This window comes from Streptomyces sp. NPDC086023 (assembly GCF_044540325.1).
Classification (GTDB): Bacteria; Actinomycetota; Actinomycetes; order Streptomycetales; family Streptomycetaceae; genus Streptomyces.
Map to the genome: position 1 here is coordinate 55,873 of NZ_JBITRX010000021.1, position 56,471 is coordinate 112,343.

52 protein-coding genes and 1 pseudogene (2 of these 53 only partly in view) are annotated in these 56,471 nt (G+C 71.6%); 25 read left to right on the top strand and 28 right to left on the bottom strand.

The genetic code is table 11. The features are described 5' to 3' along the window. Positions 1–330: the 5' portion of a Uma2 family endonuclease gene (locus tag ACIF6F_RS31105; RefSeq protein ID WP_399954426.1), read on the bottom strand. 162 nt of this gene lie to the left of the window's left edge; 330 of the gene's 492 nt are visible here — the first part of the coding sequence; the start codon lies at positions 328–330; its stop codon lies off the left edge, out of view. Between the two features lie 81 nt (positions 331–411). Beyond that, positions 412–1,014, bottom strand: coding sequence for a TetR/AcrR family transcriptional regulator (locus ACIF6F_RS31110; RefSeq protein ID WP_399954429.1), 603 nt, complete (start codon positions 1,012–1,014; stop codon positions 412–414). Positions 1,015–1,126: 112 nt separating this feature from the next. Here ACIF6F_RS31110 and ACIF6F_RS31115 point away from each other — a divergent pair, with 112 nt between their 5' ends. Then, positions 1,127–1,537 (top strand): nuclear transport factor 2 family protein, encoded by a 411-nt coding sequence (locus ACIF6F_RS31115; protein WP_399954434.1) that lies wholly within the window; start codon positions 1,127–1,129, stop codon positions 1,535–1,537. A 224-nt stretch (positions 1,538–1,761) separates the two neighbouring features. Here ACIF6F_RS31115 and ACIF6F_RS31120 read toward each other — a convergent pair. The 5 genes and pseudogenes from ACIF6F_RS31120 to ACIF6F_RS31140 form a co-directional block, all read right to left on the bottom strand. Then, positions 1,762–1,917 (bottom strand): annotated as a pseudogene (locus ACIF6F_RS31120) (hydrogenase expression protein); the annotation flags it as partial. Continuing rightward, positions 1,914–2,036, bottom strand: a complete 123-nt coding sequence (locus tag ACIF6F_RS31125) for a hypothetical protein (RefSeq protein ID WP_399954437.1) — start codon at positions 2,034–2,036, stop codon at positions 1,914–1,916. The gene ACIF6F_RS31125 and the pseudogene ACIF6F_RS31120, both read right to left, overlap by 4 nt. 196 nt (positions 2,037–2,232) lie before the next feature. Continuing rightward, the gene (locus tag ACIF6F_RS31130) at positions 2,233–2,424 is read right to left on the bottom strand and encodes a hypothetical protein (RefSeq protein WP_399954440.1); all 192 of its coding nucleotides are present in this window, start codon (positions 2,422–2,424) and stop codon (positions 2,233–2,235) included. 9 nt (positions 2,425–2,433) lie between these two features. Continuing rightward, positions 2,434–2,625, bottom strand: coding sequence for a hypothetical protein (locus tag ACIF6F_RS31135; protein ID WP_399954443.1), 192 nt, complete (start codon positions 2,623–2,625; stop codon positions 2,434–2,436). An 11-nt stretch (positions 2,626–2,636) separates the two neighbouring features. Continuing rightward, positions 2,637–3,488, bottom strand: a complete 852-nt coding sequence (locus ACIF6F_RS31140) for a helix-turn-helix domain-containing protein (RefSeq protein ID WP_399954446.1) — start codon at positions 3,486–3,488, stop codon at positions 2,637–2,639. Positions 3,489–3,756: 268 nt separating this feature from the next. Between ACIF6F_RS31140 and ACIF6F_RS31145 the strand changes: the two genes are divergently transcribed. The 6 genes from ACIF6F_RS31145 (at position 3,757) to ACIF6F_RS31170 (ending at position 14,431) form a co-directional block, all read left to right on the top strand. Next, the gene (locus tag ACIF6F_RS31145) at positions 3,757–4,284 is read left to right on the top strand and encodes an ATP-binding protein (RefSeq protein WP_399954449.1); all 528 of its coding nucleotides are present in this window, start codon (positions 3,757–3,759) and stop codon (positions 4,282–4,284) included. Between the two features lie 379 nt (positions 4,285–4,663). After that, complete coding sequence (locus ACIF6F_RS31150; RefSeq protein WP_399954452.1) at positions 4,664–11,587, top strand: RHS repeat-associated core domain-containing protein; 6,924 nt, start codon at positions 4,664–4,666, stop codon at positions 11,585–11,587. Positions 11,588–11,592: 5 nt separating this feature from the next. Next, positions 11,593–11,988: a DUF5958 family protein gene (locus ACIF6F_RS31155; protein WP_399954455.1), complete on the top strand. Its 396-nt coding sequence runs from the start codon at positions 11,593–11,595 to the stop codon at positions 11,986–11,988. A gap of 142 nt (positions 11,989–12,130) precedes the next feature. Next, positions 12,131–13,024, top strand: coding sequence for a Dyp-type peroxidase (locus ACIF6F_RS31160; RefSeq protein ID WP_399954458.1), 894 nt, complete (start codon positions 12,131–12,133; stop codon positions 13,022–13,024). Positions 13,025–13,151: 127 nt separating this feature from the next. After that, entirely contained in the window at positions 13,152–13,979 is an 828-nt protein-coding gene (locus ACIF6F_RS31165; protein WP_399954461.1) for a polysaccharide deacetylase family protein, read from the top strand. A 125-nt stretch (positions 13,980–14,104) separates the two neighbouring features. Next, on the top strand, positions 14,105–14,431 hold the full coding sequence (locus ACIF6F_RS31170; RefSeq protein WP_399954464.1) for a nuclear transport factor 2 family protein: 327 nt from the start codon (positions 14,105–14,107) through the stop codon (positions 14,429–14,431). 36 nt (positions 14,432–14,467) lie between these two features. On the opposite strand, the gene ACIF6F_RS31175 is transcribed toward ACIF6F_RS31170, so the two are convergent. Continuing rightward, on the bottom strand, positions 14,468–15,628 hold the full coding sequence (locus ACIF6F_RS31175; RefSeq protein WP_399954468.1) for a serine hydrolase domain-containing protein: 1,161 nt from the start codon (positions 15,626–15,628) through the stop codon (positions 14,468–14,470). A 162-nt stretch (positions 15,629–15,790) separates the two neighbouring features. On the opposite strand from ACIF6F_RS31175, the gene ACIF6F_RS31180 reads away from it, so the two are divergent. Next, entirely contained in the window at positions 15,791–16,414 is a 624-nt protein-coding gene (locus ACIF6F_RS31180) for a hypothetical protein (protein WP_399954471.1), read from the top strand. A gap of 299 nt (positions 16,415–16,713) precedes the next feature. Here ACIF6F_RS31180 and ACIF6F_RS31185 read toward each other — a convergent pair whose 3' ends face one another. Next, on the bottom strand, positions 16,714–17,994 hold the full coding sequence (locus ACIF6F_RS31185) for an extracellular solute-binding protein (RefSeq protein WP_399954475.1): 1,281 nt from the start codon (positions 17,992–17,994) through the stop codon (positions 16,714–16,716). A 381-nt stretch (positions 17,995–18,375) separates the two neighbouring features. Between ACIF6F_RS31185 and ACIF6F_RS31190 the strand changes: the two genes are divergently transcribed. Genes ACIF6F_RS31190 through ACIF6F_RS31200 form a run of 3 tightly spaced genes read left to right on the top strand, consistent with a single transcriptional unit; the run spans position 18,376 to position 21,474 of the window. Continuing rightward, positions 18,376–20,412, top strand: coding sequence for a hypothetical protein (locus ACIF6F_RS31190; protein ID WP_399954478.1), 2,037 nt, complete (start codon positions 18,376–18,378; stop codon positions 20,410–20,412). Positions 20,413–20,434: 22 nt separating this feature from the next. After that, a complete protein-coding gene (locus ACIF6F_RS31195) occupies positions 20,435–21,046 on the top strand; it encodes a hypothetical protein (protein WP_399954481.1) in 612 nt (203 codons plus the stop codon). A 2-nt stretch (positions 21,047–21,048) separates the two neighbouring features. Continuing rightward, the gene (locus ACIF6F_RS31200; RefSeq protein WP_399954484.1) at positions 21,049–21,474 is read left to right on the top strand and encodes a DUF3592 domain-containing protein; all 426 of its coding nucleotides are present in this window, start codon (positions 21,049–21,051) and stop codon (positions 21,472–21,474) included. A gap of 141 nt (positions 21,475–21,615) precedes the next feature. Here the strand turns inward: ACIF6F_RS31200 and ACIF6F_RS31205 are convergent, their stop codons facing one another. Then, complete coding sequence (locus ACIF6F_RS31205) at positions 21,616–22,227, bottom strand: SMI1/KNR4 family protein (RefSeq protein ID WP_399954487.1); 612 nt, start codon at positions 22,225–22,227, stop codon at positions 21,616–21,618. Between the two features lie 106 nt (positions 22,228–22,333). Beyond that, positions 22,334–22,687 carry a DUF192 domain-containing protein gene (locus ACIF6F_RS31210; protein WP_399954490.1) on the bottom strand — a complete coding sequence of 118 codons (354 nt, stop codon included), beginning with the start codon at positions 22,685–22,687 and terminating at the stop codon, positions 22,334–22,336. Between the two features lie 168 nt (positions 22,688–22,855). On the opposite strand from ACIF6F_RS31210, the gene ACIF6F_RS31215 reads away from it, so the two are divergent. Continuing rightward, positions 22,856–23,587: a prepilin peptidase gene (locus ACIF6F_RS31215; protein ID WP_399954493.1), complete on the top strand. Its 732-nt coding sequence runs from the start codon at positions 22,856–22,858 to the stop codon at positions 23,585–23,587. A gap of 141 nt (positions 23,588–23,728) precedes the next feature. On the opposite strand, the gene mgrA is transcribed toward ACIF6F_RS31215, so the two are convergent. Continuing rightward, positions 23,729–24,766, bottom strand: a complete 1,038-nt coding sequence (mgrA, locus tag ACIF6F_RS31220; protein ID WP_399954496.1) for an L-glyceraldehyde 3-phosphate reductase — start codon at positions 24,764–24,766, stop codon at positions 23,729–23,731. A 124-nt stretch (positions 24,767–24,890) separates the two neighbouring features. Between mgrA and ACIF6F_RS31225 the strand changes: the two genes are divergently transcribed. The 5 genes from ACIF6F_RS31225 to ACIF6F_RS31245 all read left to right on the top strand — a co-directional run bounded on the left by ACIF6F_RS31225 (position 24,891) and on the right by ACIF6F_RS31245 (position 30,565). Further along, positions 24,891–25,652, top strand: a complete 762-nt coding sequence (locus ACIF6F_RS31225) for an isoprenyl transferase (protein ID WP_399954499.1) — start codon at positions 24,891–24,893, stop codon at positions 25,650–25,652. A gap of 351 nt (positions 25,653–26,003) precedes the next feature. Beyond that, on the top strand, positions 26,004–27,320 hold the full coding sequence (locus ACIF6F_RS31230) for a PhoH family protein (RefSeq protein ID WP_399954501.1): 1,317 nt from the start codon (positions 26,004–26,006) through the stop codon (positions 27,318–27,320). Between the two features lie 402 nt (positions 27,321–27,722). Then, entirely contained in the window at positions 27,723–28,409 is a 687-nt protein-coding gene (locus tag ACIF6F_RS31235; RefSeq protein WP_399954504.1) for a transglycosylase SLT domain-containing protein, read from the top strand. A 112-nt stretch (positions 28,410–28,521) separates the two neighbouring features. Then, a complete protein-coding gene (locus ACIF6F_RS31240; RefSeq protein WP_399954507.1) occupies positions 28,522–29,841 on the top strand; it encodes an AI-2E family transporter in 1,320 nt (439 codons plus the stop codon). Further along, on the top strand, positions 29,825–30,565 hold the full coding sequence (locus ACIF6F_RS31245; protein WP_399954510.1) for a hypothetical protein: 741 nt from the start codon (positions 29,825–29,827) through the stop codon (positions 30,563–30,565). The genes ACIF6F_RS31240 and ACIF6F_RS31245 overlap by 17 nt, the downstream gene beginning before the upstream one ends. Before the next feature lie 64 nt (positions 30,566–30,629). Here ACIF6F_RS31245 and ACIF6F_RS31250 read toward each other — a convergent pair whose 3' ends face one another. Together ACIF6F_RS31250 and ACIF6F_RS31255 are read right to left on the bottom strand one after the other, a co-directional pair. Beyond that, complete coding sequence (locus ACIF6F_RS31250) at positions 30,630–31,166, bottom strand: alkyl hydroperoxide reductase (protein WP_399954513.1); 537 nt, start codon at positions 31,164–31,166, stop codon at positions 30,630–30,632. Positions 31,167–31,168: 2 nt separating this feature from the next. Then, a complete protein-coding gene (locus ACIF6F_RS31255) occupies positions 31,169–31,723 on the bottom strand; it encodes a peroxiredoxin (RefSeq protein WP_399954516.1) in 555 nt (184 codons plus the stop codon). A 147-nt stretch (positions 31,724–31,870) separates the two neighbouring features. Here ACIF6F_RS31255 and ACIF6F_RS31260 point away from each other — a divergent pair, with 147 nt between their 5' ends. Next, positions 31,871–32,818, top strand: coding sequence for a LysR substrate-binding domain-containing protein (locus tag ACIF6F_RS31260; protein ID WP_399954519.1), 948 nt, complete (start codon positions 31,871–31,873; stop codon positions 32,816–32,818). An 11-nt stretch (positions 32,819–32,829) separates the two neighbouring features. On the opposite strand, the gene ACIF6F_RS31265 is transcribed toward ACIF6F_RS31260, so the two are convergent. The 5 genes from ACIF6F_RS31265 to ACIF6F_RS31285 form a co-directional block, all read right to left on the bottom strand. Then, on the bottom strand, positions 32,830–35,169 hold the full coding sequence (locus ACIF6F_RS31265) for an ABC transporter permease (RefSeq protein WP_399954523.1): 2,340 nt from the start codon (positions 35,167–35,169) through the stop codon (positions 32,830–32,832). Continuing rightward, positions 35,166–35,852, bottom strand: a complete 687-nt coding sequence (locus ACIF6F_RS31270; RefSeq protein ID WP_399954526.1) for an ABC transporter ATP-binding protein — start codon at positions 35,850–35,852, stop codon at positions 35,166–35,168. Before ACIF6F_RS31270 ends, ACIF6F_RS31265 begins: the two co-directional genes overlap by 4 nt. Next, on the bottom strand, positions 35,849–36,373 hold the full coding sequence (locus tag ACIF6F_RS31275) for a PadR family transcriptional regulator (RefSeq protein WP_399954529.1): 525 nt from the start codon (positions 36,371–36,373) through the stop codon (positions 35,849–35,851). Before ACIF6F_RS31275 ends, ACIF6F_RS31270 begins: the two co-directional genes overlap by 4 nt. A 174-nt stretch (positions 36,374–36,547) precedes the next feature. Beyond that, entirely contained in the window at positions 36,548–36,850 is a 303-nt protein-coding gene (locus ACIF6F_RS31280) for a hypothetical protein (RefSeq protein ID WP_399954532.1), read from the bottom strand. Further along, positions 36,847–37,785, bottom strand: a complete 939-nt coding sequence (locus ACIF6F_RS31285; protein ID WP_399954535.1) for an SPFH domain-containing protein — start codon at positions 37,783–37,785, stop codon at positions 36,847–36,849. Before ACIF6F_RS31285 ends, ACIF6F_RS31280 begins: the two co-directional genes overlap by 4 nt. Before the next feature lie 211 nt (positions 37,786–37,996). Between ACIF6F_RS31285 and ACIF6F_RS31290 the strand changes: the two genes are divergently transcribed. Further along, positions 37,997–40,240 carry a transglycosylase domain-containing protein gene (locus ACIF6F_RS31290; protein WP_399954538.1) on the top strand — a complete coding sequence of 748 codons (2,244 nt, stop codon included), beginning with the start codon at positions 37,997–37,999 and terminating at the stop codon, positions 40,238–40,240. Positions 40,241–40,330: 90 nt separating this feature from the next. Here ACIF6F_RS31290 and ACIF6F_RS31295 read toward each other — a convergent pair whose 3' ends face one another. The 3 genes from ACIF6F_RS31295 to ACIF6F_RS31305 all read right to left on the bottom strand — a co-directional run bounded on the left by ACIF6F_RS31295 (position 40,331) and on the right by ACIF6F_RS31305 (position 45,078). Then, a complete protein-coding gene (locus ACIF6F_RS31295) occupies positions 40,331–42,544 on the bottom strand; it encodes a SpoIIE family protein phosphatase (RefSeq protein WP_399954541.1) in 2,214 nt (737 codons plus the stop codon). 232 nt (positions 42,545–42,776) lie between these two features. Beyond that, entirely contained in the window at positions 42,777–43,472 is a 696-nt protein-coding gene (locus ACIF6F_RS31300) for a DUF402 domain-containing protein (protein WP_399954544.1), read from the bottom strand. A gap of 202 nt (positions 43,473–43,674) precedes the next feature. Beyond that, entirely contained in the window at positions 43,675–45,078 is a 1,404-nt protein-coding gene (locus tag ACIF6F_RS31305) for a class II fumarate hydratase (RefSeq protein ID WP_399954546.1), read from the bottom strand. A 108-nt stretch (positions 45,079–45,186) separates the two neighbouring features. On the opposite strand from ACIF6F_RS31305, the gene ACIF6F_RS31310 reads away from it, so the two are divergent. Then, complete coding sequence (locus ACIF6F_RS31310; protein WP_399954549.1) at positions 45,187–46,707, top strand: ricin-type beta-trefoil lectin domain protein; 1,521 nt, start codon at positions 45,187–45,189, stop codon at positions 46,705–46,707. A gap of 195 nt (positions 46,708–46,902) precedes the next feature. Beyond that, positions 46,903–47,400, top strand: coding sequence for a hypothetical protein (locus tag ACIF6F_RS31315; protein ID WP_399954552.1), 498 nt, complete (start codon positions 46,903–46,905; stop codon positions 47,398–47,400). A gap of 75 nt (positions 47,401–47,475) precedes the next feature. Here ACIF6F_RS31315 and ACIF6F_RS31320 read toward each other — a convergent pair whose 3' ends face one another. Beyond that, entirely contained in the window at positions 47,476–49,143 is a 1,668-nt protein-coding gene (locus ACIF6F_RS31320; protein WP_399954557.1) for a fumarate hydratase, read from the bottom strand. A gap of 150 nt (positions 49,144–49,293) precedes the next feature. On the opposite strand from ACIF6F_RS31320, the gene ACIF6F_RS31325 reads away from it, so the two are divergent. Both ACIF6F_RS31325 and ACIF6F_RS31330 read left to right on the top strand, forming a co-directional pair. Further along, positions 49,294–49,959, top strand: coding sequence for a DUF1707 domain-containing protein (locus ACIF6F_RS31325; RefSeq protein ID WP_399954560.1), 666 nt, complete (start codon positions 49,294–49,296; stop codon positions 49,957–49,959). 140 nt (positions 49,960–50,099) lie between these two features. Further along, positions 50,100–50,477: a WhiB family transcriptional regulator gene (locus tag ACIF6F_RS31330; protein ID WP_399954565.1), complete on the top strand. Its 378-nt coding sequence runs from the start codon at positions 50,100–50,102 to the stop codon at positions 50,475–50,477. 111 nt (positions 50,478–50,588) lie between these two features. Here the strand turns inward: ACIF6F_RS31330 and glpX are convergent, their stop codons facing one another. Next, complete coding sequence (glpX, locus tag ACIF6F_RS31335) at positions 50,589–51,620, bottom strand: class II fructose-bisphosphatase (protein WP_399954567.1); 1,032 nt, start codon at positions 51,618–51,620, stop codon at positions 50,589–50,591. A gap of 205 nt (positions 51,621–51,825) precedes the next feature. Between glpX and ACIF6F_RS31340 the strand changes: the two genes are divergently transcribed. Continuing rightward, positions 51,826–52,341 (top strand): DUF4245 domain-containing protein, encoded by a 516-nt coding sequence (locus tag ACIF6F_RS31340; RefSeq protein ID WP_399954606.1) that lies wholly within the window; start codon positions 51,826–51,828, stop codon positions 52,339–52,341. A gap of 126 nt (positions 52,342–52,467) precedes the next feature. Here the strand turns inward: ACIF6F_RS31340 and ACIF6F_RS31345 are convergent, their stop codons facing one another. From ACIF6F_RS31345 to ACIF6F_RS31360, 4 genes are all read right to left on the bottom strand, one after another. After that, complete coding sequence (locus ACIF6F_RS31345) at positions 52,468–53,058, bottom strand: malonic semialdehyde reductase (RefSeq protein ID WP_399954571.1); 591 nt, start codon at positions 53,056–53,058, stop codon at positions 52,468–52,470. Positions 53,059–53,181: 123 nt separating this feature from the next. Then, positions 53,182–53,442, bottom strand: a complete 261-nt coding sequence (locus tag ACIF6F_RS31350; RefSeq protein WP_399954573.1) for an exodeoxyribonuclease VII small subunit — start codon at positions 53,440–53,442, stop codon at positions 53,182–53,184. A 116-nt stretch (positions 53,443–53,558) separates the two neighbouring features. After that, complete coding sequence (xseA, locus tag ACIF6F_RS31355) at positions 53,559–54,794, bottom strand: exodeoxyribonuclease VII large subunit (RefSeq protein ID WP_399954576.1); 1,236 nt, start codon at positions 54,792–54,794, stop codon at positions 53,559–53,561. Between the two features lie 9 nt (positions 54,795–54,803). Beyond that, positions 54,804–56,186 (bottom strand): APC family permease, encoded by a 1,383-nt coding sequence (locus ACIF6F_RS31360; protein WP_399954578.1) that lies wholly within the window; start codon positions 56,184–56,186, stop codon positions 54,804–54,806. Between the two features lie 122 nt (positions 56,187–56,308). Between ACIF6F_RS31360 and ACIF6F_RS31365 the strand changes: the two genes are divergently transcribed. After that, positions 56,309–56,471, top strand: the beginning of a protein-coding gene (locus ACIF6F_RS31365; protein WP_399954580.1) for a 4-hydroxy-3-methylbut-2-enyl diphosphate reductase. The gene runs 830 nt beyond the window's last position; the window shows 163 of its 993 coding nt (coding positions 1–163); the start codon lies at positions 56,309–56,311; its stop codon lies beyond the right edge, outside the window.

A 56,471-nucleotide genomic window follows, 5' to 3' on the forward strand; every position in this document is an offset into this window, starting at 1 on the left:
CGGCATCTCGACAACGAGGCACACAGGGACGAGCCGGCCGTACGCGTCCAGCCTCTCGCTCTTGTCGGGGCCCCTCTTGGCGACCGACGTGAACTCGGCGACGAGTGACAGTGCCCCCGCGTCCGCGTGCCGGCCCTCCCTCTCGAAGGCGGCGAGGTCCGCCACGTAGAGGTCGGGCCCCTGTGCGCTGCGCGTGGCCGGGAAGCTGAACAGGACGGGGGCCGACTCGGCGACGTGCCCGGTCGGCGCGTGCGGCTGAAGCTGTCTGCGCAGCTCACGCATGGGCCGGAAGAAGCGCAGCTCGGGGCCCGGGGAGACGGGCTCGGTCATGGCTGTCACCGCGGTCCTCTGGTGCGGCTGCGGCTGCGGCTGCTGCGCGCTGCTGCGAGGCTTCCATTGCCTGCACTCAGGCTAGGGGCGGACGCAGCCGCCCGCGTCCGTGCCGCTCCGCTCCCCCGGGGGGACGACGAGGAGCTCCGCCATGGCGCGCGCCTGCGCGGCCGGTGCCGGCGTGGGGGAGGTCGCCACCCCCGCCACCACCGTCGCCCCCTCCACCAGCACCATCAGCCGGTCGGCGAGGTCGTCACCCCCGCCCACCCCCTCGGCCAGCTCGCCCAGGAACCCCCGCAGCCGCGCCTTGTGGGCCCGTACGGCCTCGGTCACCGCCGGCACCGCGGTGCCCAGCTCCCCGTACGCGTTCAGGAAGGCGCACCCGCGGAAGCCGGGCTCGGCGAACCACTCGCCCAGCCAGTCGAAGACGGCGAGCAGCCGCTCGCGGGCGTCCGGGCGCGCGAGTACGTACGTACGCAGCGAGGTCGTCCACCGCTCGTCCCGGCGCTCCAGGTACGCCGCCACGAGCGCCTCCTTCGCAGGGAACTCGCGGTACAGCCGCTTGAGCGGGACGCCGGACTCGGCGCGCAGCCGGTCCATGCCGACGGCCTGCACGCCGTGGGCGTAGAAGAGCGCCTCGGCGGCGTCCAGCAGCCGGGTCCTGGTCTCGGTGTCGGTGCTCATGCCGCCATTGTCGCTTGCGGGGAGAACGGTCGTTCTCTACGCTCCGAGGCAGAGCGGAGAACGATCGTTCTCGACCCCTCTCCGCCCTCTCCGACCACCGAAGGGATCCGCCATGAGCCCGCGCCCGCCCCTGCCCCCGTTCACCGAGGAGTCCGCCCGCGCCAAGGTCCAGGCCGCCGAGGACGCCTGGAACACCCGCGACCCCGAGCGCGTCGCCCTCGCCTACACCGAGGACTCGGTCTGGCGGAACCGCGACCGCTTCCTGACCGGCCGCGAGGAGATCCGCGCCTTCCTCCGCGAGAAGTGGCAGCGCGAGCTGGACTACCGGCTGCGCAAGGAGCTGTGGGCGTACACCGGCAACCGCATCTCGGTCCGCTTCGAGTACGAGTGGCACGACGCGGACGGCCAGTGGTGGCGCAGCCACGGCAACGAGCAGTGGGAGTTCGACGGGGACGGGCTGATGCGCCGCCGCGAGGCGAGCATCAACGACGTCCCCATCGACGAGTCCGACCGCCGGCTCTGACCTCCAGCCGTCAGCTGTACAGCGACCAGTGGTGGTCGTCGCTGTCGCTGCAGTAGTAGAGCGTCAGCTTCGCGTCGTTGCCGCCGGTCCGCACCCCGTCCACGTCGAGGCACAGCCCGCTGGCCTGGTTGACCAGCCAGTGGTGGCCGTCCGGCCGCTGTAGCCGGCCCGTAGTTCGGGACGTCCAGGCAGAGCCCGTCCTTCGCGTTGCGGATCGTGTACTGGGCGTACCCGCCGACGACGCCCTGGTAGTCGAAGTGGAAGAGCTGGTTGTCGCCGGTGGTGCCGTTGCAGGTGTACTGGAACACGCCGCCGCCCACCGTGCCGCCGCCGTAGTTCGGGAGGTCGACGCACTTCCCGGTGACGTTGTTGAAGATCAGGTACGGGCGGCCGCGAGGGCCGCCGCGGACGCCTCGCCCATGGGGCCGAAGGTGAGCAGCGCGACGGCTGCGGAGAAGGTGGCGCCTAACCGTGCGATGCGCCTGCCGAGCTTCTTCATGGGGCTGGGTTCCTTCCGTGGTGCGTGGACGTACGGAATGACCTGGCGCCCGGAATGCTGTCGCGCCCCCGGCCGGCGTGCGGCGGGGGCGCGGGGGAATGGCCGGTTCCCGGACCGAGTCCGGCCGGCCGCGAGTTGTTGACGGGGACTGGGGCCCGACCCTGACCCGCCACGTGGGCCCCGCCCCGCCGGACGCCTACAGCAGATGGTCCGCCTTGCCTGCCTTGATGTCCCGGATCAGCTGCCGGAGCGCCTCGCCGGAGTCGGTGAGGTACCGGTCCTCGCTCCCGGCGACGGCGATGTAGCTGTTCCCTTCTACGTCAACGCCGATGCGGTAGCAGCTCGCACCTTCGGCGCAGAACGGTTCTTCCCAGGTGATGTCGGCCATCGGGTCTCCTTACAAGAGGTGGTCCGCTTTGCCGGCCTTGATGTCGCGGACCAGTCGTCGAAGCGCTTCGCCGGTGTCAGTGAGGAAATACTCTTCCTGCCCTGCCACGGCGATGTAGCTGTTCCCTTCCGCGTCCGTGCCGATGCGGTAGCAGGAGTTCCCTTCGCCGCAGAACGGTTCTTCCCAGTTGACCTCGGGCATGTCGTCGCCTCTCATAGCCGGCTCGCAAGCGTGTGGATGAAGTCCCTCGAAGCGGAGGGGGACAGCGCGAGCTTCTCCATCAGATCCAAGTGCGCGCGGTACTTGGTGAGCTGGGCCTCGGCATAGAGGAAGTCAGGGCCGTGGGAATTGTCGACCTGGACGGTGTCGAGCTCGCGCACGGGGCCCTCTGAGTAGAAGACCGTCTGGCCCGCCCCGGGGAAGCCGCCCGCCTCGAAGGGCAGCACGAGCAGGGTGACGTTGTCCTGCTCGGACCGGTCCAGCAGGTGTTGCAGCTGGGCCCGCGCAACCGCGCGTCCGCCGAACTGCATGCGCAGGGCGGCCTCGTGGACGATCGCGACGAGCTCGCGCACGCGCTCCCCTTCCAGCACCTGCTGACGCTCGACGCGGTGCGCCAGCCGGAGCGCGACCTCATGCTCGGGCAGGGCCGGGATCACCATCCGGAACACCGCGAGCGCGTGGTCGGAGGTCTGGAGCAGACCGGGCATGTGCACGGAGTACGCGCCGCGCATGCGGGTGCTGTGGGCCTCCAGCTCGGCGATGTCAAGCAGCCCCTGCGGGAGCTGGCCGCGATAGCGGTCCCACCACTTCCGGCCCCCGCTCCCCATCAGTGCCACGAGCCCCTCTACGTACCGCTTGTCGGTCACGTCGCAGTTGCAGGCCAGCGTCCGCAGACGCTCGGGGCTGATGGCACGGGTGCCCGCCTCCATCGCGGAGATCGCCCCGCGGTCCACGCCCAGGAGCCCGGCCGCGAACTCCGCGGAAACGCCCGCGGCGGCGCGCATCCGTCGCAGCTCGAACCCGAGCCGCTTCTGGCGCTCCGTGGGCGATGTCCTCGCTGTCATGACGTGCAGTCTTACGCGCCCCCGGCCGCTCGTGCCACGGGCGGACTACATCTTTGGCCGACCGGGCCAAATTTGGCCCGTGCCGCGATACATTGGGTAACGCACCGCTCACGCAACGGGAGTTGAAGCGCATCGGATGGGTATGCCCATGCCTACCGACAGGCCACAACCACCACACCCGCACCGTGTAGCCACTCGTGCGCGTCGAACTCGCCAGCCCCATCAGTCACGTATGCCACAAACGCCACGTCACTCAAGGGAGTCCGCGATGCTCAGCCCCTTCCTGCCCGCGTCCCGCGCCACCGGATGCCCCGCCTCACCCCCGGCGTCGGCATGGCGTACGGACGTACCGCCGCCCGAAGGGCTCGCGTGCAGCCTGACCGTGCCCGGGGAGCCGTACAGCGGGCGCATCGCGCGCAGCACGGTCACCGCCGCTCTCCGCGCGCACCGCCTGGACCGCTTCGTGCCCGTCGCCGAACAGGTGACCGGCGAAATGGTCGCGGCCGCCTGCCACCTGAACCCGGGCCAGGAGCTCTACCTCTCCGCCCGCTACCGCGACGACGCGCTCCGGCTGATCGTCTACGACGGCCACGCCTCCCACGAGAGCCCCCGCCTTGCCGCCCTCTGCGAGGCCCGGCGCCGCTCCGCGCTCCGCCTCCTCGCGGTCATCGTCCGCGAGTGCGGCGGCGCCTGGGGCTTCGGCGACTCCCGCGAACCGGGCGGCGGCACTCGCACGTGGGTGACCCTCCCGCGCAAGGGTGCCCACGCCTACTGGACCCCGCAGCGCCCCGCCTGACGTTCCCGGTATCGGCCATTCCAGACGGATTGTATTCACGCCAGCCAATAGCAAAGCGAACGCGTTCCCGAAAATCCCCCTTCTGTTCGATCTCCCGCGTGTAGGTTGTGCCTGGTTGCCATGGAACGGGAGTTCGCCGCGCGCGCCATGAGGTGCGTGTTGCTCTGGGGAGGGCGTCATGGGATCTCGGGTTTCTTTACGTTTGCGTTCGTTAGCTGTCCTCGGCTTGGTGCTGTCCCTCGCGAGCGGCACCGTCTCGGCCCAGGCCGCGCCGCCGCCGAAGGCCGCGAGTCCCTCGGTCGCACCGGCCCGGGAGCTACCGCTTTCCGGGCCGCAGGCACCATCGGCGGCGGAGGCGCGCCCGACGACGAGTGACGCCGTGTACGCCTACGACGCCGCGGGCCGGCTCGTCGGCATCACGGATCCCGCGGGCGAGACGGCCCGCTACCGGTACGACGAGGCGGGCAACCGCCTCGGCATCGACCGTTACCCGTCCACCCGGGTCTCCGTTCTCTCCGTGGTCCCGCCGAGGGCCGCGAAGGGGCAGCAGGTCACCGTCTCCGGTACCGGCTTCTCCGCCACGCGTGACGCCAACCTCGTCTCCTTCGGTGACAGGTCGGCGACCGTGCTCTCGGCGACCAGGACCCGGCTCGTCGTGAAGGTGCCGTCCGGAGCAGCCGGCGGCAAGGTCAAGGTGACCGTGACCGGCAAGGCCGCCGAGTCGGCCGAGGTCTTCGCCCTGGCCGGAGCCGGTCCGTCGGTGACCAGGCTGGCCCCGGTCGCCGCCGGGTCCGGAACGTCCGTCGTCATCACGGGTTCCCGGTTCTCCACGTCCCTCACCGCCAACGTCGTCCGGTTCAACGGCGTGCTGGCCGAAGTGACGGCCCGTACCGCGACGACCCTCACCGTGAAGGTCCCACCCGGCGCCACCACCGGGCCCGTCTCGGTCAGCACACCCGACGGCGGGGCCTCGAACACGCCCGCGTTCACCGTCCTCCAGCCCGCGGGCGAGGTCGAAACGTCCGTCTCCACTTCGTACACCGACACCTCGCCACCCGTCGTGAAGGTGGCGACGCCGGGCAACACCGCCGAGGTCCACTTCGAGGGAGAGGCCGGTGACGGGGTCGGCTTCGGCATCGACCAGTCGACGTTCACCGACCTGGTCGCGCTCAAGCTGACCGACCCCCAGGGCAACCAGGTCGAGGGCACCACGTACATCTCCGACTCCGACGAGCAGGCCGACTGGGAGGTCCGGCGACTCCCCGTGGCAGGCCGCTACACCCTTCAGGTCGTCCCGGGTACGACGAACAGCGGGCAGGCGCGGATCACCGTGTCCCTGGCCAGTCGCGCGGAGAAGCTCACGGCCACGGGCGCGGCGAGCACCCTGACGACCACCCGCCTCGGCCAGGACGCCCGGGTGGCCTTCGCCGGGAAGAAGGGCGAGCACCTTTCGCTCGGGCTGACCGACAACACGTTCACCGAGTCAGTGCGCGTCAGCGTCTTCGCACCTTCCGGCACGGAGGTCTTCGATTCCGGCTACACCGGTGCAGGCACGTCCAACACGCTCGGCCTCGCGGAATTGCCCGAGACGGGGACGTACGAGGTGCTCGTCGACCCGATGTACGGGGCCTCCGGCTCGGCGGCGCTCACACTGTCCGCGGACGTGACGGTCAAGCCGCCGGTGGACGGTGCCTCGGCGCGTGCCACCGTGGTCCGCCCCGGCCAGCGGATACGGGCGCCCTTCACGGTTCCGGCCGGCGGGGAGCTCGGGTTCGGCTTCACCGGCAACACCCTGGCCCAGGACTTGGATCTCCGCCTGACGAAGCCGGAGGGCGGGACCTCCTACTTCACCTCCCTTGAGAAGGGGACCGAAGGCGTCGCCTACTCCGAGGGCCTCGCGGCGGGCGAGAGCCGGTCGCTGATCGTCGAGCCGGGGCAGGCGGCCACCGGAACCTTCGACCTGTGGCTGTCCAAGCCGGTCCAGCTCGGGACCTTCAAGCCGAACACTCCCACCACGGCGAAGCTCGCACGCCCAGGGCAGCAGTTCCTCTTCGACTTCGCGGCGAAGGCGGGCGACGGCAACAGCATCCTCTTCACCGGCTCCACCCTGGAGCGCACCCGCGTCATGACGCTGTCGCCGGGGCAGAGGTACCCGGAGACCGACTCGGTCGACGGTCCGTCGGACGACGTCGACGAGCGGGCGCCCCTGGCCGCGGGTACGCATCGGGTGGTGGTCCGGCCCGTCTCCAAGACGACCGGACAGGCCACTCTCACGCTCGTGCCCGATGCCGCCAGCGGGGCCCTGACCGTGGGTGGGGACAAGCGGGCGGCTGCCCTGACCAAGGCCGGCCAGAACGCCCGCTACACCTTCAGCGGGACCAAGGGCCAGAAGCTCACCCTCGCGGTCGGCAAGGCCCCCGCAGCCTGGGCACTGTCCGTACGCCAGCCCGACGGCCACTGGCTGCACAACGGCCGGTACATGTCCAAGGACGAGACGAGCACCGCCCTCTACGAGCTGCCGGACTCCGGCACGTACACGGTCACCGCAGCGCCGTACGGCCAGGAGACGGGCGAGGTGTCCCTCGGGCTGGCCAACACGCCGGCCACGACGGCAGCCCCCAGCACGCGAGCCGTCACGCCCACGAAGCGGTCCGGCTCAACCCCCCGGGGACCCGACGCCTGGCAGCCCACCGCGACCAACCTCGCCGGGACGGACTGGCTCACCGGCAAGGCCGACGCCTCCGCATCCGGCGCGAGCGGCCTGCGCGCTCCCGCCGGCCACACGGCCCTGACCGGGCGTGTCCTCAAGCTGGACGGCAGCCCGCTCGCCCGGGTCACCGTCCGCGTGGGCACCAGGACCGCCCGCACGGACGCCCAGGGCCGCTTCCTCCTCGACGGCATCGCGGACGATGCCCGCACCCTCGTGGTCGACGGCTCCACGGCCAACACCCCCCAGCGCAGCTACGGCCGCTTCGACATCCACATCGAGCCGCGGCCCGGTACCACTCGCCAGCTCGGCTTCCCGGTGTGGATGACCCCGCTCGACACCCGCAACACGGTGCGCTTCGATGCCCCGGCCAAGCGGGAGGTCGTTCTGACCACCCCGCAGATCCCCGGACTCGAAGTGCGCATCCCGAAGGGCTCGGTGGTCCGCGACGAGCACGGCAAGCCGGTCACCGAGCTCGGCATCACGGCCATCCCGGTAGACCGGCCGCCGTTCCCGCTGCCGAAGAACAGCGTGGTCCCGGTCTACTTCACGGTCCAGCCGGGCGGCACGTACGTCTTCCCCGAGGGCGCGCAGGTCGTCTACCCCAACTACACGCACGAACCCGCCGGTACGCGCGTGGAGTTCATGGACTACGACCCGGCGAAGCGCGGCTGGTACGTCTACGGCCGCGGTCAGGTCTCCGCAGACGGGCGCCAGGTCGTCCCGGACGCCACGACCCGCGTCTGGGCCTTCCACGGGGCGATGTTCAACATCTCCGACCTCATCCCGTGGGACATGTCATGGTTCAAGGACGTGATCGACTGGCTTTCCGGCGACCCCGTCGACCTCAGCACCGGACTCCTCACGGACAGCCGTACCGACCTCGCCGTCGGCGGCCCGCTCGGCACCGCCGACGTCACCCGGACCTACTGGCAGGGCGACACCCGTAAACGGGCCTTCGGCATCGGGCGCGACCTCTCGTACAACGCCTTCCTGCACTCGGAGAAGCAGTACCAGGAGGTCGACCTCTACGTGCCGGGCGGCGCGAAGGTCCACTTCAAGCGCACATCGCCGGGCACCGGCTACCTCGACGCGGTCTTCGAGCCGGTCGACACCCCGTCCGAACTGCGTGGCGCGAAGATCGTCAACGACCAGGCGGGCGCCTGGGAGCTGCGCTTCCGGGACGGCGGCGTCTGGGTCTTCCCGCAGTACGCGCCGCTCAAGGAGGTCCGGGACCGGCACGGCAACGCGATCAAGCTCACCCGCCTCAGCCGCGACAAGGGCGAGATCACCCGGATCAGCGCCCCCGGCGGCCGCTGGGTCAGCCTCTCCTACGACACCCAGCACCGGGTGAAGGAAGCCAGGGACAACACCGGCCGCAAGGTCGCCTACGCGTACGACGGCGCCGGCTGCCTCGCGTCCGTGACCGACCCGGCGGGCAAGACCAGCCGCTACACGTACGACGGCACCAGCAACCGCATCAAGACGGCCGTGGACGCCCGCGGCATCACCTTCCTGACGAACACCTACGACGCCAACGGCCGCGTCAAGCAGCAGACGCTGCCGGAGGGGGCCTCGTACGGCTTCACCTACGCGACCAACGCGGCCAAGAAGGTGACGGCAGCCACCGTCACCCAGCCCGGCGGCTCGGTGCGACGCGTGGAGTTCGACGCCTCCGGCTACGGCGTGTCCGACACCCAGGCGTACGGCACGACCCTCGCCCGCCGCACCGAGTACAAGCGCGGCTCCTACCACCGGATCGACGCGGTCACCGACCCGTACGGCCGGCGCACGGACCTGACGTACGACGCGAACGGCCATGTGACCTCGGCGAAGGAGCTGGCCGGCACGCCCAACGCCCGCACCACGGGTTCGGCGAAGTACGCGGGCCCGTTCGACCAGGTCAGCGAGGCCAAGGACGCGCTCGGCAACCTGACGCGGTTCGCGTACGACGGCAAGGGCGATCTGAAGCAGGTCACCGACCCGGAGGGCAGGAACACGACGTTCACGTACGCCCCCGACGGCCAGGTGGCCTCGGTCACCGACCCGGTGGGGACGACGGCCTACGGCTACCGGGGCGGCGATCTCGTCTCCGTCACCGACGCGCAGGGCACCAGCCGCAGGACGCTGGACGCGGCAGGGCGCGTGACCGCGGTGACCGACGAGGCCGGATCCCGCACGACGATCAGCTACGACGTGCTCAACCAGCCCAAGAAGGTCACCGACCCGCTCGGCCACGCGATCGCCTACGGCTACGACGCGAACGGCAATCTCACGAGCCTCACGGACACCCGGGGCAACACCACTGCCTGGACCTACGACGGAGCCGACCGCCCCAAGGCGGCGGTGGACCCGCTCGGCGCCAAGGCGACCTTCGCATACGACCCGGCGGGCCGCGTCAAGCGTGTCACCGACCGCCTCGGCAAGGCCGCGACGGCGTCGTACGACCTCCTCGGCCGGCCGAAGGAGGCGCGCTACGGGGTCGACCTGGCGGGGAACGCCGAATCCTCGGCCACGTACGCCTTCGACAAGGCCGATCTGCTCTCGAAGATCACGGACACGAAGCTCGGCGGCACGTCCTTCGCGTACGACACGCTGGACCGGCTCACCACGACCACCGGACCGACGGGGACCGTCGGCTACACCTACGACGCGGCCGACCGGCGCCTGACCATGACGGCGGCCGGTACCAAGACGACGTACGGCTACGACGACTCATCGATCCTCACGTCCGTCACCAGCGGGACCCAGAAGGTCAGCTTCGGGCTCGACGCAGTCGGTCGCGAACGTACCGCGAAGCTGCCGAACGGCATCGAGCGGACCACGGACCTGAGCCCGACCGGACTGGTCGAGAGCATCTCGTACACCAAGGGCACCACGAAGATCGGGGACCTGCGGTACACCCGGGACGCCCGCGGCCTGCAGACAGGGCTGAAGGGCTCGCTGGCGCGGGTGGCCCTGCCGGCGGCCGAGTCCGGCTCGGTCTTCGGCAAGGACAACCGGCTGACGAAGTTCGGCGACCGGTCCCTGACCTACGACGCCGAGGGGCAGCTGAAGAGCGACGGGCTGCGCACCTACAAGTGGGACGCACGGGGCCGGCTGGCAGGGGTGACGAAGACCGGGCAGAACTCGACCTTCGGCTACGACGCCCTGGGCAACCGCATCCAGACGGTGGTCGGCGACTCCAAGCGCCGCTTCCTGACGGACGCGTCGAACCCGCTGGTGGAGCAGACGGGTTCCGGGTCGACCGCCGCCACGGTGGCGACCTCTGGCTTGGACGAGTTCCTGACCCGTACGGAGGGCGGCAAGACCCAGGTCTACCTGACGGACGCCCTGGGCACGGTCGTCGGCCTCGCCGACCCGGACGGATCGGTGGCCACCCGCTACACGTACGACCCGTACGGCCAGCCGGCCAGGTCGGGCAAGGCCACCTCCAACCGGCAGACCTTCACGGGCCGCGAGGCGGACGGCACGGGCCTGCTGTACTACCGCGACCGCTACTACGACCCGGAGACGGGCCGGTTCATCTCGCAGGACCCGAGCGGCTTCGCGGGCGGCCCGAACCTGTACGAGTACGCCTTGTCGTCCCCGACGACGTACACGGACCCCACGGGCAACAACCCCCTCCTGCTCGGGTGCGTGGGCGGCGGAGTGCTCGACGGCCTGCTCGACTGGGGCTCCCAGCGGCTCTCCGGGCGCAAGACCAACTGGGCCCAGGTCGGCCGCGCGGCGGCCATGGGCTGCGCGATGGGCATGCTGGGCGCCTGGGCCGGTGCCAAGTGGGCCATGCCGGGCTGCGGCCTCGGCAACAGTTTCACCCCCGATACGCCAGTCCTGATGGCGGACGGCTCCCGCAAGCGGATCGCCGACGTGGCGGTGGGCGACCGCCTCCTGGCCACGGACCCGGAGACGGGGGAGACCAGCGCCCAGCCGGTCACGGCCCTGATCCAGGGCTCGGGCGAGAAGCAACTCGTGGACATCGAGGTATCGGCCCCGGACGGCACCCGCTCCACCCTCACGGCCACGGAAGGCCACCCCTTCTGGGTCGCGTCCACCGCAACCTGGACCCCGGCCTCCGCCCTGACGGCAGGCACCTGGCTCCGGACTTCGGCCGGCACCTTCGTCCGCGTCACGGCGGTCGCCCACCACACGGGATTGGGCGAGGTCTTCAACCTCACGGTCGCTGGGCCCCACACCTATTACGCCCTGGCTGGTCCGACACCGGTCCTGGTCCACAACTGTGGGCGTAGGACATGGTCCGACGTGGGAATGAGCCCGCGTGACGCCAAGCGCATTCAGAACGCCGCGGACAAACTCGGCCGCCCGATCATTGTGGTCGGCAGCCGGGCGAGGGGGCCGCGGACGGTCGACAACCCGAAGGGCTTTGGCCCCGAGTCTGATTGGGACTTCATCTTGGACGGCCCGTCAAGGAAGCGACACGGCGTCAAGAATTCACTGCCGCGCGGGACAGGATCAGGCGAAGGCAGCGGTCGAGGGCGGGATTTTTGGCAGAGCTACAATCCGAACACGAACGTCGATGACTATGCGGAGCTTGATCCTTCGTTGCCGCACGTCATTTTCGAGCCCCGAGGGTGATGGCCGTGAAAGAGTCCGAGCGAATCATCAACGAGATCGCGCAGGGCCTCCGAGGTCTCGACGAAGGCGCGGTTTGGTTCTCCGGCCTTCCGCAGAATGAGCAGAAGCGTGTGCTGAGGGAGGTTGTCAGCTACGCGATGCAGGCTCACCTGACGGCGGAAGATGGTCGTGAGGGTGTGAGGCAGTCAGGGGTTAAGCCGACAGCCAACCCTGCGGTGATGATCTCCCTGGATCCTCCTCGTGAGCGTTTGGGAAGGATTGTCCAGCTCCCTCCCGGCGAGTATGTGAGAGCATTTCGCGTCCTTGTCTCGGCCTTCGCCGTCGCTGACACGCGTCGCAGGAATGAATCCTGTCGAGGTACATGCGGTCACTCTTGGCACAACCTGTCGGCGAACTCGTGAGGGTGAGATGAGGCGGCGGGCCGTCTTGGCCGGGGTGCCGGGCGTGTTGCTCGGCGGCACGGCTGCCGCCGGCTGTGCGACGGAGGGCACCTCGGTATGGCCCTCGCAGCTGACAGGGGTTGAGCCGGCGCCGCAGGTGGGAGTGGTCGCGCTCGACGCCCCTCGCGGGGTACGGCGGGCCGAGGTGGCCGCCGTACTGCGGGGCCTTCCCGAGAGCAGCGGCATCGCCTTCAGTGAGGGGGCGTTCCGGGGGATGGCCCGGCGGCGCCCCCGGCAGCTGCGGGCCATGCCCGCCTTCGCCGGGGACGTGCTCGATCCCCGGCGGACCGGTGGTGACGTGCTCGTGCAGGTCGGTGGGAAGAGCGCGGCAGAGGTGCGCAGCGCCGTCGACCGGGTGCTGCGCAGTACGACCGGCTGGGAAGTGCGGTGGCGCATCGAGGGGTTCCGGGAACAGGCCAGGGAAGAGGCCGGCCGCGGGATGGCGCGGAATCCGTTCCACTTCGACGACGGGTTCGGGAACCCCGACGGGGAGCGGGGGATCGCCGAGCGGGCGCTCGTACGGTCCGGCGACGGCGAGCCGGAGTGGGCCGTCGGCGGGAGCTACCAGGTGGTGCGGATCGTGCAGCTCGCGACCGCCCTGTGGGACAAGGACTCCGTCGAGGAGCAGGAGCGGATCATCGGGCGGCGGAGGGACGGGCGCTGGCTGGACGGGACGCCCGCCGGCGAGCGCCCCGAGTTCGCCGCCGATCCGCGCGGGCGGGTCACCCCGCTCGACTCCCACGTACGGCTGGCCGCGCCCGACCGCCGCAACCCGCCACCCCTCGTGCGCCGCAGCTACGGCTACGACCACGGCGCCGACGGCCGCGGAATGCTCTTCTCCTGCTTCCAGCGCGACTTGGCGGCCGGGTTCGAGGCCGTGCAGGCCCGGCTCGCCGGTGCCGAGGCCATGGCCAAGTACACGCTGACCGTCGGCGGGGGCTACTTCTTCGTGCCGCCCGCCGGTGACGAGTGGGTGCGCCGGGTCTTCAGCGCCTGAAGGTGGGGAAGGGATAAAGGCCTGGTCGGGCCTTTGGTCCCGAGTTCGGTTTGTTGCCGTTTGGTCATGGGGGCCGCTGCAACCTCCTGTTGGGGGGTCACGTCATCATGGGCGGGAGGAACGACGGATGAAGATGGCGAAGATACGCAAGCCGAAGTACACCAACCAGGCCGTGGTCGTGGCCTCGGCCGTCGCGCTCGCGGCGGCCGTGTGGGGCGCGACCGAGATCACGGCCTCGGAGGCCGAATCGCACGGCGGCACCCGGCCCGTGGTCCACGAGAAGGGCCCCCAGGAGGACAAGAACCCCGCCGCGCCCCCGGCCCTGAAGCAGGTGCCGCAGGGCATCGCGCACGCGCCGCAGGGCGGCGGCGACGCGGTGAACGTCACCATCGACGACGGCCCCGACCCGGCCTGGACGCCCAAGGTGCTGGAGGTGCTCAAGGAGCACCAGGTGAAGGCGGTCTTCTGCATGGTCGGGCCGCAGGCCCAGGCGTACCCCGGCCTCGTCAGGCGCGTCGTCGCCGAGGGGCACCGGCTCTGCGACCACACCATGTCCCACGACACCGGCATGGACAAGAAGCCGGTGGCGTACCAGGAGAAGGAGATCCTGGACGCGAAGAAGCTGATCGAGCAGGCCGCCGGCGGGACCGCGCGGGTGGACTACTACCGGGCCCCCGGCGGGGCCTTCACGCCCGACAGCCGGCGGATCGCCGCCGCGAACGGGATGCGGCCGCTCGGGTGGAACGTCGACACCAAGGACTTCGAGAAGCCGGGTGTCGCCGCGATCATGAACAACATCCACCAGGAGCTGCCGAAGAAGGGCGGCACCGTGCTCTTCCACGACGGCGGCGGCAGCCGTGGCCAGACCGTCACCGCCCTGGACCGGTTCCTGGGGGAGTTGAAGGAGCAGGGGCGGAAGACCGACTTCCCCGTGCGGGACAAACCCGGTTCCTGAGGCACGCCGGCCCTGACACGCCCGTCGTCCGGCGACCGGGTGAGGGTCCGGCCGGTCGGGGGGCCCGGGGGGTTCCCTGAGGGGGTTCGTCTTCCGTTCGGTCCTGCCCACCCTCAGGAGCCCCCGTGTCCATCGCCCCCGGCAAGCTCAGCGACCCCGCCGTCGCCGCCTTCGTGGCGGCCGTCAACAGCCACGACCGGCAGGCGTTCTTCGACCTGCTCACCCCCGACGCGACCATGTCCGACGACGGGTCGGAACGCGACCTGAAGGAGTGGACCGACCGCGAGATCTTCGGCTCGAACGGCCACATGGACGTGCAGACCGAGTCCGACGGCGGCCGGTCCCTGGTCGTCGGCTACCGCAACGACACCTGGGGCGAGATGCGAACCGCTTGGCGGTTCACCGTCACCCCGGGCGGCAAGGTCAGCCGCTTCGAGACCGGCCAGGCCTGACCCCCGTACGAGGCACCCGCGGCCATGCGTGGCGGGTCAGCCCAGCCGGCCCGCCACCTCCACCGCCACCCGGGCGAACCGGTCGTTCTCCGGCGCCGCACCGCCCGGGAAGGCGAACCGGCGGCGCGTGTACGCGTACGCCAGCCCCGTGGCCGGATCGGCGAAGGCGTTGGCCCCGGCCGCGCCGCTGTGCCCGAAGGCCCGGTCGCCCACCGCCGGCTGCCGCTCGAAGCCCAGGCCGAAGGCGTCCTGCTGGGGCACGACCGCGTCCGCGCCCGGCGTGGTCAGGCGCGCGCACTCCGCCGCCGTCCCCGGCTCCAGCAGCTCCAGCGCGGCCGCGTACATCCCGGCGATCCCGCGCGCCGTGCCCACCCCGCCCGACGACGCCGGGCCCCCGGCCCGGACCCGCCGGTCGTTGGCGAAGTCCACCAGGTCCAGCCGCGGCTCGGTGTTCCAGTTGAAGGCGACCAGCTGCAGCTCGCCCGGCCCGCCCAGCGCGGCCCGCGCCACCAGCTGCTCGTCCGTCGGCAGCATCGGCAGGATCGGTGCCCAGCGCTCCTCCAGCTCCTCCGGCAGCCCGATGAAGAAGTCCAGGCCGTACGGGATCCGGAGCCGCTCGTCGTACTCCTCGGCGACCGTACGGCCCGTCACCCGCCGCACCAGCTCACCGGTCAGGGCCCCGATGGTCATCGCGTGGTACCCGTACCGCGTCCCCGGCTCCCAGTACGGCTCGGCCCGCACCAGCCGCGCCGCGAGGGCCGCGTCGTCCGTCAGCTCCTCGTACGTGAAGCCGCCCTCGACGCCGATCAGCCCCGACCGGTGCGCCAGCAGCTCGCGCACGGTCAGCCGCTCCAGCCCGCGCCCGGTGAACTCCGGCCAGTACGCCGAGACCGGCCGGTCCAGCCCGATCCGCCCCTCCTGCACGAGCAGCGCCACCACCAGGTACGCGGCGCCCTTGGTGATCGAGTAGACGGTCCCGAGCGTGTCCGGACCGGTGTCCTCACCGCTCCACAGGTCCACCACCCGGCGGCCCCTGTGGTGCAGGACCAGCTGGGCCTCGGGGGAGTGCCGCTCCCCGGCAACGAACGCGGCCAGCTCGTCCCGTACGGGCTCCCAGCCGGGCGCCACCTGTCCCTGGACGCCGTCCCCCGCTCCCCGGACGCTGCCCTGCGCGTTCTTGTTCACGGCCTCGGTCATGTGAGTTCCCCCTGTGATCGGTTCCGGCGTTCCTTGACCGGCAACCGTCGAAGATCGACTCATATCACGAATCCGTGACCGCTCCGGAGCCCACCCGGCCCTTACGGGTGAACCCCGTCCGGCCCTCGTAACGGCCCCGCACGCGCGCCCCGTTGTCCCGGCATGAAGCGCATCCGGCTCGCCCTCGTGACCACTGCCGCCGCCCTCTTCACCCTCACCCCGGCCCTCACCGCCGCCGGGGCCCCGGCCGCCGCCCCGCCCTCCGGCTCGTACGTGCAGGACCCGGCCGGGGACAAGATGCGGCAGCAGTGGTCCGAGGACGGCCGCCGGCGCCTCGACGGACAGTTCCGCCTCCACTCGGGGCTGCAGATGGCCAAGAAGCAGAAGCCGGGGCCGAAGGGCGCGCCCGAGTGGGGCGGCCAGGTGGGGGACCCCGCGACGGCCCGGTACGAGCCGGCCTTCGAGTTCGCGTACGAGGTGCACAGCGCGGCCGTGCTGAAGAAGAGCGTCGTGGCGGGCAAGAGCGGCAAGCACGACGTGACCCTGCGCGCCGTGCTGCGCGACGCGCGCGGCGGGCTGGTGGCGGAGTTCGAGGAGGCGAAGCCGGGGCGGCACCACACACTGCGCGCGACGCACCCCACGGGCAAGCGGATCGCCTGCGACACGGGCGTCTACACCGCGGAGTGGAGCATCGGCCGCACCGGTCCCGATGCGCAGACGGTCACCGTGACCGGCCGGGTCACCTGGGACTCCGGCTGCGAGCAGCTCCGCAGGAGCCTCGGCTAGGGCGAGGGGCCCGAAGGGAGCGAAAGGGGGAGGAGAGGGCGGGTCGGCCCGCGGGCGCCTTGTGGGCGCGGTGCGGGCGACGACCGCCTGGGCGTCGGATCGACGCCGCGGGGTCCATGCTGCCGCGTCGGGGGTGGCCGCGGCACGGGTCCGAAGTCCTGTCCGGGCGGGACCTTGCGCACGTGGTACGGGGAGACGTGCGGGTGGTGTCCCGACGGACCGACGGACCGGAGGAGCGGAGGACCGGAGGACCGGCGGACCGGGGGCCGGAGGGCCGGAGGAGCGGACCGTCAGTCGTCCTACTTCTTCTTGGCGGTGCCGCGGGCCTGCTCCGCGATGTCCTCCAGCACGGCCTTCGGGTCGGAGCCCGGGGCGACCGCGCGGCCGATGTTGTGCTTGATCGTGTCGCTGACCTTCATCCAGGACGGCTCGTTGACGGGGTAGAGCTGGGCCCCGAGCAGCGCGGTGAGGAAGTCCTGGTCCACCTCGTCGGCCGCCGCGTCCTTCGAGGCGCGGGTGGCCGTGGTGGTCGACGGCAGCAGGTGGTACCGGCTCGCGAACTCGTTGAGGTTCCTGTCCTCGTAGAGGAAGTCGAGGAACGAGCCGACGGCTTCGCGGTTGCCGTTCTGCTTGAACGCCATCATCCAGTCCGCGACGCCCATGGTGGGCGGGGTCTCGCCCTTGGGCAGCCAGTCCGCCACCGGCATTTCCACGGTGCCGACGGGAATTCCCTTCGCCTTCGCCTCGTGCGCGAGCGAGGGATATCCGTTCAGCATGCCGACCTCGCCGCGCAGGAAGGCCGCGAAGGCGTCCTTGCGGTTCAGCCTGCCGGGGGCGACGGGGCCGGTGAGGCCCTCGCCGACGAGGTTGTCCCGGAGCCAGACGAAGGTCTGGGTGTTGGCCTCGGAGGCGATGGCGTAGCCGCCGCCGTTGTTGGCCCAGCCGCCGCCGTTGCTCAGTTCCCAGATCATCGCCTCGGCGTGGGCCTCCTCCGGGCCGAGCGGCAGCGCGTACGGGTACGCCACGCCGTCGTCCTTGAGGGCCTTGGCGGCCTTCTTCAGCTCCTTCCACGTCTGCGGCGGCTCGATGCCCGCCTTGTCGAAGAGCTCCTCGTTGTAGAACAGCAGCCGGCTGCTGGCCACGAAGGGCAGCCCGTACAGCCGGTTCCCCACCGACCCGGCCTCCGCCAGCGGCGGCAGGAAGTTCGCCTCCGCCGACACCGACAGCAGCTCGCTCGCCTCGTACAGCTTGTCCTGGGCCGCGAAGTCGGAGTACGCGCCCATCAGCGCCATGTCGGGGGCGTCGCCGTCGGCGACCCGGCGGGTCACCTCGCGGTCGATGCTCGCCCAGGGCAGCAGTTCCACCTCGACGCGGGTGCCGGGGTGCCGCTCGCGGTAGGCGGCGGTCACCTTGTCCCAGAAGGGCTTGGCGCTGGTGCCGGGGGAGTCGCCGTATTCGGCGGCCACCAGGTGGAGGACGACGTCGTCGCCGGTGCCGGCGGAACCGCCGCAGGCGGTGAGGGTACTGAGCAGGCCGAGCGCGGCCGCCGAAGCGGCCACGCCGAAGATTCTTCGTCGCACGGTCGAAAACCCCTGAAATTCTTTGGTTCCGGTTCTTGGTTGTGGGTTGCCCGGGGCTGCCGTGTCCCTCGGTGTCCCGTTGCGCCCGGAATTCTCTCCCGTATTCGGCGGGATCCGGCCTTTCGGACCGCAGGTGTGGGGGTTGCCCCAACTGGCCGAATTCCTACTGGTGTTTTCCGACATCTGATCGACAATTCCCACGCGCGTAGACCGCCGTTGCATCCCGTTTGTCCGCCGGGCCGGCGGAGCGCGGCCCAGGGGCCCACACCCGGGCCCAGCCGCCCTCTGGGCCCCGTCTTGGGCCCACGGGCCCGCGCGTTCCGCTTCCGCCCGGGCGACGCTGCTGCGCAGTTTCCGGGTACGGCAGGGGAGGGCGGTCGGATGCGGGGGACCACGGAGGTCCCGTACCGGAGCGGCGCGGGAGCGGCGCTCGTACGGGCCTGGGTCGCGGGACTGCTCGTCCTGTGCCTCACCGAGTACGTGCAAGTCGGCTGGATCTACGGGACCTTCGCCGACCCGGACCGGCTGGCGGGCTTCGGCGGGCGGCTGCTCCTGCTCCACCTGCCCAACGCGGTCTGCGTGGCGCTCGCCGCCTGGGCCGCGGCCGCCGCCCATCCGGCCCCGCACCGCCACCACCGGGGCCGCCACCTGCTGGCCGCCTGCGCCGTGCCGGCCGTCGCCCAGGTGCTGAACCTGGCCATCCAGCGGGACCGGGCGGGCGTCGAGGGCGTGCTGATGTCCTGCGCCGTGGTCGCGGCCGGTACCGCCACGGGCGTCGCGGTGGCCCGGCTGCGCGAGCCCGACCCCGAGCCCGGCACCGACCGCGCCGCCGGAGGCCCGTACGCCGGCCGGCGCTCTCCGTACGGAGGAACCCAGTACGGCCGCCCCCCGTACGGCCGCTCCCCGTACGACCGCGGCGCCACCGCCATGGAGTACCTCGGCTCCGTCCTGCTCGTCGGCGCCCTGGTCCTCGGCATCGGGGCCGCCGGCATCGGCGGCTCCCTCACCACCCGCCTGCTCTGCGCGGTCGGCGCCCTCGGCGGCGGTACGGGCGGCTGCGCGGGCGGCGGGAACCAGGCCGGCGGACCCCCGCTGACCGACGCCGACTTCGAACCCCCGCTGTGCCAGCTCTCCAGCGTCACCGACAAGGCCGGCTCCAAGGCCAAGGTGCTGTTCTTCGAGTGGGGCCAGGAGTACGGCTTCCAGCAGCAGGTCTTCCAGGCCAAGGAGGACGTCAACGGCGACGGGGTGATCGACGGCAGGGACCAGTACGTCTTCGTGACCTTCACGGACGCCGCGTCCGCCGCCCTGAAGAAGGACTTCAAGCCCGGTATGAAGGTCGGCAGGTTCGGTGCCGACAAGGTCGAACTCGGCGCCGGCATCAAGGTCACCAACGGCGACACCTGGGTCTTCCGCAGCCCCGAGGAGGCCGCCCGGTTCCGCGACGACCTGGAAAAGCTCAAGATGTACGAGACGATGCGCAAGTCCCCCGGCGGCGCCGACGCCAGCCTCGGCAACGGCATCCTCGCCATCTTCGGCAAGGGCCCGCTCGCCGAGGAGGAGCGCATCCGCAAGCGCGTCGAGGAGAAGCTCGGCGACCGCCACATCGGCTACGGCAAGGTCGGCCTCGAACTCTCCGCCGGCGCAGGCCTGAAGCTCTCCGCCGCCGACGAGAAGAAGCTCAGCGCCACCCTCGGAGGCAACTTCAAGTTCTCGCCCGAGGCCACCTGGACCGACAACGACTTCAAGGGCACCAAGTCCTACACGTACACCGCCGCCCTGGAGTACGGCACCAAGGTCGGGTACGAGGCGGGCGGGCTCAGCGGCGAGGCGGGCGCCACCACCGTCCGCACCGGCGCGCTGACCGTCACGTACGACAAGAAGACCGGCGAGCTGATCCGCATCGACATGACCCAGACCATCGAGGAGGGCGGCACCAAGGACGGGGTCAAGGGCGGCGGCGACAACGGCAAGAAGGACGACGACAAGCGCGGCGGCAGCGCCGGCGTGAAGGGCACGAACAACACCACCGGCATCCAGGTGATCACCAACTCGATCAGCTTCGAGCCCGGCCCCAAGGGCGCGGCCGACCGGGCCCTCGCCCAGGCCTGGCTCGACGGCCGCGGCGACAACGCGGCGCCCTTCCTCTACCTCTTCGGAGACCGGGCCCCCACCACCCGGCCCGGCCCCGACGACCCCTTCGGGCAGTTGCTCTTCGACAAGGGCCGCTCAAGCCGGACCCGCTACACCGGCACCACCGACGCCGCGGAGTACGGCTTCGAGCTCAACCTGGGCCTCAGCCTCGGCTTCTCGGTGAACACCGAGAAGAAGGAGGAGGTGCTGAACGAGGCCGAGTTCCTGGGCGCACCCCGCAACGGCACCCGCGGCTACGTCCCCTACAGCTACTGTGCGAACTGACCGAGGAGAGGGGCGGGCACGCGTGAGCAGCACGACCGGAACCCGATGGAAGACCGCCAGGACGGCCGCCACGGCCCTCGCGGCGGCCGCGATGATCGCCGGCTGCGGCACGGCCGGCGGGAGCGGGGGCGGGAGCGGCGGCGGGGGCGGCGGCGCCGGCCCGCAGGCCGTGGTCCCGGACGGCTGGGGCACCCTCAGGACGCCCACCGTCAGCGTCGCGTACCCCAAGGGGCCCGACGGCTACCGCGAGGAGGCCGCGAAGGACGGGCCCACGGCTGTGCGCGAGCGGTCCGGCCACAAGGATGCGGTGATCAGCATCCGGATGAACTTCACGAACGCCGACTCCGTAGAGGAGGCCGCGATCGGCGCCGAGGCCGGCATCCAGCTCGGCTCCACCCTCCAGGGCACCCGCGACATCGAGCTCGCGGGCACCGGCGCGGCCAAGCGCATCGACTTCGAGTTCACCGCCACGGGCGCGCCCGGCGGACCTCCCAAGGGCACCCGGGTCGCCGGGCTGATCCTCACCGGCCTGGACTCGAAGGGGCAGTCGTTCGCGGTCCGCGTGGACACCGTGAAGGCCGCGCGCAGCGGGTCCGAGCTGGCCGCCGTCGTCAAGAGCGTCGAGGTGCGCTGAGCGTGCGGGTCCCGGGCGGCGGCTACCTCTTCTTCGGCGCGATGACGCTGCTCTTCGCCGTCGTCGCCGTGACGTACGGGCGCCGCCTGGCGACCGTGCTGCGCACCGTGCGGCACGGGGTCCGGGTGCCCGGGGAGTGCGCCCGGGTGGTCACCCACTCGGACACCGACGCCCGGGAGCACTTCTTCCGCTTCCGGACCGCGGAGGACGGGCGGGAGGTCGAGTTCCGGGACCTGGCCCCCTGGACCACGGGCACCGGCGACCCGGTCACCGTCACCTACGACCCGGCCGACCCGGAGCGCACCGCCACCATCGCGGGGCGGGGGGCCGGCTGGTCGCCCGTACGCCAGGCGGCGGTGATCACGGTGGGCTGCGGCCTCGCGGCCCTGCTCTCCGGGACGCTGACGGTGCTCATCGGCGGCGAGTAGACCGGGCGGGGACGCGTACGGGATGCCCGCGGGGCGCGGGGGCCGGCGTACGGGCCCTCGGCGCCCCCCTTACGGGACCGCCCCGCCCTCTTACGGACCGTCCCGCCTCCCTTGGCGGCCGCCCGCTCCCCTTACGGCCCCTCAGCGCCCCGCGTACGGGTCCGGCTCGCCCGTCTGCGGATTGAGCCCCGCGAGCCAGCGGCGCTGCTCCTCGCGCCAGTTCACGAAGCTCTGGGGCCGCTCGCTGTCCCAGAACACCAGGGACACCGGATTGACCTCGAACTCGTCGGAGAACAGGCGGCACAGGAATTCCGCCATCCCGTAGGGGTGGAGCGCGAACACCTCGGCCGTGTGCCGCCCGCACACCAACACCGGCCAGCGGTCCGGGTCCGGGTCGGAGGTGAGCCAGCAGAGTATGTCCGAGCCGCCGGTGACCCCCCAGGCCAGGATGTGCGCGGGGTCCGCCTCGAAGGCGGCCCGTCCGCCGAGCACGGCCCACTGGGCGCGGGCGTTGGCGGTCTCCTCCGCCATCTGGTCCGGGTCCCACTGCGGGCCGCGCTTGGCCAGCGGCAGCAGGACGCTCGCCTCGCCGTTGATGCCGCCCGCGCCGAAGCGGGCCATGAAGGCGACGTAGTCGGCCGGGAAGCGGGTGCCCCAGGCGGCCTCCGCGGCCGCCCAGTCGATCTCCTCGTCGGCGCCGTGTACCGCGGGCATCAGCCGCTCAAGCGCCGCCACCTGCGCGTTCTCCGTCACGACCGCTCCCCACCACAGCCCGAGCCCAACCGGTCCAACCTACCGTGCGCCCCGCCCCCGCCCGGGGGGTGTCCGGCCCGTGGTCGCCCCGGCCGCGGCGTCCCGCTCAGACCTGGTGCAGTTCCACGGTGACGCCCGGCCGCAGCCCCCAGCGGGCCATCTGTCCCGCCTCCGCCTCCAGCACGTGACGGGAGTGCGGCCGGGGCAGGCCCAGGCGTCCGGGCCGCATCGTACGCACCGCGCGGACCCGCAGGTCCCGGTCGAGGTACGCCACGTCGATGGCGAACCGCATCCGGAAGGTGTGGATGCTCCCCGCGGGGGTCAGCAGCAGCGCCCCCTCGATCCCGTCCCGCCCGAGCAGCCCCCGGGTGCGGGCGCGGTAGGAGGCGGCGATCTCGACCGGCACATCCAGGCCGTCCACCGTCAGCGTCCCCTTGCCGTCCTGCCAGCGCCGTGCCATCCGCGTCCCCTTCCCAGCCGTGCCTCCGGGCCACCCACCTGTGGTGCCCGGGGCCACCCGCAGCCCGGGCCGTGCGGGTGCGCGGCCCAGGCTAGGCCCCGCGGGCCCTGCCGCGAATGGGTCCACGGGCCCATGACCCGGGCCCAGGGGCTCCCTAGGGTCGGGGGCGTGCTCGCACTCCTGATCACCCTCGCCGCCGTCGGCTACGGCGCCGCCGCCGGGCTCGTGCTGCCGCGCGCCGCCTACCGGCTCGCCGTCGAGCCGGGCGAGCCCTGGCGCGCCGCCTGCCCGCAGGGCCATCCGCTCACCGGCCGGGCCGGTGGCTGGCTGGGTACGGCCCGCTGCGCCGGCGTCCCGTACGGGCCGCACCCGGTGCGGGTCGCCGTGCTCACCGGTGCGGTGTGCGGGGCGCTGGCCTGGGCCGCCGGGACCGTGCCGGAGGCCGCGGTGTGGGTGCTGCTCGCACCGATGGCCGTGCTGCTGGCGCTGGTGGACCGGGCGGTGCACCGGCTGCCGGACGTGCTGACGCTGCCGCTGGCCGCCGGGGCCGCGGCGCTGCTGGGGGCCGCCGCGCTGACGCCGGGGGCCGCCGGGTCCTGGCGGGGCGGCCTGCTGGGCGGGCTGGTGCTGGGGGCGGCGTACTTCCTGCTGTTCCTGATCAACCCGAACGGCATGGGATTCGGGGACGTCAAGCTGGCGCTCGCCCTGGGGGTCGCTCTTGGGTGGTACGGGTGGGGGGTACTGCTCGTCGGAGCCTTCCTCGGCTTCCTCTACGGCGGGATCTACGGCCTCGCCCTTGTGCTGCGGGGCCGGGCGGGCCGTAAGACGGCCCTGCCGTTCGGTCCCTTCATGGCCGCCGGGGCGTTCACCGGACTGCTCCTGGGCGGACTCGGAGCGTAATCGTGTCGCGGCAATGCACGCAGCACGCTTTACGAAGGGTTATGGTGGAACCCCCCCCTCGGGCCGGTCCGTATCCCCCCCACGGACCGGCCCGTTTTCCGTTTCCGGACGGGTTCCGGGAAACCCCAGGTCAGCGGGTGGTCAGCCGCGCTGGGCCCAGATGTTGGTGCCCGGGGTGGAGACGGCGAAGGAGTCGATCTCCTTCAGCTCCTCCTCCGTCAGGGGCGCGCCGGACAGCGCCGCGACGTTCTCCTCCAGCTGCGACACGCTGGACGCGCCGATCAGGGCCGAGGTCATCCGCTCGTCGCGCAGCACCCAGTTCAGGGCCAGCTGGGACAGCGACTGGCCGCGGCGGGCGGCGATCTCGTTCAGGCCGTTGAGCCGGCGCAGCACCTCGTCCGAGATCAGGTCCGGGTTGAGGGACTTGCCCTGGGTGGCGCGGGAGCCCGCCGGGATGCCCTTGAGGTACTTGCCGGTGAGCAGGCCCTGGGCCAGCGGTGCGAAGGAGATGCAGCCCATGCCCGCCTCCTCCAGGGTGTCGAGCAGGCCGTCCTCCTCCGTCCAGCGGTTGATCATGGAGTAGGAGGGCTGGTGGATCAGCGCGCGCACGCCCATCTCGCGCAGGATGCCGGCGGCCTCGCGGGTCTGCTCCGCCGTGTAGGAGGAGACGCCGACGTACAGCGCCTTGCCCTGCTGGACCGCGGACGCGAGGGCGCCCATGGTCTCCTCCAGCGGGGTCTCCGGGTCGAAGCGGTGCGAGTAGAAGATGTCGACGTGGTCGAGCCCCATCCGGCGGAGCGAGGCGTCGAGCGAGTTGAGCAGGTACTTGCGGCTGCCCCACTCGCCGTACGGGCCGGGGTGCATCAGGTAGCCGGCCTTGGTGGAGACCACCAGCTCGTCGCGGTACGCGGCGAAGTCCTGGGCGAAGATCTTGCCGAAGTTCAGCTCGGCCGAGCCGGGCGGCGGTCCGTAGTTGTTCGCCAGGTCGAAGTGCGTGACGCCGAGGTCGAAGCCGCGGCGCAGGATGGCCCGCTGGGATTCCAGCGAACGGTCGTCGCCGAAGTTGTGCCAGAGGCCCAGGGAGATGGCGGGGAGCTTGAGGCCGGAGCGGCCCGTGCGGCGGTACTCCATCGAGTCGTACCGCTCTGCTGCTGCCCGATAGGGATTGTTATCAGTCACGTTGTCCTCCCTATCACGGACTTGTGACATCCCGGGTTGGGCCGCCCCTCCCGGGGCGCAGTAATGTGGCGCAGTCGGGGGAAGCGATTCGCACGGGGTCTTGGCACGGAGGGGCTGGAAGAACGTGAATCTGCGCGACCTGGTGTACCGACTCTATGCACGCCGCGTGGAGGGCCGCCTGGATCACGCTGCGGTGCCCAAGCACATCGGCGTCATCCTCGACGGCAACCGCCGGTGGGCCAAGGCCTCCGGCGGCACCACCGAGCAGGGCCACCAGGCGGGCGCGGACAAGATCTCCGAGCTCCTGGGCTGGTGCAACGAGACCGACGTCGAGGTCGTCACCCTGTGGATGCTGTCCACGGACAACCTGGACCGTCCCGAGGTCGAGCTCCGCCCGCTGCTGAACATCATCGAGAACACCGTCCGCGGCCTCGCCGCCGACGGCCGCTGGCGCGTCCACCACGTCGGCAACCTCGACATCCTGCCCGCGCAGACCCAGGCCGTGCTGAAGGAGGCCGAGGAGGCCACGCACGGGGTCGACGGGATACTCGTCAACGTCGCCGTGGGCTACGGCGGCCGCCAGGAGATCGCCGACGCGGTCCGCTCCCTCCTGCTGGAGCACGCGGACAAGGGCACCTCCTTCGAGGAGCTCGCCGAGAAGCTCGACATCGACCACATCTCCGAGCACCTCTACACCCGGGGCCAGCCGGACCCGGACCTCGTGATCCGCACCAGCGGCGAGCAGCGCCTGTCCGGATTCATGCTCTGGCAGAGCGCCCACTCCGAGTACTACTTCTGCGAGGTCTTCTGGCCGGCCTTCCGCAAGGTCGACTTCCTGCGGGCGCTGCGCGACTACGCGGCCCGCCACCGGCGCTACGGCACCTGACGGCCTCTCGGCCCGCCACGGCCACCACGGCCCCCGGCGCCACCGGGATCCACCGCGCCCCCACCAGCGCATCCACGCAAGGCCTTCACCTGGGATTCACCCCGCGTCCGTCATATGCCATGGCATGGCACCCCGTGTTCGAGGGAATATCCCAACCAGGTCGACGCCCGATCCACGGGCGTCGAGTCTCAGCGGACGGCACCGGGCCGTCCGCCCGGGAGGCCCTTTGCACCAGGACGCGCGTGCGGACCGCACGTACGAAGCGGAGGGCCGGAAATCGGCCCTGGCATTGCGGCCGATGACCGGTCCGGTCTTCATGGCCCGACCTCACTCGAGGGGGTACGTCCTTCCGTGGTGACCAGCACAAAGCGCCGCACGCCCGACAGGCGCACCTACGTTCTCGACACCAGCGTCCTGCTGGCCGACCCGCACGCCTTCTCCCGCTTCGACGAACACGAGGTCGTCCTCCCGATCGTCGTGATCACCGAGCTGGAGGCGAAGCGGCACCATCCCGAACTCGGATACTTCGCGCGTCAGGCCCTCCGCCTGCTCGACGACTTCCGCGTCCGGTACGGCCGGCTCGACGCCCCCATTCCGCTGGGGGACCTGGGCGGCTCCCTGCGTGTCGAGCTCAACCACTCCGACCCGGGCGTCCTGCCCGCCGGCTTCAGGCTCGGGGACAACGACTCGCGGATCCTCGCGGTCGCCCGCAACCTCCAGGCCGAGGGGTACGACGTCACGGTCGTGTCGAAGGACCTGCCGCTCCGCATCAAGGCCTCCTCGGTCGGCCTGCTCGCCGAGGAGTACCGCGCGGAGCTGGCCATCACCGGCGACGGCTGGACCGGCATGAGCGAGCTCGCGCTCTCCGGCGAGCAGGTCGACCTCCTCTTCTCCGAGGAGCGCCTGTACGTGCCGGAGGCGGCCGAATTCCCCGTGCACACCGGACTGGTCCTCCAGTCCGAGCGGGGCAAGGCCCTGGGCCGCGTCACGGCCGACGGCAACGTCCGGCTGGTACGGGGCGACCGCGAGGCCTTCGGCATCCACGGCCGCAGCGCCGAGCAGCGCATCGCACTGGACCTGCTGCTGGATCCGGACGTCGGCATCATGTCGATGGGCGGCCGGGCCGGCACCGGCAAGTCGGCGCTGGCGCTCTGCGCGGGCCTGGAGGCCGTACTGGAGCGCCGCCAGCACCAGAAGGTGATGGTCTTCCGGCCGCTGTACGCCGTGGGCGGCCAGGACCTCGGGTACCTCCCCGGCACCGAGGCCGAGAAGATGAGCCCCTGGGCGCAGGCGGTCTTCGACACGCTCTCGGCGGTGGCCGGGCGCGAGGTGATCGAGGAGGTGCTGGGCCGCGGCATGCTGGAGGTGCTGCCGCTCACCCACATCCGGGGCCGCTCGCTCCACGACGCGTTCGTCATCGTGGACGAGGCGCAGTCGCTGGAGCGCAACGTCCTGCTGACCGTTCTGTCCCGTATCGGGGCGAACTCCCGGGTTGTCCTGACTCATGACGTCGCCCAGCGCGACAACTTGAGGGTCGGCCGGTACGACGGAGTGGTCGCCGTGGTCGAGAAGCTGAAGGGGCATCCGCTCTTCGCGCACATCACCCTGACCAGGTCGGAGCGCTCGCCGATCGCGGCCCTGGTGACCGAGATGCTGGAGACGATCTGACCGTAACCGGTTAAAACGGACAGCCAGTTGGCGCCGCCCGGCAAAGGCACAGGAGCCTAGCCGGGCGGCGCCGTGTCGCACAGGGGTTTCCAAAAACCTTCCGCGTCATGCCTGATGTGAGCTTTCACACGTAACGGGGAATTGCCTTGCGCCGTCCACCTCCGGCAGAGTCTTGCTTCCGTCAGGCCCCGCATACGGCACCCGTGTACCTCCCAGGAGTTGCACAGCACGGCAACAACTCAACAGACGACGCCGTATGCCGCCCGGAAGCACCATGTGGCACTCCTCCCAGGGGAGTTGCCCACGGGCCCGCGCCTCCAGTGACCATCGCAAGCGGAGGCCAGCGCCAGGGGCGCTCATGCATCGCGAGGTCACGCCGCGACGCTGCTGGAAGGAACCCGTGTGAGTCGGATCTCGGTCCGGGGATTCGCAGTGGCCTCTGCCACCGCGGTCACCACCGTCGGTGCAGTCGTGGGAGTCGCCGCGGGCGACACCCAGCCCTCGAGCGACCTCGAGACGACCGCTGCCGGCACGACTCTCCTCACCGACATCCCGCTCGGCGACCAGGCCCAGGTCCAGACTGCGTCCCTGACGCAGCAGGCCGACGCCCTCGCCGGCGCGGCCGACGCGGACGCCAAGAAGTCCCTCGAGGAAGCCGCGCGCATCCAGGCGGCCAAGGACGCCAAGGCGAAGAAGGAAGCCGCCGAGGAGAAGGCGAAGGAGGAGCGCGAGGCCAAGGAAGCGGCCAGCCGCTCCGCCACGCGTGACGCCGACTCGTTCGCGCCGCAGAGCTCCTACACGGTCGCGCAGGTCAAGGCGATGGCCCGTCAGATCGTGGGCGCCGGCCAGTTCCAGTGCTTCAGCAACATCGTCAACCACGAGTCGACGTGGAACTACCGGGCGCAGAACCCGTCGTCCGGTGCCTACGGTCTCGTGCAGGCGCTGCCCGGCTCGAAGATGTCCTCGGCCGGTGCCGACTGGCGCACCAACCCCGCCACGCAGATCGAGTGGGGCCTCAACTACATGAACGTCCGCTACGGCAGCCCGTGTGGAGCGTGGAGCTTCTGGCAGGCCAACGGCTGGTACTAGGCCGCCCGCCCGCCCAGGGATCCGTCGCAGCCCCTCACCGTTCTTCGGTGGGGGGCTGTGCGCGTGTACGGTCGAGCGGGATCGTGCTCACGGGCGGGGGGAAGGGATCGAGATGTCGAAGAAGCCAGGGTGGCTCAGCAGGCTGGGCAAGGGCCTGGACCGGGTGGAAGCGGCACTCGACGAGCGCCGGGCGGAGGTCGCGGCGGAGACGGAGGGGGACGGCCCGGTGGGCTCCGGCCCCGTGCCGCCGCCCGAGGCCGCCGCCCACGCGTCCGGCCAGGTGCGGCCCGAGCCGGCCGGCGTCGTCCCGTGGGGCGTGCGCGTGGCCGCCGAGGTCAGCTGGCGGCTGCTGCTGGTCGCCGCGATGCTCTGGGTGCTGATGCGGGTGATCGCCGAGGTCCGCCTCGTGGTCCTGGCCTTCGCCGCCGCCCTCCTGGTCACTGCGCTGCTCCAGCCCTTCGTCGTACGGCTGCGCCGGGCCGGGCTGCCCCGGGGCCTGGCCACCGCGGTGACCGCGGTGCTCGGCTTCGTCGTGATCGGGCTGGTCGGCTGGTTCGTCGTCTGGCAGGTCATGGAGAACCTCGACGACCTCGGCGACCGGGTCAGGGACGGCATCGACGAGCTCAAGCGCTGGGCGCTGGACAGCCCGTTCCACGTCACCGAGAAGCAGATCAACGACATCGCGAAGAACCTCCAGGAGACCATCACCACCAACACCGACGAGATCACCTCGGCCGGTCTCCAGGGCGTGACGGTGGTGGTCGAGGCGCTCACCGGCATCCTGCTCGCGATGTTCTCCACGCTCTTCCTGCTCTACGACGGCCGCCGCATCTGGCAGTGGACCCTCGGCCTGGTGCCGGCCATCGCCCGGCCCGGCGTCGCGGGCGCCGGCCCGCGCGCCTGGCGGACCCTCACGGCGTACGTGCGCGGCACCGTGATCGTGGCTCTGATCGACGCCATCTTCATCGGCCTCGGCCTCTACTTCCTCGATGTCCCGATGGCCGTGCCGCTGGCCGTGTTCATCTTCCTCTTCGCCTTCATCCCGCTCGTCGGCGCGGTGATCTCGGGTGCCCTCGCGGTGCTCGTGGCGCTGGTGACGCAGGGCGTGTTCACCGCCCTGATGGTGCTGCTCGTCGTCCTCGCCGTGCAGCAGATCGAGGGCCACGTCCTCCAGCCGTTCATCCTCGGCCGGGCGGTGCGCGTGCACCCGCTGGCGGTGGTGCTGTCGGTCGCGGCGGGTGGGATGATCGCCGGGATCGGGGGCGCGGTGGTCGCGGTCCCGCTGGTCGCGGTCACGAACACGGTGGTCGTCTACCTGCGGGCGTTCTCCCGGGAACAAGAGCTGCGGATCGGTCCGGGCCCCCACGGGGCGACGGCGATCGTCGCGGCTCCGGCCGACCAGGGGGAAACGAACGGTGATATCCGAGCCTGAGCTCGACGGGGGATACGAGGACCAGCGCGGCGGGTCCGGCACGGCGGAGCCCGAGCCGCCGCCGGCGCGCGGGCGGCGCCCGGCGGCCCGGTGGCTGTGGGCACTGGGCGGTGCCGCGGCAGCGTCCGCGGTGTGGGCGGGCGGCCTGTACGTCTACGGCTCGGGGGAGCCGGAGGCGCCGGTGATCGCGTACCGGACGCCGCTGAACCTGTGCGACGAGGTGAAGCCGAAGGCCCTGACCGGGCTGATGGGCAACCTGACGGAGCGGACCATCCGGCGGGAGAACGAGCACCCGGCGGTCGACCGGTTCACGTGCACGCTGATGGGGCAGGAGAAGGAGCCGAAGAACGGCTGGTCGCGCTCGTACGAGGCCTACTTCACCCTCACGCTGCACAAGAAGACCGACCCGGAACCGGAGTTCGACGCGGACTCCGAGGACATGCGGTGGGGCGGCCTGGAGCCGGCCACGCCCGAGCAGGTGCCGGGGCTGGGGGAGAACGCGGTCATGTTCAGCGGCGGCGACTACCGCGGGCCGCAGCTGAGGGTGGTGGACGGCGGTGCCGTCCTGGTGGTGGAGACCGCCACCAACTGGAACTGGTCCTCCGAGGAGCCTTCGGGGGAACAGCCGAAGGACCCGCTCGACGACACCTCGGTCAAGGCGGCGATGATCGAGGACGCCCGGGCCCTGCTGGACGTGCTGCGGCAGAAGGAGAAGCAGGACTGAAGACGCACCGGACCCCCGCTGCCGCCTCAGGGCGGCGGCGGGGGTCCGGCGTTGCGGGGGTCCGCTACTCGGCGAGCACGGCCTCGGCGTCGAGGGTGGCGCCCACGGCCTGGATCACCGCGGCGATCTTGACGGCCTCCTGGATCGTCTCGCGGTCCACGCCCGCCTTGCGCAGCACCTGCTCGTGGGAGTCGAGGCACTGGCCGCAGCCGTTGATCGCGGAGACGGCGAGGGACCACAGCTCGAAGTCGACCTTGTCCACGCCCGGGTTGCCGATGACGTTCATCCGCAGACCGGCCCGCATCGTGCCGTACTCCGGGTCGGAGAGCAGGTGGCGGGTGCGGTAGAAGACGTTGTTCATCGCCATGATGGCGGCGGCCGACTTGGCGGCCGTGTACGCCTCGGACTTGAGCTTCGCCTTGGCCTCGGGCTCCAGCTCGCGCAGGACCTTCGGCGAGCGCGAGGCGATCGCGCAGGCCAGGACGGTGCCCCAGAGCTGCTGCTCGGTGAGGGCGTCCTGGTTGCCGATGACCGAACCGAGGTTCAGCTTCAGGTCCTTGGCGAAGTCCGGTACGGCGGCCTTCAGCTCATCGAGGGCCATGCTCACTCACCGGCCAGGAGCTTGCCGGCGTCGAGGGTGTCCTCGCCCTTGGTCCAGTTGCAGGGGCACAGCTCGTCGGTCTGCAGGGCGTCGAGGACCCGGAGGACCTCCTTGGGGTTACGGCCCACGGAACCGGCGGTCACCATCGAGAACTGGATCTCGTTGTTCTGGTCGACGATGAAGACGGCGCGCTGCGCGAAGCCGTCCTCGCCCTGCACGCCACAGGCCTGCATGAGCTCGTGCTTGGAGTCGGCCAGCATCGGGAAGGGCAGGTCACGCAGGTCGGCGTGGTCCTTGCGCCAGGCGTGGTGCACGAACTCGGAGTCGCCGGAGACGCCCAGGATCTGCGCGTCGCGGTCGAGGAACTCGTCGTTCAGCTTGCCGAACGCGGCGATCTCGGTCGGGCAGACGAAGGTGAAGTCCTTCGGCCAGAAGAACACCACGCGCCACTTGCCCTCGTAGGTCTTGTGGTCGATCTGCGCGAACTCCTGGCCGGCCTCCAGCGAGACGCAGGCGGTCAGATCGTACGTGGGGAACTTGTCACCGACGGTGAGCACATGCACTCCTTGCGGGAGGGAAGGCCCCGGCCCTTGTGGGGCGGAATGGGGTCTTCCGTGAGGGTTGGACGGATCTCACATGCTGGCACAGCTGCATTGATTGCAGAAATAGCCAAGCTCTACGATGGTGATCGGAGGTACCTATCAGTGGCTGTCGGTAATAGAGGACCCAAAGCTCCCACGCTCGCACAGCTGCGCGCCTTCGCGGCCGTGGCCGAGCACCTGCACTTCCGCGACGCCGCCGCGGCGATCGGAATGAGCCAGCCGGCCCTGTCCGGCGCCGTCTCCGCGCTGGAGGAGGCGCTCGGCGTCCGGCTGCTGGAGCGGACCACCCGCAAGGTGCTGCTCTCGCCCGCCGGGGAACGCATCGCCGCCCGGGCCCGGACCGTGCTCGACGCGGTCGGCGGGCTGATGGAGGAGGCGGAGGCGGTCCGCGCGCCCTTCACCGGCGCACTGCGCCTCGGGGTGATCCCGACGGTTGCGCCGTACCTGCTGCCCACCGTCCTCTCCCTGATCCACCGGCGCTACCCGCGCCTCGACCTCCAGGTCCACGAGGAGCAGACCGCCTCGCTGCTCGACGGGCTGGCCGGGGGCCGGCTCGACCTGCTGCTGCTCGCGGTGCCCCTCGGCGTGCCCGGGGTCACCGAGATCCCGCTGTTCGACGAGGACTTCGTACTCGTCGCGCCGCGCGACCACGAACTGGCCGGCCGCCGCGACATCCCCCGCGAGGAGCTGCGCGGACTGAACCTGCTGCTGCTCGACGAGGGCCACTGCCTGCGCGACCAGGCCCTCGACATCTGCCGCGAGGCGGGCCGGGAGGAGGGCGCCGCGGTCACCACCACGGCCGCCGGGCTCTCCACACTGGTCCAGCTGGTGGCCGGCGGGCTCGGGGTGACGCTGCTGCCGCGCACCGCCCTGCGGCTGGAGACCACCCGCAACGAGTACCTGTCCACGGGGTACTTCGCCGAACCGGCGCCGTCCCGGCGGATCGCCTTCGCGATGCGCACCGGGACGGCGCGGCAGGGGGAGTTCACCGAACTGGCGGCGGCCCTGCGGGAGGCGGTCCGCCCCCTGCCGGTCTGGCTCACGGACTAGGCACTCCGCCCCTATTCGGTGCGGAGGCCGTCCGGCCGCATCAGCCGCAGCAGCGGCGGCAGGCTGAGCGCGGTCACCAGCAGCACCACGCCGGCGCCGATGCCCGTCATCGCGGCCACCGAGGCCCAGTCGACCGACACGGCGACGTTCGTCATCCGCATCAGTACGGCGCCCAGCGCGAGGCCGGTCGCGGTGGCCAGCAGCAGGCCCAGGCCGATCGGCACCGCCGTCTGCCAGAGCACCGACAGGCTGAGCGTGGAGCGGCGGGTGCCGAAGGCCACCAGGGCCGACAGCAGCTTCCTGCGCTCCCGCAGCTGCTCCAGCTGCGAGACCAGCATGCTCGCGCCGATCAGCACCAGCACGCCCGTGGCGCCGATGAAGAGGCCGGTGCGGATGGTGGCGAAGCGGTTGGACTGCTGGGTGGCGACGGCCGTGAAGGCGGTCATCATCGGGTCCGTCAGGAAGACCTTGGTGCGGACCCGCTCCAGCGCGTCCGGGTTCCCGGGCGGGATCTGGACGTACACGGTGGTGTACAGGCGGTCGCCCAGGTTCTTCGGCGCGGCCTTGGGGGTGGCCAGCACACCGGAGCGCATGACGCCCGTGGGGTCCTTGCGCGAGGGCGCGGGACGGGCGTCCTTCGGCAGGGTCCACCGCACCGCCTGGTGCGCGGCGGGGTCGTCGCCGTAGACGGGCCCGGCGAACAGACGGGTGCCCGGCACGGTGAGCGCGGAGATGTCGGTGCCGTACGTGTCCCCGCCCTGGAGCACGAAGGTGTCGCCGTCCTTGCAGGAGGGCAGCGTCGCGAGTTCGCTCAGGGCCGCGCAGGTTCCGACGGTCAGGGACGCGCTCTGCTCCGGGTCCTTGGCCTTGAGGGCGAGGTCGGAGGTGCTCAGCGGCGTCGACCTGGTGACGCCCTCGATCGAGCCCAGTTCCCGGGCGATGCCGTCGGCCCGGCGGGCCGACTCGCTGCCGGACGGGATGTGTACGGAGACGGCCGCCCGCCGCGTGTCCTGACCGGTGTCCCTGGTGTACTCGCCCTCGACGCCGGCGAACAGCATCTGGAGCGCGATGGCGCCGGCGACGGCCACGGCGATGCCGTTGACCAGGCGGGCCGCGGTGCTGCTGCCGAGCTGGAGGCGGCGTACGGCCAGCTGCCAGGAGACCCCGCCGCCACCGAGGCGGGCCACGGTCTTCTCGACCAGCCAGGGCAGCAGCGCCGTGATGCCGACCAGCAGCAGGACGACACCGCCGATGACCTGCCACTGGTTGAACTGCCCCTCCTCGTTGCCCCGTCCCATCAGCGGGACGAGCAGGGCGAGCCCGCCCAGGGGCATCAGCAGGCGCCACCAGATGCGGCGCCTGGCCGGCTTGGCGGTACGGACCACCCCGAGCGGCTCGATCACCACGCCCCGCAGGGCGAGCAGGGTGACGGCGACGGCCGCGGCCGGTACCGCCACGGCGACCAGGGCCGCGAGCCACAGGGTCGGGTTGAGGTCGGCGGGGAAGACGCTGCGCTGCATGAGCGTGACCTCGCCGGCGAAGTGCCGTACGAACAGGAAGAAGACGGCGCCCAGGCCGAGCCCGAGCACGGAGCCCGTGGCCGCCTCGCCCGCGGCGATGCGGCGGGTCATCCGGCCGTCGGCGCCGACCAGCCGCAGGGCCGCCAGCCGGCGGTCGCGGCGGTCGCCGCCGAAGCGGACGGCCGCGGCGATGAACACGGCCACCGGCATCAGCAGGGCCACGAAGACCATGGTCAGGAGGAGGGTGAGGATGGGGTCGAGCGGCTCGGGCACGGCGTCGTTCTTGAAGCCGGTGACCCGCTTGATGTGGGTGCCGTCCGGCTGGAGCCTGTCCTGGCCCTGGTAGAAGGCGAGTTCGTTGGGGCCGATCAGGCCCTCGTCGCCGATGACGGAGACGATCGTCCCGTTGAGGCGCTCGCGCAGCAGCCTGCCCTCGGAGGACTTCAGCAGCTCGGCGAGGGCGGGGGAGACGGCGAGCTCGCCGGTGCCGGGGAAGCTCTTCAGGCCGGGCGGCAGGGGGGCGTCCGGGCCCTCGGGCTGGAGCTGGCGGCCGTAGACGTCGTACTCGCGGAACGTGGAGTCCGCCTCGGCGACGAGCAGGGTGCCGGGGCCGGGTGCCTCCGCCGTGGGAGCGGTGAACGTGCTGCGCGCGTCGGAGCGCACGTCCCGGGCCTGGAGGGCACTGGGGAGGGCGGTGGTGACCAGGAGCAGGGCCACGCCCAGGCCGACGCCGACGGCGGTGAGGAGGGTGCGGGTCCAGCCCTCGCGGCCGCCGCCGAGGGCGAACCTGGCGCCCATCCGGAGGTCCTGGGACCAGGTGCGGAGGCTCATATGACGCGCTCCATGTCGCGGGAGCGGCCGTCCCGTACGACGATCTCGCGGTCGGAGTACGCGGCGACCCGGGTCTCGTGCGTGACCAGGACCACGGCCGCGTTGGTGGACCGGGCGGCCTCGGTGAGCAGGTGCATCACGCGCTCGCCGTTGAGGGAGTCGAGGGCGCCGGTGGGCTCGTCGGCGAAGAGCACGCGGGGGCCGGTGACGAGGGAGCGGGCCACGGCGACGCGCTGGCCCTGGCCGCCGGAGACCTCGCCGGGGCGCTTGTCCTTGAGGCCGTCCACCTCCAGGCGCGCCATCCACTCCAGGGCGGTGCGCTCGGCCTCCCTGCGCTTGGCGCCGTTGAGCCGGAGGGGGAGGGCCACGTTCTCGACGCAGGTCAGCTCGGGGACGAGCTGGCCGAACTGGAAGACGAAGCCGAACTCGCTGCGGCGCAGGGCGGACCGCTCGCGGTCGCTCATGTCGGTCAGTTCCCGGCCCGCATAGGTGATGGATCCGGAGTCGGGCGTGACGATGCCGGCCAGGCAGTGCAGCAGGGTCGACTTGCCGGAGCCCGAGGGGCCCATGACGGCGACGACCTCGCCGGGGTGGATGGAGAAGGCGGCGCCGTCGAGGGCGTTGGTGGGCCCGTACGCCTTGCGCAGGTCGGTGGCGGTGAGCAGGGAGCCGGCGGGGTTCATCGGCGTACCTCCTGGGCGAGCTGGTCGAGCCGGGCGGCGGTGAGTTCCAGCCAGCGCAGGTCCGCTTCGAGGTGGAACAGGGCGTGGTCGCAGACGAGCTGGTCGGCGAGGTCGCCCTTGCGCTTGCGGGTGGTGAGGATGCGCATGAGGCGGAGGTGCTCCGCGCGCTGCGTGTCGAGGAGGTCGGCGGCGCTGCGTCCGGTGAGGAGCGCGAGGACGACCTTGGTGTAGAGGGTCGACTGGAGGTACGGCTCGGGCTTCTCCGGCTGGGCGAGCCATTCCTCGACGTCGGTGATGCCGGCGTCGGTGATGGCGTAGCGCTTGCGGTCGGGGCCGCCGCCGGCCTCTATGCCTTCGACCTCGACGAGGCCGTTCTTCAGCAGCCGGGACATGGTCGAGTAGACCTGCCCGTAGTGCAGCGGGCGGTCGTGCCCGAACTTCTCGTCGAAGGCGCGCTTGAGGTCGTAACCGTGACGTGGGCCGGCCTCTAGCAGGCCGAGGAGGGTGTGGCCGATGGACATGCCGACGACTGTACACGCGGTGTATACCCTTGATGTATACACCCGGTGCATAGGTTGGCGTGGATGGGCTGTCCGTGCAGGTCGGAGCGTTGTGTCACGGTTCGGAACGGGACTCAGGACCCGGCTGCGCACGGCATGCGCGAAGCCCCCTCGGCACGCCGAGGGGGCTTCGGGTCAGGGATCGGGGGACTTGCGGGGGCGCCCTCTGGGGGCGATGGGGGCCGCGTCGCCGGGCAGTCGCCCCGACTCCGCCAGTGCCCGCCGCAGCAGGAACTCGATCTGGGCGTTGGCCGAGCGGAGCTCGTCGCCCGCCCAGCGCGCCAGCGCGTCGTACACCTGCGGGTCCAGCCGCAGCAGCACCTGCTTGCGCTCCGCCCGCGCCGCCCTGGCGGGCCGGTCCGCGGCGCGCGCGGGCCGGCCGCTCCCGCCGGGATCCGGCGGGGGTGCGGCGGCGGGGTCCTTCCCTGGAGGGGTCACTGGTACAGGGTGCCCGTGTTCACGACCGGCTGCGCGGCACGGTCACCGCAGAGCACGACCATCAGGTTCGACACCATCGCGGCCTTGCGCTCCGGGTCCAGGTCCACGATGTCCTCCTCCGCCAGCCGGGTCAGGGCGAGCTCGACCATGCCGACCGCGCCCTCGACGATCTGGCGCCGGGCCGCGACCACCGCGCCGGCCTGCTGCCGCTGGAGCATCGCGGAGGCGATCTCCGGGGCGTACGCGAGGTGGGTGAAGCGGGACTCGATGATCCGCACGCCCGCCGCGGTGACCCGCGCCGACAGCTCGACGGCCAGCTTCTCGGTGATCTCCTCGGCGTTCTCGCGCAGGGAGAGGACGTCGTCCTCGTGGGCGTCGTACGGGTACTCGATGGCGATGTGCCGGACCGCGGACTCGGCCTGGACCGAGACGAACTCCTCGAAGTCGTCGACCTCGAAGGTGGCCTGCGCGGTGTCCTCGACCTTCCACACCACGACGGCCGCCAGCTCGATCGGGTTGCCGTACGCGTCGTTGACCTTCAGTACGGCCGTCTCGTGGTTGCGCACCCGGGTGGAGATCTTCTCCCGCGAGGTCAGCGGGTTCACCCAGCGCAGGCCGTCGGTGCGGATCGTCCCGCGGTAGCGGCCGAAGAGCTGGACCACCCGGGCCTCGCCGGGAGCCACGGAGTTGAGGCCGCACATCATCACGAAGGCCATCAGTGCCAGCAGGACGCCCGCGACGATCACGGCCGCCTTGCCGCCGCCGGTCAGCGCGGTGGCGCCGAACACCACGAGCAGGACGCCGGCCGTGAGCCCGAGCAGGCCGCACAGCAGTGCGGTGCCGCCGCCGACGCTGTGCGCGGGGAACTCGCGCACCTCCGGGTCGGGCAGGACCGAGTCCACCGCGGTGTCGTTCGGTTCGTTGGTGTTCGTCACGGTCCGCCCCGTTTCAATCGGTCACTCTGCTTAGCAAAGTGATATCACTTTTTTGGCTCACAGCAACCCCCCGCACACTCCATGCGTCGGTTCCATCGGGGTGGGTGCTCATTCTCACGTCCGGAAAAGACCGGATTGGCCGACCTTTGTCCATTCCGTCGGTGTTAGCTTCGTGAGCTGACACCGGGGGTACACGAGCGGAGCAGGAGCGATGGGCCGAGCAGAAGCGCGACGCGCTCAGAAGCAGCGCGGGGCGCGACGGGCGCCGCGTACCCGGGGCCAGAAGAGCGGCATACGCCGGTTCTTCACGTGGAAGAAGGTGCTCGGCACCCTCCTCGGGGCCCTCCTCGTCGGCATGGGCCTGCTGATCGGCTTCTACTTCTACCTGCCCGTGCCGCAGCCCAACGACCAGGCGACCCTGCAGAGCAACATCTACCGGTGGTCCGACGGCTCGGTGATGGCGCGCACCGGCGAGGTCAACCGCGTCATCCTCTCCATCGAGCAGATCCCCAAGCCGATCCAGAACGAGTTCATCGCCGCGGAGAACATGTCCTTCGAGAAGGACAACGGCGTGGACGTGAAGGGCCTCGGCCGCGGCCTCCTCAACACCGTCACCGGCAAGGGCAAGCAGGGTGGTTCGACCATCACCCAGCAGTACGTCAAGAACTACTACCTGAACCAGGAGCAGACGGTCACCCGGAAGCTCAAGGAACTGGTCATCGCCCTCAAGGTCGACCGCAGCATGAAGAAGCCGGAGATCCTCGCCGGCTACATGAACACGAGCTACTACGGGCGGGGCGCGTACGGCATCCAGGCCGCGGCCCAGGCGTACTACGGCGTCAACACCGACAAGCTCACCCTGGAGCAGGGCGCCTACCTCGCCGCGCTCCTCCAGTCGCCCAACGGCTACGACTGGGCCATCGCCACCGAGCGCGGCAAGGCCTTCGCCAAGGAGCGCTGGAACTACGTCCTCGACAACATGGTCAAGATGGGCGAGCTGGACCCCGGCAAGCGCGCCGGCATGCAGTTCCCGGTCCCGATCAAGCCCAAGCCCGCCTCCGGCATGGACGGCCAGAAGGGCTACCTGATCCAGGCCGCCGAGGCGGAGCTGAACCGCCAGGGCATCACGGACGACCAGATCAAGGCCGGCGGCTGGGACATCACCCTCAGCATCGAGAAGAAGAAGCAGGCCGCCCTGGAGAACGCGGTCGAGGAGGAGCTGGAGTCCAAGCTCGACCGCAAGGACCGCAAGGTCGACGCCGCCGTCCAGGCCGGCGCCACCTCCGTGGACCCGAAGACCGGCCGGATCGTCGCGATGTACGGCGGCCGGGGCCAGCAGGAGCACTGGATCAACAACGCGACCCGGCAGGACTACCAGCCGGGCTCGACCTTCAAGCCGATCGTGCTCGCCTCCGCCATCGAGAACGGCGCCACCACCCAGGACGGCCGCCCGATCGCACCGAACACCATCTACGACGGCACCAGCCGCCGCCCGGTCGTCGGCAGCGACACCCCCTTCGCCCCGCAGAACCAGGACGACCAGGACTACGGCAGGCGGATCACCGTCCAGAAGGCGACCAACTCCTCGGTCAACTCCGTCTACGCCCAGATGATCGTGGACGTCGGCCCCAAGGCCGTGAAGAAGACCGCCCTGTCCCTCGGCATGAAGGACCGCGGTGCCTTCGTCGAGCGGCCGGCCATGGCCCTCGGCTCCATGCAGTCCACGACCGTCGACATGGCCGCCGTGTACGCCACCTTCGACAACCACGGCAAGAAGGTCACGCCGTCGATCGTCAAGGCCGCCAAGCACAGCGAGCGCACCTACGAGGAGCTTGAGCCCATCGGCGGCCAGGTGCTGTCCCGCGCCACCGCCGACACCGTCACCAAGGTCCTCACCGGCGTGGTCCGCAACGGCTCCGCCAACGCGGTGTCCTCCAGCGCCTACGAGGCCGCGGGCAAGACCGGTACCACCGAGTCCAACAAGGCCGCCTGGTTCACCGCGTACACCCCCGAGCTGGTCACCGTCGTCGCGATGTTCGGCGAGGAGCCCGGCACCGGCACCCAGGTCACGCTGACCGGCACCGCCGGCGGCGGCCGCGCGGGCGGCTCCAGCTTCCCGGCTGACATCTGGAAGGCGTACACGCTCGCCGCCCTGCAGGGCGTCAGCACGGACACCTTCGACCTGGAGGACGCCGACATGGGCCGCGTCGAGGACCCGGACCCGACGCCCAGCGCCACCCGCTCCAAGAAGGACGACGACCCGAGCCCGTCGCCGAGCCGGTCCAGGAAGCACGACGACGACGGTCCCTCGCCCAAGCCGAGCAAGTCGGACAAGGACCCGGAACCGACGCCCTCGAAGACCCGGACGAGCAAGCCCAAGCCCGACCCGTCCCCGAGCGCCTCGGACGACGACGGCGAGAGGCCGCAGGAAGACGGCGCGCGGCTCAGCGGCTGACGCGCCGGACACGCCGGACACGCCGGAGGGCGGCTCCCCGAGGGGAGCCGCCCTCCGGCGTACGGGAGGCGGTGACGGGACCGGCCCGGCTCAGGACCGGCCGCGCCCGCCCGGCAGCGGCAGTTCGAACCACACGACCTTGCCGCTGCTCAGCCGGGTCGCACCCCACCTGCGGGCCATCCGGTTCACCAGGAACAGGCCCCGGCCGCCCTCGTCGGTGTCCCGCGCCCGGCGCTGGCGCGGCAGCTGCGGCGAGTCGTCGCCGACCTCGCACCGCAGCACGTCCGTACGCAGCAGACGCAGCGTCACCGGCCGCTCGGCGTACCGCACGGCGTTCGTGACCACCTCGCTGACCAGCAGCTCCAGCGAGTCCGACAGCTCCTCCAGACCCCACCGCGACAGGGCACGGCGGGCCAGCCGGCGGGCCCGCCCGGGGGCGGTCTCCTCCGGGTCGAGGAACCAGTACGCCACGTCGCTGGGCGCGATCCCGTCGAACCGGGCCGCCAGCAGCGCGATGTCGTCGTCCCGGTCGCCGGGCCCGAGCATGTCGAGCACGTCGTCGCAGAGCGCCTCCAGCGGCGGCGGGTGGTCCAGGCCCGTTAGCTGGGCGGTGGTGGCCAGCCGCTCGCGCAGCTGCTCGATGCCCGTCCACACGTCCCGCAGCCGGGACTCGACCAGGCCGTCGGTGTACAGCAGCAGGGTGGCCCCGGCGGGCGCGTCCAGCTCCACGGCCTCGAAGTCGACCCCGCCGACGCCGATCGGGGCTCCCGGGGGTACGCGGAGCACCTCCGCGCGGCCGCCGAGGTGGAGCAGCACCGGCGGCGGGTGGCCGGCGTTGGCGATGGTGATCCGGTGCGAGACCGGGTCGTACACCGCGTACAGGCAGGTCGCCATGCGGTCCGAGCCGAGCCGCTGCGCCTGCTCGTCCAGGTGGTGCAGCACCTCGGCCGGGGGCAGGTCGAGCTGGGCCAGGGTCTGCGCGGTGGTGCGCAGCTGGCCCATGATCGCCGCGGAGGTCATGGAGTGGCCCATGACGTCGCCCACGACCAGCGCGACCCGGCTGCCGGGCAGCGGTATGGCGTCGTACCAGTCGCCGCCGACCCGGGCCGTCTCGGCCGCCGGAAGGTAGCGGGAGGCCAGTCGCACGCCCGTGGGCTGCGGCAGGCTGTCCGGCAGCATGGTGCGCTGGAGCTCGTCGGCGATGTACGCCTCGCGGCCGTACAGCACGGCCTTGTCGATGCCGAGGGCGGTGTGCGTGGCCAGCTGGGCCGCCACCAGCAGGTCGTTCTGCTCGAAGGCGGGCCGGTCGGGACGACGCAGGAACACGGCGGCCCCGATCACCCGGCGCCGACCGCGCAGCGGCGCCAGGATGGCCCGCTGCCCGCGCGGTACGGGGTGCTCGGCGCCCAGCAGTTCCGGCAGCGCGGCGCGCGCCGCCGGCGCGGAGCCGAACACCGGGCGGACGCCGCGCAGCACCTCGGCCAGCGCGCCGCCGGGCCGGATCTCGCACAGCTCGGCCGCCGGCAGGTCCCCCTGGGGGCCCAGCAGCGGCAGCTGGCTGAAGTCCAGCTCGGGCGAGGTGCCGTCCGGGGCTGCCGGCTCGGTGAGGTCCTCGATCGGCCGCAGGCGGTCGGTCCGGCGCAGCCTTAAGACGACGGGGCCGACCGGGCGCTCGTCGCCGACCGGCAGCGGATCGCGCAGGTAGACCAGGATCGCGTCCGAGAACGTGGGGACCGTGGCGCGGCACAGGCCCAGGACGATCTCGTCCAGGTCGATGCCGCGCGCGATGCGGCGGGTGGCCGCGCCGACGAAGCGCAGCCGGTCGCCCTCGCGCCGGGCCACGGCGGTGGGGTCGGTGCCCGCGGGCGGTGTGCCGGTGCCGGAGCCGCCGGCGGCGGCGTCCGCCGTGCCGGGTGTGGCGGCCGGGGCGGCTGCGGCGGCCGGGGCGGGTGGTGCAGCCGGGGTGCCGGGGTCGGCGGTGCCGGCGGTGCCGGACGCGGTGCCGGTGGCGGTGGCCGGGGCGCGGCGGGCACCTGGGATGCCCTCGGCACCCGGTGCCGCGCTGCGGGTGGCCTGGCGGGAGGGGGCCGGCGCCTTGTCGTGGCCTTCGGGGTCGGCCGACGCGGTGGCGGAGGTGCGCGGGCCGGGACCGGTGCCCGTGCTCGTACCGGAGGTGGCGGCGGCGGGCCGGCCACCCGGCTGCGCGGGCACGCCGAGACCGCCCGGGGCGTGGTTCGCCGCCGCGCTCGCCGCTGCCCCGGCACCCGGCTGCGGGCCCTCGTGAGAGGTGGGGTACTCCGTCACGCGTGGAATTCCGTCCGTTTGCGCTCGATGTGCGCTGCACACAACTCGGTCAGTCGCGGTATACCCGCTCAGCGGCACGGGCACCGTCGCCCGTCAAACCCGCTCCCCGCTCGTTACCTCTCGCTCGGTTCGGTGACTCCTGGTCAAGTCCTGCGCACAGTATGAGAATTACGGAAGTGCAGCCTTGCGGAGGACGATCCTACGTTTGAACCCCGGGGGCGCATCAAGGGTCTCATGAGGTCATATGCGCCGGGGTCCGGTCCCAGTCCTCCGGAAGGGCCGGGACGGCCCAGCCCGGATCGGGCCGCCAGTCCTGCCAGCGGTCGGAGAACGGCCGCCCCCACGCCGTGATCACGTCGACCGCCGCGCGTCCCGCGTCCCGTACCCGCGCCGCCTGGGCGGGGTCCATCAGGCCGGACCGCTGGGCCTGGGCGAACTCGTCCTCGTCCCGCCACTTCCAGCTGTGGTCCGGGTAGACGGAGATGTCCAGGAAGTGGTCCTCGGAGTCGACGCCGCCGGACCAGCGGACCCGGGGCTCCTCCAGGTTCACGTACCAGCTCTTGAACTCCCAGTCGTGGTCCCAGAACAGCCAGACCGACCAGGGGTCGCCGGGCCGGGCCAGCTTCAGCACGCCGGCGCCCCACCACTTCGAGCGGACGGTGGTGCGGGGCGCGGTGTAGCGGGTGGCGAGCGGCTCCTCGTGGACCGGGGAGCCGTCGGCGAGCACCGGCTTGACGCACTCGGTGCCGGGGGCCATCCAGACCGCGAGGAGGTCGGCGGTGTCCTGCACCACGGTCACGGGGCGGCAGATGTGGACGTGCCCCTTCAGGCCGGGGGCGTTGTCGCGGTAGCGCCAGAGGATGTGGTCCCCGGGTGCCCAGTGCGCTTCCCCGGGCGCGCCGTGCGCGGTGCCTGCCGTACCTGTCATGCGCAGATCTTAGGGGCGGGCGCGCCGGGACCGCTGCGGTGCAGGTCACGGACGTAAATCGGCTGGATTTCGACGGTGCTCCGAGGGCCCGCGGAACCGGCTGGTCCGGGGGTCGCGCCGGGGCCCGTGCCCGGCCCGGGCGCCGGTCCGGCCCTGGTCCGGCCCTGGTCGGGCCCAGGGTCGGGGCCGGGGCGCGGCGCGGTCAGGGGCGGGTCATGCGCAGGACGTCGAGGGCCTCGTCGAGCTGTTCGAGAGTGAGGTCGCCCCGGTCCACATAGCCGGATTCGAGCACGACCTCACGGATGGTCTTCCGTTCCGCGAGCGACCGCTTGGCGACCTTGGCGGCCTCCTCGTAGCCGATGTACTTGTTGAGCGGCGTGACGACCGAGGGCGAGGACTCGGCGTACTCGCGGGCCCGCTCGACGTTGGCGGTGATCCCGTCGACGGTGCGGTCGGCCAGCAGGCGGGCGGCGTTGCCGAGCAGCCGGACCGACTCCAGCAGGTTCTTCGCCATCACCGGCAGCATCACGTTCAGCTCGAAGTTGCCGGCCGCGCCCGCCACGGCCACGGCCGTGTCGTTGCCGGCGACCTGTGCGGCGACCATGAGCACCGCCTCGGGCACGACGGGGTTGACCTTGCCGGGCATGATCGAGGAGCCCGGCTGGAGGTCGGGCAGATTGATTTCGGCCAGTCCGGTGCGCGGTCCCGAGGACATCCAGCGCAGATCGTTGGCGATTTTGGTGAGCGATACGGAGATCGTCCGCAGTTGACCCGAGGTCTCGACGAGCCCGTCGCGGGCGCCCTGGGCCTCGAAGTGGTCCCGGGCCTCGGTCAGGGGGAGACCGGTGGCGGCGGCGACCTCGGCGATCACGGCGGCGGAGAAGCCGGGCGGGGTGTTGATGCCGGTGCCCACGGCCGTGCCGCCGAGGGGGAGTTCGGCGAGCCGGGGGAGCGAGGCGCGCAGGCGCTCGATCCCGTACCGGACCTGGGCGGCGTACCCGCCGAACTCCTGGCCCAGGGTGACCGGGGTGGCGTCCATCAGGTGGGTGCGGCCGGACTTCACGACCTCGGCGAACTCCGCGGACTTCCGCTCCAGCGCCTCGGCGAGGTGGGCCAGGGCCGGGACCAGGTCCTTGGTGACCGCGGCGGTGGCGGCGATGTGGATGCTCGACGGGAAGACGTCGTTGGAGCTCTGCGAGGCGTTGACGTGGTCGTTGGGGTGGACCGGCCGGCCCAGGCGCTCGGCGGCGAGGGTGGCGATCACCTCGTTGGCGTTCATGTTGGACGAGGTGCCCGAGCCCGTCTGGAACACGTCCACCGGAAACTGGTCGTCCCAGCGGCCCTCCGCGACCTCCTCGGCGGCCGCGGCGATGGCGTCCGCCATGTCCTGATCCAGTACCCCCAGGCGGGCGTTGACCTTGGCCGCGGCGGCCTTCACGCGGGCCAGTGCGGCGATGTGCCGGGCCTCGAGCCGCTGTCCGGAGACGGGGAAGTTCTCCACCGCCCGCTGGGTCTGCGCACGCCACTTGGCCTGCGCGGGGACCCGTACCTCGCCCATCGAGTCGCGCTCGATCCGGTGGTCGTCGGTGTGCTGATCGTCGGTCATGTTCGTTGCCTCCCAGAAAAGTTGAGCAATTGTCTTGTTCGAAGTATTCCCAAGTCCCCTACTGGCCAGTAAATACCGTGGGTAACACTGACACCGGGGAGGCGTTCCATGGCGCGTACCACACCCAGAATCAGATCTACCTTCGCCGCGTTCGCGGCGTTCGCGGCCGCTCTCGGCGGCGTGTCGGCCATCACCCCGACGGCCCAGGCGGCCACACCCGCCTCAGCCGTCACACCCCTCTCGCCCGAACTGGAGGCCGTCCGCGCCGCGGAGGCCACCCGCATCTACGGCGACCCGGCCATCCGCCCGATGGCCGACCGCAAGACGGGCCTCATCTCGCTCGGGGACAGCGAGATCTCCGGCGAGGGCGTCGGCAACTACGACCCCGCGACGAACACCTCGTCCAACCAGTGCCACCGCTCGCCCGACACCGCCATCCACCGCACCGGCATCGCCGCGGACCTCACCTTCAACGTGGCCTGCTCCGGCGCGTACACCGGCAACATCCGCATCGGCGGCTCGAAGCAGTACGCCGACGAGCTCGTCCAGAGCGACAGCCTCGCGATCAAGGCCCGCAACACCCGCATCAAGATGGTCCTGCTGGTCGCCGGCGCCAACGACGACCTGCAGTTCGGCCCGGTCATGACCGACTGCGTCACGCGCTGGGTGCTCAGCCAGGGCACCTGCGAGCCGAAGTACGCCCCCGGCTGGCAGGCCAGGGTCGACGGCCTCCGCCCCAAGGTCGAGGCCACCGTCGCCGACCTGCGCACCGTCATGCGGGACGCGGGGTACGCGGACACCGACTACAAGCTCGTGGTCATGGGCTACCCCAGCCCGATCGGCCCCGACTTCTACGACAACCCCGACTTCCCCGGCAAGCTCCCCGGCGGCTGCGCCGGATACGACTCCGACGCCACCTGGGGCCGCAACTACGCCGTGCCGACGTTCGAGAAGGGCATGCGCGCGGCGGCCAGGGCGTCGGGCGCGGTCTACCTCGACAACTCCCGCCTCTTCCACGGCCACGAGGTCTGCATGGAGGACACCTGGGCCCGCGGCCTCTACCTGGACCTCGGTGACCACTTCCCGTGGGACGAGAACACCGCCCGCCAGTCCTTCCACCCGAACTACCGGGGGCACGGCGCGTTCGCGTCCTGCCTGACCCAGCTCTACGACTCGGGGCTGCGCGAGGCGAGCTGCGCCGACCCGGGCTCCACCGGCACCCCCGTCCTGCAGCCGCTGGCCTGGGACGACGCGTTCAAGCCGCTGAAGAACGAGGCCACCGGCACCTGTCTGGACGCCAACGGCGGCGCGAGCGCCAACGGCACCAAGGCCATCGGCTGGGACTGCCACGGCGGCCGCAACCAGGGCTGGTGGTACGACGCGGCCCGCAAGTCGGTGCACGTCGAGCTCACCCACGACCGCTGCCTCGACGTCACGGGCGCCAACTACGCGGCCGGCACGCCGCTGGTCCTGTGGAACTGCCACGGCGGCGCCAACCAGAAGTTCACCCGCGACGGGTCCACCTACCGCCCCGTGGCGGCCCCGTCGATGTGCCTCACCCTGGCCGCCCCCAAGGACCAGGTGAAGCTCCAGCCCTGCAACGGCTCGGCCGCGCAGCGCTTCGCGTAACCGCCACCCGTCACATTCCGCACCCCCCACAGCCCCGGCCGGCGACCCTCCGGCCGGGCGTTGTGTTCTCCGGGGCGGATCACGGGGAGCCGCGAAGGGCCCGGCGGGCTCGCCGGGCGCACTCGCGGGGTGCGGCGGACAATGAAGGAGGCTCGGGGGCCGGACGGGAGAAGCCTGACGCCCAGGAGGCAGTACATGTCCCGCAGCTACAGGAGACTCGGCACGCTCGGGGCCTGCGTGGCCGCCGCCGTCGCCCTCGGCTTCCCGGCGCCTGCATCCGCCGCTGTGGACGACCTCACGATCTACGCCAAGGAGGTTCCGAGCGGCGGGGAGAGCCCCGGCAACGAGGAACCCGAGGTCGGCCAGAGCTTCGCCTTCGCCGACGACCTCTACCGCAAGAAGGGCGGCCCCACCATCGGCCGCGACGGCGTCAGCTGCACCGTCGTACGCGCCGGATCGGGCGGCAACCCCAGTGACATGCAGTGCATCGGCACGCTCACCCTCAACGGCGGCCCCGGCGGCCAGCTCGCCGTCCAGGCGCTCGTCTCGGTCAACCCCGACGACGAGGCCCTGCCGTCCTTCGACGGCGCCATCACCGGCGGCACCGGCGACTTCAAGGACGCCCGCGGCTACATCCGCTTCTCCGACGGGGGCAACGGGTACCAGAAGCTGGAGCTGCACTTCTTCCGCTGACGGCAGGCGGCCGACCGCTCACCGCCCACCACGGGCCGTGGGGCCCCGCCCGGGACCCTACGACCGCGGCACGGCTCAGCCCAGACCGGGACCGCGGACCGGGATGTGGGTGAACGTCGGCTCCGGGGCGGGATTCTGGAAGAAGTCGTTGCCCTTGTCGTCGACCACGATGAAGGCGGGGAAGTCCTCGACCTCGATCTTCCAGACGGCCTCCATGCCGAGCTCCTCGTACTCCAGGACCTCGACCTTCTTGATGCAGTCCTGCGCCAGCCGCGCCGCCGGGCCGCCGATCGAGCCCAGGTAGAAGCCGCCGTGCGTGCCGCACGCGTCCGTCACCTGCTGCGAGCGGTTGCCCTTGGCCAGCATGACCTTCGAGCCGCCGGCCGCCTGGAACTGGGCGACGTACGAGTCCATGCGGCCGGCCGTGGTCGGGCCGAAGGAGCCGGACGCGTAGCCCTCGGGGGTCTTCGCCGGGCCCGCGTAGTAGACCGGGTGGTCCTTCAGGTACTGCGGCATCTCCTCACCGGCGTCCAGCAGTTCCTTGATCTTCGCGTGCGCGATGTCGCGCGCGACGACCAGCGGGCCGGTCAGGGACAGCCGGGTCTTCACCGGGTGCTTGGTCAGCTCGGCGAGGATGTCGTCCATCGGCCGGGTCAGGTCGATCTCGACCACGTCGCCGGACGAGTCCAGATGCTCTTCGGTGGTCTCCGGCAGGAAGCGCGCCGGGTCCTTCTCCAGCTGCTCCAGGAAGACGCCCTCCGCCGTGATCTTGGCGACCGCCTGGCGGTCGGCCGAGCAGGAGACGGCGATGGCCACCGGCAGCGAGGCACCGTGCCGCGGCAGGCGCACCACGCGCACGTCGTGGCAGAAGTACTTGCCGCCGAACTGGGCGCCGATGCCGATCTTCTGCGTCAGCTCGAACACCTGCTGCTCCAGCGCCTCGTCGCGGAAGCCGTGACCCAGGACCGAGCCCTCGCGCGGCAGTTCGTCCAGGTAGTGCGCCGACGCCAGCTTCGCCGTCTTCAGCGCGTGCTCGGCCGAGGTGCCGCCGACCACGATGGCCAGGTGGTAGGGCGGGCAGGCCGCGGTACCCAGCGAACGGATCTTCTCCTCCAGGAACTTCATCATGGACGCCTCGTTGAGGACGGCCTTGGTCTCCTGGTAGAGGAACGACTTGTTGGCCGAGCCGCCGCCCTTGGCCATGAAGAGGAACTTGTACGCGCCGCCGTCGGTCGCGAACAGCTCGATCTGCGCGGGCAGGTTCGAGCCGGTGTTCTTCTCGTCCCACATGGTCAGCGGGGCCATCTGCGAGTACCGCAGGTTGAGCTTGGTGTAGGCGTCGTAGATGCCGCGCGAGAGGGCCTCCTCGTCGCCGCCCTGCGTCAGGACGTTCTGGCCGCGCTTGCCCATCACGATCGCCGTGCCGGTGTCCTGGCACATCGGCAGCACGCCCGCCGCCGCGATGTTCGCGTTCTTCAGCAGGTCCAGCGCCACGAACTTGTCGTTCGACGACGCCTCGGGGTCGTCGATGATGCGGCGCAGCTGCGCGAGGTGCTCCGGGCGCAGGTAGTGCTGGATGTCGTGGATCGCCTCGGCGGCCAGCAGGCGCAGGGCCTCCGGCTCGACCTTGAGGAACGTACGGCCGTCGGCCTCGAAGGTGGAGACACCCTCGGAGGTCACCAGTCGGTAGGGCGTGTTGTCCTCTCCCAGGGGGAGCAGATCGGTGTACGCAAACTCTGGCATCTTTACCGCGGCCATTCCTCACTCGGCAGATGCGCTGACGTCCGTTGGCAGCGCAGTAGACCAGCCTAGGACCTCCTCCGGGAGTCCTGTATGTGAGGTAAGGCTCACTCGGCAGTATCGCGATCTATCGCGTCTCGCTATGCTGGGTCGGTGGACCTCGAAAAGCACCCCGCCGCCGCACCCGCCGACCCGGCCGCCGCGATCCGGGCCTCGGACGCCGACCGCGACCGCATCGCCCACGTCCTCTCCGACGCGCTCGCCGAGGGCCGCCTGACCGCCGAGGAGCACTCCGAGCGGCTCGACGCGCTCTACGCCCGCAAGACGGTCGGCGAGCTGGAGGGGCTGGTACGCGACCTCCCCGGTCCGCACGCCCAGGCCCCGGCCCCCGCCGCCGTCCCGCACTACGCCCCCGCGCCGCCCTACGGCGGTCAGCCGGAGACGCTGCTCGCCGTGTGCTCGGGTGCCACCCGCAAGGGCCGCTGGCGGCCCGGCGCCCGTACCCGCGCGATCAGCGTCATGGGCGACGTGACGATCGACCTCTCCGAGGCCGTCTTCGAGCAGCAGGTCATCGAGATCAGTGCGACGGCGGTGCTCGGCAGCGTCGAGATCAAGGTCCCGGAGAACGTGACGCTGCGCGGGCACGGCAGCGGCGTCCTCGGGAACTTCGAGGTCGCGGACCACGAGGGGACGGACCCCGGGGCACCGGTCGTGATCGTCCGCGGGTTCGCGCTGCTCGGCAACATCGAGGCCAAGCCCCGGCGCGGGCACCGGCTCGTCGACCTGGCCGACCGGCTGCGGAAGCGCCTGGACACCTGACCTGCTGAGGACCGGCGAATTCCGGTCACTTCGTGCCGGATAACGGGCGCCACGGCGGCACGCAGTGCTTAGGGGCACGCACAGCGGGTAGGGACTGTCGCATCGTCTCTCGCTCGCGAATCCGTCGTCAGGAGTAGACCGTGCTTCAACCGCCGCATCAGTCCCTGCAGGTAGCCGCAGCGCCGTCCGTTCCGGCCCCGCGGGTGCCAGCCAGGGAAGAGGACGGCCCATGGCATTCGGAGGCGGTCTGCCGCCGGGACGAGGCGGGACTCTTCTTCGCGCCCTCCAAGGAGCCGACGGCCGCCCGGCTGTCCCGGGAGGAGGCCGCGAAGCGGGTCTGTGCCCGGTGTCCCGTGATGGTCGCCTGCCGTGAGCACGCGCTGCTCCAGCCGGAACCGTACGGCGTGTGGGGCGGTCTGACCGCGGCCGAGCGCCGCGTGGTGCTGGCCAGGCGGCGCCGCCGGGCGGCCGAGCTGCGCCAGGCGCCGGGCGCAGGACCGATCGCGGCAGCGGGCTGACGTACGTACGCGGGCACGCACGACGCGCGTACCGCGGGCATGGCAAAGGGGCGGTCCCCCGCACAGGGACCGCCCCTTGCCGTGCCGCCCCGGCGCTGCCGGGGTGTACCGCTACTGCGCGCGGTCGAAGTCGATGGCGCTGTACGCGCGCAGCTTCGACAGGCGGTGGGTGGAGTCGATCTGCCGGATCGTGCCGGACTTCGAGCGCATCACCAGCGAGGACGTGGTGGCGGTCTCGGAGCGGTAGTGCACGCCGCGGAGCAGCTCGCCGTCGGTGATGCCGGTCGCGACGAAGAAGACGTTGTCGCCCGAAACCAGGTCGCCGGTGTGCAGGACGCGGCCGAGGTCGTGGCCGGCGTCGAGGGCCTTCTGGCGCTCCGCCTCGTCCTTGGGCCACAGCTTGCCCTGGATCGTGCCGCCCAGGCACTTTATGGCGCAGGCCGAGATGATGCCCTCGGGCGTGCCGCCGATGCCCATGAGCAGGTCGACGCCGGTGCCCTCGCGGGCGGCCATGATCGAGCCGGCCACGTCGCCGTCGGAGATGAACTTGATCCGGGCGCCGGTCTCGCGGATCTCCTTGACGATGCCCTCGTGGCGGGGGCGGTCCAGGATGACGACCGTGATGTCCTCGACCGCCATGCTCTTGGCCTTGGCCACGCGGCGGATGTTGACCGAGACGGGGGCGTTGATGTCGACGAAGTCGGCGGCCTCGGGGCCGGTGACGAGCTTCTCCATGTAGAACACCGCGGAGGGGTCGAACATGGTGCCGCGGTCGGCGGCGGCCAGCACGGCGATGGCGTTGGGCATGCCCTTGGCGTTGAGCGTCGTACCGTCGATCGGGTCGACGGCGATGTCGACCTCGGCGCCGGTGCCGTCGCCGACCCGCTCGCCGTTGAACAGCATCGGGGCCTCGTCCTTCTCACCCTCGCCGATGACGACGACGCCGTTCATCGAGACGGTGGAGACGAGGGTGCGCATGGCGCGGACCGCCGCGCCGTCCGCGCCGATCTTGTCGCCGCGACCGACCCAGCGGCCGGCGGCCATGGCTGCGGCCTCGGTGACCCGGACGAGCTCCAGGGCCAGGTTGCGGTCGGGGGCCTCGGGAGAGACCTCGAGCTGGGGCGGCAAGTTGTGCTCGGTCATCGGAGCGCACCTTTCTGTACGACGACGGCCGGAAAGAGAAGAGGGTCCTGCGACTCTATCGTTAGGCCGATAGATTGAGCAGAGCGGGGCACGTATGAGCGGCATATCGGTATCCGCTTGGTATGTGCCCGCTTTGCCCCCTGTCTTTGCCCCACCCTGCCGATGATCGCTCCAGTGGATGGGGGACGATGGTCGCGTGGCAGGTATGAAAGGCAAGCAGACCATCTGGGACATGGTGCGGTCGCTGGCGGTGATCGGCGCCGTCGTGGCCCTCATCTACGTGTTCATTCCGCATGACGAGGACGCCGACCCGACCAGGGTGGTGGACTACCGGGTGGAGCTGATCACGGCCCGGCGCGCGGCGCCGTACCCGGTGGCCGCGCCCCAGGGGCTGTCGGCGGACTGGCGCGCGACCTCGGTGACGTACGAGCGCAGGAACGCCAACTCCTGGCACCTGGGCTTCCTCGACCCCGACGGCCAGTACGTGGCCGTCGAGCAGTCGACCGAGGAGCCCCGGAAGTACGTGCCGCGGGTGACCCAGCGGGCGGAGAAGACCGACGCGACCCGGGCCCTGGGCAACGCGACCTGGCAGGTCTGGGAGGGCGCGAAGTACAACGCCCTGGTGCGCGAGGAGCAGGGCCACACCACCGTGGTGACCGGCACGGCCCCCGTCGACCGGCTCGCCGCGATGGCGCAGGCGCTGGAGGCGAAGAAGGGCTGACGCCCGCCGCCCGTGCCGGCGGCACCGCCGCCAAGGACAAGCGAAAGAGGCCGCCCCCGGAAATCCGGGGAGCGGCCTCTCGTCGCTTCGGGGAGGCCCGGGCTCGGCGGCCCGGGCCGTCGGTCGTCAGACCGTGGTGACGACGTCGTCGTACGCCAGGCGCGGGGAGCGCGGGAACCAGGCGTCATCGCCCGGCTTGCCGATGTTGACGACCATCAGCGGGGTGTGGTCGGCGTCCAGGAACTCCTTCTGCACGCCGCCGAAGTCCAGGCCGGTCATCGGGCCGGCGGCCAGGCCGGCGGCGCGGATGCCCACGATGAAGTAGGCGGCCTGCAGGGCGGCGTTCAGCAGCGCGGACTGCTCGCGGACCGGACGCTCGGCGAAGAAGAGGTCCTTGGCCTGCGGGAAGTGGGGGAGGAGCTGGGGCAGCTCGTCGTGGAACTCGTTGTCCGCGGAGAGGATCGCGACCAGCGGGGCGGTGGCGGTCTTCGGCTGGTTGCCCTCGGCCATGTGCTTCACGAGGCGCTCGCGGGCCTCGGCGGAGCGGACCAGGGTGATGCGCAGCGGCGTCTGGTTGAACGCCGTCGGGCCGAACTTGACCAGGTCGTAGATGGCCTGGATCTGCTCGTCCGTCACCGGCTCGTCCGAGAACGTGTTGGCGGTGCGGGCCTCGCGGAAGAGGAGGTCCTGGGCGGCGGGGTCAAGAACGAGGGACATCTGGGTGCCTTCCATACGTGCTGGTCGAAGCGACGTGAACGACTCTACGACCAGATAGATGAAATTTCAACTAACTGGTGGTTCGTAGTTCAACGAACGGCATCAACCTGCGCACGCAGGTTCCTATTCCCCGGCCCCCGACCCGCCGGATTCACCTCCACCCTCACGCCCCTCCCGTGCGGCCAGCGCGGAGTCCAGCCGGGCCCGCGCCCCCTCCAGCCAGTGCCGGCAGACCTGCGCCAGTTCCTCGCCCCGCTCCCACAGGGCCAGGGACTCCTCAAGCGAGGTGCCGCCCGCTTCCAGGCGACGCACCACCTCGATCAGTTCGTCGCGGGCCTGCTCGTAGCCCAGTGCCGTCTCCGTGCCGGTGTCCGTCTCGGCCATCCGTGATCATCCTAGGTCGGTAGTGTGGCGGAAGGATTGCGTGTGTACGAATAACTACGGTCGAAATCAAGGGACTTGAGACGGTGCGCCAGTCGCGCTTCGAGGCCGCGGCCCGGTCAGCTGCCGGCCCCGTCCCCGCCGGGCTCCCCGGCCACCCGCACGGTGAACTCCCCCTCGGCCACCCGCGCCCTCAGCGGCTCGTCCGCCCCCACCTCCGAGGGCGACCGCACCACGTGCCCGTCGGCCCGCTGGAGCACCGCGTACCCCCGCTCCAGGGTCGCCGCAGGCGAGAGCGCCACCACCCGGGCCCGGGTGTGCGCCAGCTCCGATTCGGCCCGGTCCAGCAGATGCCCCAGCGTCCGGCGGCTCCGCGCCAGCAGCGCCCCGACCTGCTCCTCCCGGTCCTCGACCATCCGCTGCGGGTGCACGAAGACCGGCCGTGCCAGCGCGTGCGCCAGCCCCCGCTCCTCCCGGTCCAGCAGGGCGCGTACGGAGCGCAGCGCGCGGTCGCGGAGCATGCCCACCCGGTCCAGCTCCTCGCCCACGTCCGGCACCACCTTCTTCGCGGCGTCCGTCGGGGTGGACGCGCGCAGGTCCGCCACCAGGTCCAGCAGCGGCGAGTCGGGCTCGTGGCCGATCGCCGACACCACCGGAGTACGGGCCGCCGCGACCGTGCGCACGACCTCCTCGTCCGAGAACGGCAGCAGGTCCTCCACACTGCCCCCGCCGCGGGCCACGATGATCACGTCGACCTCGTCGATCGCGTCCAGCTCCTTGACCGCCCGCACCACCTGCGGCACCGCGTGCACCCCCTGCACCGCGACGTTGCGCACCTCGAACCGCACCGCCGGCCACCGCCGCCGCGCGTTCTCCAGCACGTCCCGCTCGGCCGCCGACGCCCGGCCCACCACCAGCCCGATCAGCTGCGGCAGGAACGGCAGCGGCCGCTTGCGGTCCAGCGCGAACAGCCCCTCGGCGGCCAGCGAGCGCTTGAGCTTCTCCAGCCGGGCCAGCAGCTCGCCGATGCCCACCGGCCGTATCTCCGTGGCCCGCAGCGACAGCTGGCCGCGCACCGCGTACCACTGCGGCTTGGCCAGGACCACGACCCGCGCCCCCTCCTGCACCACGTCGGCGACCTCGTCGAAGACCTCGCGGTAGCAGGTCACGCTCACCGAGATGTCGTGCGACGGGTCGCGCAGGGTCAGGAACACCACCCCCGCGCCCGGACGGCGGTTGAGCTGCGTGATCTGCCCCTCCACCCACACCTGGCCCAGCCGCTCGATCCAGCCCCCGATGAGCCGGGACACCTGGCCGACGGGCAGCGGCGCCTCGGCCGACGTATTCAGACCCATGCAGGCAGGCTAACGGCCCGCACCGACAGGGCCGCCGACCTCCGGGCCGCGCCGCCCACGCTGCACCACCAGCACCACCAGACCCACGGCCAGCCACACCGCCCCCACCAGCTGCGCCGTCCACGCCGCCTCGACGATCACCGCCACCGTCACGCCCGCACCCAGCACCGGCACCAGCACGTGCCGCCACCAGCTGAAGCCGCCCTCCCCGTGCCGCACGACGAACCAGCCCACCACCGACGCGTGCAGCAGCGTGAACGCCACCAGCGCCCCGATGTCCACCACGGACACCAGGTGGTCCAGCCCGTCGTCGCGCCGGGCCGCCCACACCGCAGCCGTCAGCGTCACCGCCGCCGCCACCAGCAGCGCCGGCCGGGGCACCCCGCCCGACGTACGCGCCAGCGCACCCGGCAGCCGCCGCTCCCGCGCCATCGCGAACAGCAGCCGCCCCGCCGCGGCCTGCCCCGCCAGCGCCGCGAACGCCGCCCCCACCGCCTTGCTGACCGCCACCAGATCGTGCAGCCACGACCCCACCGACGCGTCCACCGCGTCGTAGAACGCCGACCCCTGCCGACCCGGAGCGGCCGCCAGCTCCGCCGACGACACCGGCTCCAGCAGCGCCGCCAGGTACGTCTGCACGATGAACAGCACCCCCGTCATGGCCAGGCAGAACAGCAGTGCCCGGGCCACCCGCGCACTGCCCCCGGTCACCTCCTCGGCGAACGACGCGATCGCGTCGAACCCCAGGTACGACAGCACCGCGACCGACACCGCCCCCAGCACCGCCCCCGCGGAGAAGCCCAGCGACCCGTCTCCGGTCAGCGGCGACAGCCAGCCGCGCTGCGCCCCGTCCCGCACCAGCACCGACACGGCGGCCACCAGGAAGACCAGCAGGACGGCGATCTCCATGGCCAGCACCACGAAGCCCACCCGCGCGGCGACCCGTACCCCCGCGAGGTTCAGCAGCGTGGTCACCACCACCGCCAGCGCCGTCCACACCCAGCGGGACACCTCAGGCACCAACGCGTGCATCGCGATGCCGGAGAACAGGTACGCCACCGCCGGGATCAGCAGGTAGTCGAGCATCGCCATCCACCCGGCGACCAGCCCGGGCCCCTCGCCCAGCCCCTTGCGGGCGTACGTGAACACCGACCCGGCCTGCGGCGCCACCCGCACCATCTGCGCGTAACTGAAAGCGGTGAACCCCATCGCCACCGTGGCGACCAGGTAGACCAGCGCGACCGCACCGTGCGACCGGGCGTCCAGGGTGCCGAAGACACCGACCGGCGCCATCGGTGCGATGAACAGCAGCCCGTAGACCACCAGGTCCCGGAAGCCCAGGTTCCGGCGGAGTCCGCCCCGGTCCGCGTCCACTTCCTGCGTCACCGTCATGCTTCCTCCACGAGCCGCCCGTACCCGCCGCGCCCGCCCCCGGGCCCCCCGGCCGGAAGACGATCTTCAGCCACCAGTCTGGGGCAAGGCACGATCTTCGGCGCCCGCTGGACGGCCTTACGATGGACCGCATGACTGCTCCCGCTTCCCGCCGTGTCCTGCTCGCCGCCCCTCGTGGCTACTGCGCGGGCGTGGACCGTGCCGTCATCGCCGTCGAGAAGGCCCTAGAGCAGTACGGCGCCCCCGTCTACGTGCGCCACGAGATCGTGCACAACAAGTACGTCG

Bases quoted from the DNA above. Each gene is read 5' to 3' on its own strand.
- ACIF6F_RS31110 (WP_399954429.1), bottom strand. From the start codon at position 1,014: ATGAGCACCGACACCGAGACCAGGACCCGGCTGCTGGACGCCGCCGAG.
- ACIF6F_RS31115 (WP_399954434.1), top strand. From the start codon at position 1,127: ATGAGCCCGCGCCCGCCCCTGCCCCCGTTCACCGAGGAGTCCGCCCGC.
- ACIF6F_RS31125 (WP_399954437.1), bottom strand. From the start codon at position 2,036: ATGAAGAAGCTCGGCAGGCGCATCGCACGGTTAGGCGCCACCTTCTCC.
- ACIF6F_RS31130 (WP_399954440.1), bottom strand. From the start codon at position 2,424: ATGGCCGACATCACCTGGGAAGAACCGTTCTGCGCCGAAGGTGCGAGC.
- ACIF6F_RS31135 (WP_399954443.1), bottom strand. From the start codon at position 2,625: ATGCCCGAGGTCAACTGGGAAGAACCGTTCTGCGGCGAAGGGAACTCC.
- ACIF6F_RS31140 (WP_399954446.1), bottom strand. From the start codon at position 3,488: ATGACAGCGAGGACATCGCCCACGGAGCGCCAGAAGCGGCTCGGGTTC.
- ACIF6F_RS31145 (WP_399954449.1), top strand. From the start codon at position 3,757: ATGCTCAGCCCCTTCCTGCCCGCGTCCCGCGCCACCGGATGCCCCGCC.
- ACIF6F_RS31165 (WP_399954461.1), top strand. From the start codon at position 13,152: ATGAAGATGGCGAAGATACGCAAGCCGAAGTACACCAACCAGGCCGTG.
- ACIF6F_RS31175 (WP_399954468.1), bottom strand. From the start codon at position 15,628: ATGACCGAGGCCGTGAACAAGAACGCGCAGGGCAGCGTCCGGGGAGCG.
- ACIF6F_RS31180 (WP_399954471.1), top strand. From the start codon at position 15,791: ATGAAGCGCATCCGGCTCGCCCTCGTGACCACTGCCGCCGCCCTCTTC.
- ACIF6F_RS31190 (WP_399954478.1), top strand. From the start codon at position 18,376: ATGCGGGGGACCACGGAGGTCCCGTACCGGAGCGGCGCGGGAGCGGCG.
- ACIF6F_RS31210 (WP_399954490.1), bottom strand. From the start codon at position 22,687: ATGGCACGGCGCTGGCAGGACGGCAAGGGGACGCTGACGGTGGACGGC.
- ACIF6F_RS31240 (WP_399954507.1), top strand. From the start codon at position 28,522: ATGTCGAAGAAGCCAGGGTGGCTCAGCAGGCTGGGCAAGGGCCTGGAC.
- ACIF6F_RS31250 (WP_399954513.1), bottom strand. From the start codon at position 31,166: ATGGCCCTCGATGAGCTGAAGGCCGCCGTACCGGACTTCGCCAAGGAC.
- ACIF6F_RS31265 (WP_399954523.1), bottom strand. From the start codon at position 35,169: ATGAGCCTCCGCACCTGGTCCCAGGACCTCCGGATGGGCGCCAGGTTC.
- ACIF6F_RS31270 (WP_399954526.1), bottom strand. From the start codon at position 35,852: ATGAACCCCGCCGGCTCCCTGCTCACCGCCACCGACCTGCGCAAGGCG.
- ACIF6F_RS31275 (WP_399954529.1), bottom strand. From the start codon at position 36,373: ATGTCCATCGGCCACACCCTCCTCGGCCTGCTAGAGGCCGGCCCACGT.
- ACIF6F_RS31290 (WP_399954538.1), top strand. From the start codon at position 37,997: ATGGGCCGAGCAGAAGCGCGACGCGCTCAGAAGCAGCGCGGGGCGCGA.
- ACIF6F_RS31300 (WP_399954544.1), bottom strand. From the start codon at position 43,472: ATGACAGGTACGGCAGGCACCGCGCACGGCGCGCCCGGGGAAGCGCAC.
- ACIF6F_RS31305 (WP_399954546.1), bottom strand. From the start codon at position 45,078: ATGACCGACGATCAGCACACCGACGACCACCGGATCGAGCGCGACTCG.
- ACIF6F_RS31310 (WP_399954549.1), top strand. From the start codon at position 45,187: ATGGCGCGTACCACACCCAGAATCAGATCTACCTTCGCCGCGTTCGCG.
- ACIF6F_RS31315 (WP_399954552.1), top strand. From the start codon at position 46,903: ATGTCCCGCAGCTACAGGAGACTCGGCACGCTCGGGGCCTGCGTGGCC.
- ACIF6F_RS31320 (WP_399954557.1), bottom strand. From the start codon at position 49,143: ATGCCAGAGTTTGCGTACACCGATCTGCTCCCCCTGGGAGAGGACAAC.
- glpX (WP_399954567.1), bottom strand. From the start codon at position 51,620: ATGACCGAGCACAACTTGCCGCCCCAGCTCGAGGTCTCTCCCGAGGCC.
- ACIF6F_RS31340 (WP_399954606.1), top strand. From the start codon at position 51,826: ATGAAAGGCAAGCAGACCATCTGGGACATGGTGCGGTCGCTGGCGGTG.
- ACIF6F_RS31345 (WP_399954571.1), bottom strand. From the start codon at position 53,058: ATGTCCCTCGTTCTTGACCCCGCCGCCCAGGACCTCCTCTTCCGCGAG.
- ACIF6F_RS31350 (WP_399954573.1), bottom strand. From the start codon at position 53,442: ATGGCCGAGACGGACACCGGCACGGAGACGGCACTGGGCTACGAGCAG.
- xseA (WP_399954576.1), bottom strand. From the start codon at position 54,794: ATGGGTCTGAATACGTCGGCCGAGGCGCCGCTGCCCGTCGGCCAGGTG.
- ACIF6F_RS31360 (WP_399954578.1), bottom strand. From the start codon at position 56,186: ATGACGGTGACGCAGGAAGTGGACGCGGACCGGGGCGGACTCCGCCGG.